Here is a 56563-nt window from a genome sequence, read left to right as displayed (position 1 = left end):
GTGCGCCAGCTCGTCGATCAGCACCACCCGCGGCGCCCGTGCGATGACGGCGTCCATGTCAAGCTCGGTGAACGTCGTGCCGCGGTACTCCATCGTCTTGCGGGGGACCGTCTCCAGCCCGTCGAGGAGCTCGATCGTCCGGGGCCGGTCGTGGCACTCCACGAATCCGATCACCACGTCGGTGCCGCGCTCATGCCGGCGACGGCCCTCGCCGAGCATGGCGTAGGTCTTCCCCACGCCGGGAGCGGCCCCCAGGTAGACGCGCAGCCGCCCGCGTGTCATGGCCACATCACTCCTCCGATGAGGTGCGGCGCGCGCTCCGGTGAACGGCGCGCCGCACCCCGGTCCTCATCCGCGGAACGGATACTTCCGGTCGAGTTCGATGTTGAGTTTCAGGACGTTGACGCGGGGTTCGCCCAGGAAGCCGAGCACCCTGCCGTCCTCGTTGTCCTTGATGGCCAGCAGTACCCGCTGTTCGGGGACGCCGCGCGCCTTGGCGACACGCGGCGCCTGGAGCCGTGCGTACGCCGGGGAGATGTGCGGGTCCAGGCCGCTGCCGCTCGCGGTCACCGCGTCGGCGGGCACCTCCGGATGGGCCGGGGCGGTACCGCGGACGGGCACGACCTCGCCGTCCGCGTAGTCCGTGCCGTACTTGGCGCACTGGACGACGACGCCCTGGTAAGCCGCGACGAACGGCGTGTTCACGACGCCGCACTCCTCGTTGAGGCTGACCACCTCGGTCGGGTGCGTGACGTGCCCGGCCGCGTCGCGCGGGCCGATGAGCGCGAGCACCGCGCCGACGCCGCCAGGGGTGCAGAACGGACGGGAGCCGTCCACGCCCTCGATCGCGCCGACGGCCTTGCTGCGGGTGCAGACGTCCGTGAGCAGGCTCGTCCTGGCGTTCTCGTCCTCCTTGCCGGCCGCGACGAGACTCGGGTCCGGCAGCGTGTCGACGATGCTCTCGGGGCCGAGGTTGCCGGCCGCCGTCGCGGTCGGGTCGTAGCCGTCGCCGGCGTCGGAGGGACGGCTTTGGACGTACTGCTTGAGGGGGTCGCCGCCGGAGTCGGTGAAGGCCTGGCCGATGATGCCGCTGCCGGCGACTCTGCCGTCGGCGGTCTTGACCATCGAGCCTTCGGCGTCGTGGTGCAGGCCGGGCAGAAAGGCCACGACCCAGATCGCGACGGGATAGAGGATTCCGAGGATCACGGTCATGACCAGCAGTGCGCGCAGGGCGGCGAGGTGCTGGCGGATCCAGATGGGCAGTCGCATGTCACATTCCCGGAAGGAACTGGATGAGCAGGTCGATGAGCTTGATGCCGATGAACGGGGCGATGATGCCGCCCAGGCCGTAGATGTAGAGGTTGCGGGACAGCAGTTTCGAGGCGCTGGAGGGCCGGTACTTCACCCCGCGCAGGGCCAGCGGGATCAGCGCGATGATGACGATCGCGTTGAAGACGACCGCGGACAGGATCGCCGACTGCGGGCTGTGCAGCCGCATGACGTTGAGCGTGTCCAGGCCCGGGTAGACGACGGCGAACATCGCCGGAATGATCGCGAAGTACTTGGCGATGTCGTTGGCGATCGAGAACGTCGTCAGCGCGCCCCGGGTGATCAGCAGTTGCTTGCCGATCTCCACGATCTCGATGAGCTTGGTGGGGTTGGAGTCCAGGTCCACCATGTTCCCGGCCTCTTTGGCGGCCGAGGTGCCGGTGTTCATCGCCACCCCGACATCGGCCTGGGCGAGCGCCGGGGCGTCGTTGGTTCCATCGCCCGTCATCGCGACGAGCTTGCCGCCCTCCTGCTCTCGTCTGATCAGCGCCATCTTGTCCTCGGGCTTGGCCTCGGCGAGGAAGTCGTCCACGCCCGCCTCGTCCGCGATGGCCTTGGCCGTCAACGGGTTGTCCCCGGTGATCATCACGGTCCGGATGCCCATGGCGCGCATCTCGTCGAACCGCTCGCGCATGCCGGCCTTGACCACGTCCTTGAGGTGGATGACACCGAGTACATGGGCGGTGGCACCACCGTGCTCGCGGATGACCTCGCCGACCACGAGCGGGGTTCCGCCGCCGGCCGAGATGCCGTCGACGATGTGGCCGACCTCGTCGGTGGGGTGACCGCCGTTGTCGCGGACCCACTTCATCACCGCGGTCGCGGCGCCCTTGCGCAGCGAGCGGCCCTCCTGGCCCTCTTCCAGGTCCACACCGGACATGCGGGTCTGGGCGGTGAACTCCACCCAGGACGCATGGCCGAGCTCGCCGGGCGTGCGCTCGCGTAGCCCGTACTCCGTCTTGGCGAACACCACGATGGAGCGGCCTTCGGGTGTCTCGTCCGCGAGACTGGACAGTTGCGCCGCGTCGGCGAGCCGCTGGGCGGTCACGCCGTCCACCGGGGTGAACTCCGCGGCCTGCCGGTTGCCCAGCGTGATGGTGCCGGTCTTGTCCAGCAACAGGGTGTTGACGTCCCCGGCCGCCTCGACCGCCCGGCCGCTCATCGCCAGCACGTTGCGCTGGACGAGGCGGTCCATGCCGGCGATGCCGATGGCGGACAGCAGCGCGCCGATCGTGGTCGGGATCAGGCAGACCAGCAGGGAGACCATCACGATGCCGGTCACGCCGTGGGCGTTCAGGGCCAGTGAGTCCGGGACGCCCGGTTGGTTCGCCTTGGAGAAGATCGCCAGCGGCTGAAGCGTGGCCACCGCCATCACGAAGATGATCGTCAGTGAGGCCAGCAGGATGTTCAGCGCGATCTCGTTCGGAGTCTTCTGCCGGTTCGCGCCCTCCACCAGCGCGATCATCTTGTCGATGAAGCTCTCGCCCGGCCTTTGGGTGATCTTGACGACGATCCGGTCCGACAGCACCTTGGTGCCGCCGGTGACCGCGGACCGGTCACCGCCCGACTCACGGATCACCGGCGCCGACTCACCCGTGATCGCCGACTCGTCCACACTCGCGATGCCCTCGACCACGTCACCGTCGCCGGGGATGATCTGGCCGGCCTCGACCACCACGTGGTCGCCCTGACGGAGCTCCGGCGCGGGCACGGCCTCTTCCGGGACGGCACGGCCGGGCGCCCAGCCGGACAGCCGGCGCGCCACCGTGTCGGTCTTGGCCCGGCGAAGCGCGTCGGCCTGGGCCTTGCCACGTCCTTCGGCGACGGCCTCGGCCAGATTGGCGAAGACGACGGTCAGCCAGAGCCACACCACGATGAGCCAGGCGAACCAGCTCGGCTCGGCCACGGCCAGGACCGTGCTCCACACCGCGCCGATCTCCACGATGAACATGACGGGGTTGCGCCACATCGTCCGCGGGTCGAGCTTCTTCACCGCGTCCGGTAGCGATCTCAGAAGCTGCTTCGGGTCGAGCAGGCCGCCCTGAACCCGGCCCCCCGGAGATTTCGGGGGCTCGGGGACGAAGGTCTGCGGGTCCATGAGTTCGGTCGACATTTAGTGGATTCCTTCGGCCAACGGCCCGAGCGCGAGCGCGGGGAGGAACGTGAGAGCGACGAGGATCACCGTGACGCCCGCGACCATGCCGACGAACTGCGGACGATGAGTGGGCAGCGTGCCCTCCGACGCGGGCGTGTGACCCTGACGTGCCAGCGACCCGGCCAGCGCCAGCGCGAAGATGATCGGCAGGAACCGCCCGAACACCATCGCCAGCCCCAGCGCCGTGTCGTACCAGGCCGTGTTGACGGTGATACCCGCGAACGCCGACCCGTTGTTGTTCGACGCCGACGTGAACGCGTACAACACCTCCGACAACCCGTGCGGGCCGCCGTTCAGCATGCCCGCGCGCTCGCCCGGGAGCGCCATCGCGAACGCGGTCCCGACCAGCACGCAGATCGGCGTGATCAGGAAGTAGGTCGCGGCGAACTTGATCTCGCGGCTGCTGATCTTCTTGCCCAGGTACTCCGGCGTACGGCCCACCATCAGACCGGCCACGAACACGGTGATCACCGCGAGGATCAACATCCCGTACAGGCCCGAACCCGTACCGCCCGGCGCGACCTCGCCCAGCATCATGTTGAACAGCGCCATCATGCCGCCGAGGCTCGTGTAGGAGTCATGGAAGGAGTTCACGGCCCCGGTCGAGGTGAGCGTGGTCGCGTCGGCGAACGTCGCCGAGTTGGCCACCCCGAACCGGGTCTCGACCCCCTCCATCGACGAGCCGATCGCGGTCGGAACGGTCCCGTGGTGCGTGAGCTGGAACGACATGATCAGCGTCATGCTCACGATCGCCAGACTCGCCATCACCGAGACGATCGCGTAGCCCTGCTTGTTGCTGCCGACCATCCGGCCGAACGTCCGGGGCAGGCTGAAGCTGATGACCAGCAGCAGGAGGATCTCGAACCAGTTCGTCCACGTCGTCGGGTTCTCGAACGGGTGGGCGGAGTTGGCGTTGTAGAACCCGCCGCCGTTCGTGCCGAGCTCCTTGATCGCCTCCTGGCTCGCCACCGGTCCGCCGGTGATCGACTGCTTCGTCCCGGCCAGCGTCTGGATCGTGTGCGGGTCGTGGAAGTTCTGCACGGCCCCACCCGCGATCAGCACGATCGCGCTGAGGGCGGCGAGGGGAAGCAGGATCCTCAGGCTGCCACGCACCAGGTCCACCCAGAAGTTCCCCAGATGCTCGGTCCGCTTACGGGCGAACCCCCGCACCAGGGCGATCGCGACGGCGATGCCGACCGCCGCGGAGACGAAGTTCTGCACCGCCAGCCCGGCCATCTGCACCAGGTGGCCCATGGTCGACTCACCCGAGTAGGACTGCCAGTTCGTGTTCGTGGTGAAACTGATCGCGGTGTTCCACGCCTGATGCGTCATCACCGGCTTGAAGCCCAGACTCAGCATCAAGTGGTTCTGCAGCCGCTGGAACCCGTACAGGAACAGGATGGACACCGCCGAGAAGGCCAGGACGCTGCGGGCGTAGACACCCCACGTCTGCTCGACGTCCGGCTTCACCCCGATCAACCGGTAGATCAGCCTCTCGGGACGTGAATGACGCACGCCCGAATACACCCGGTACATGTAATCGCCCAGCGGCCGGTACACCACGGCCAGAGCGAGCACGAGGGATCCCGCGAACAGGACCCCCGCGAACGTGGTGCTCATCTCAGAAACGCTCCGGGAAGAGTAGGGCGGCGATCAGAAAGACGAACAACACGATGGAGAGGATGAGCCCGATCAGGTTCTCGATGCTCACAACCGTTCCACCGCCTTCACGATCAGGCCGAACACGGCGAAGATCGCCACGGTCAGCAGGATGAATACCAGGTCAGCCATCTCTCGGTTCCTTCAGATGTACGAAGAGTCGCTGCTCGACCGGACCGCGTTGGCGCGGCACTTCGGCAGAGCCCTCCGTTGTTACGTTCGGCCCAAGGCCGGTCTCGTGGAACTCCGCCCAGAGCGGATCCGTGGGCCGGCCACCACTCGTGACCTCGGCGAGAGCGTGCGCGGACGCCGTGAGGACTCCTGCGAGGACGAGCACCACCGCACGCAGGACGTCGTCGCGCCCGGTGATCCTCACGTCGCCGAGCCGGTGCACGTCGAAGCCGGTTACGCACAGCCAGGCGACACCGCCGATGGCCGCCGCCCCGATGACGGGGCTCAGCCACCCCCAGGTGAGTACGGCCACGGCGACCGCCGCGAACCCCACCTGCCACGGCAGCCCGCCGAGCACGACGGCGAGCGCGAAGACGCAGGCGCTGCCACCGGCCAGCGACCAAGCGCAAGATTCCAGGCGCGTCATCGCGGTCCTCCTCGGCCCATCGCCCCCCTTCACCAGGGGCCACGTCAGGAGTTAACGCCGGAAATCAGGCGTAAAGACGGTCGTTGACGCCGTCTTAGCGCCCCAGCCGACGGCCTTAACGCGTTCCTAACGCTCGCCGCGCAGAGCCAGGAGGAGAGCGAGCAGCGCCCCGCCGAGGAGATAGCCCCCGACGACGTCGGTGAGCCAGTGGACGCCGAGGTAGACGCGGGAAATGCCGATCAGGGCGATCACCAGTCCGGCGGCACCGAGGAGGAGGGCGCGGGCGCGGCGGCCGCGTCCCGCCACGGCGAGGGCGGCCAGCAGGCCCCAGACGGCGACCGCCTGGGTGGCGTGCCCCGACGGGTAGGCGTAACCGCCGGGGTGGGTGATCATCTGGGCGACCGGCGGGCGTGCCCGGCCGATCGTGACCTTGAGGACCTGGTAGAGGACCATGGCGCCGCCGAGCGCGGCCCACAGGCTCGCGACGGTGTAGAGGTCGCGGCGGCGCCACCAAAGCAGGACGCCGGCGGCCAGCAGCACGGGGACGAGGACGGTCGTGGAGCCGAGCCGGGTCCAGGCCTCCAGCAGGACGTTGAGCCAGGGCGTACGGTGAGCGACCGCGTACGCCTGCACCCGGCGATCCGGCCCGGTCACCGGGGCGTCGGCCAGGACGAACGAGGTCAGCCCGGCGAAGGTACCGGCGCAGACCGCCCCGATCGTGGCCATGCGCCCGGCACGGGTCATCCGCGCACGGCCCGGCGGATCCTGGCGCGCCACCGGGCGCGGTGCCGCTCTCTGCGGCGGGCGCGGCGCCCGGCGGCGAGGTCGGCGAAGAGCGCCTCGTAGGTGCGGGCGATGGGAGCGGGGTCGAACCGGCGGGACGAGACGCGCGCGGCCTCGCCCATGCGGAGGCGCGCGGCGCGGTCGCCGATGAGGTCGAGCAGGGCGGCGGCGATCGCCTCGCCGTCGCCGACCGGGACGAGCAGGCCGTCGACGCCGTGCTCGATGATCTCGGCCGGGCCGAGCGGGCAGTCGGTGCTCACCACCGGGACGCCGCAGCGCATGGCCTCGACCAGGGTCATGCCGAACGACTCGGCGGCCGACGCGGACACGACGATGGACGACTGGGCGAACTCGGCGTCGATCGGTGAGCGCGAGCCCATCAGGGTCACCCGTTCGCCGAGGCCGCGCTCCTCGATGAGCCGGTGCAGGCGTTCCTTGTCGGGGCCGCCTCCGTAGAGGCGCAGGGACCAGTCTGGATACTTGGCGACGACGTCGGCGAAGGCGTCGATCAGCAGGTCGAAGCGTTTGCCGCGCACCAGCCGCCCGGCACCGGCGACGATCGGCGCGGTGCCGTCGGAGGGCGGTACGGCGGGTTCGGGCACGCTGTTCGGGACCGCAAGCACCCGTACGCCCGGCAGGCGCATCCGCGCCCGGTAGACGGCGGCGTCCGCCTCGGTGGTGGTGACCACGGCGTCCAGGCCGGCGTAGTGGCGGGCGAGTTCGGCGCGCAGCCTCGTGCCGTGAGCGTCGTGGGTCAGGTGCTCCTGGGCGATGCGCACCGCGCGGCGGGGGGCGAACCGGGCGAGGTAGACGTTGACGCCTGGCCGTGTACCGATGATCACGTCGGCGTCGGAGCCGCGGAGGTACGCCTCGGCCCGGTCGTCGGTGAGGCGGCTGTACTGCGCATAGCGCCGCTCGGCGGACGGGAAGACGAGGGCGGGCTCGTGCAGGCGCGGGTCGGTCGCATCGGTGGCATCCTCGCGGAGGTCGACGAGCGGTACGAGCGTCACACGCGGGTCGACCGTGAAGCGTGACCTCTCGCGGTGCCGGAGCATGGAGACGACCTCGACCTGGTGGCGCCCGGCGAGCGCGGCGGCCATGTTCAGGGTCGTCCGTACGGTCCCGCCGATGCCGTAGGCGTTGTGCAGCAGGAAGACGACCTTCACCGGGTCCCTCACAGAGTTGTACTTCTACAGTGCCGTAAAACTTCTACAACACTGTAGAAGATGAACTCAGAGAAGGCCAACCCGGGGTGTTCCGGGCGGAACGGTCAGCGTTCTACAGGGGTCCCGGCGCTCGCACCTCGCGCGTGTGCGACCAGGTCACCGAGGAGGTCGTCGGAGGTGTACGCCGTGCACAGCAGCAGCGCGAGGGCCGCGGCGACGAGACCGAGGCCGCGGCGGGGCGGCGGGCGCAGCAGCGCGGCGACCCGGCGCGGAACCGGTCCCGGGCGGGCCGCGCCGATGCCCATGCGCCCGGCGGCCCGCGGTCCGTACGCGAGGGCCATCGCGCCGATCACGCGCGCCGTCATGACGCGGTCGCCGACGGCGGCCGCCGCCCGCTCGTCGGCCCAGCGCTCGGTGGTGTACCAGAGCGCGCCCTCCAACGGCCACAGCAGCGGGTTGGCCGCCGCCGCGACGCGGACGACGGCGCGGAAGACGTGGTGCCGACCGGTCAGGTGGGCGAACTCATGGGCGAACAGCACCCGGCGCCCGGCCGGGTCGAGCGCGGCGAGCATGCCCGTCGACACGACCACCCGGCCGGGCACGGCGTACGCGTCGGCGCGGTCGTCGGCGACCACCGCGATCGTGCCGCCGCCGGGCAGTTCGCGTACCTCGCGCGCGGTCGCGCGCAGGGCGCGCACCTGCCCGGCCGCGGTGTAGCCGGCGCCGGCCAGGCCGAGCCCGAGCAACGCGGCGAAGGCCGGCCCCTCGCCGGCGAGCGCGAGCAGCGTGCCCATCGAACACAGGGCCAGCCCCGCCGCGAGCACGGTGAGCAGCCAGGAGGCCGTACGGGGCGGGAGATGCTCGGCGAGCGGGCGTGCGGCGAGCGCCGCGACCATCGGCGAGACCAGCGGGAGGTAGCCGTCCACGTCCACCATCGCTCAGCGGCCGTCCAGGAGCTCGCGCAGCAGACGTTCGTCCTGGTCGGACAGGGAGTCGACGAAGCGGGCGAGGACCGCTTCGCGGTCGGCCTCCCCCGCCATGGTCCGGTGCATGCGGCGGGCCACCAGGCCCGGCTCGTCACTCACCGGCGCGTAGGAGTAGGCCCGGCCCTCCTTGACGCGCGTCAACACGCTCTTGCCGTACATGCGCGAAAGGATCGTCACCACGGTGGTGTACGCGAGGTCGCTGGTCAGCAGGGACTGGACCTCGGAGGCGTTCAGTGGACGCCCGGCCCCCTGGAGGACCGCCATGACCTCGGCTTCGAGCGCACCCGCGGCCCGTCGCCCGCCCTCAGCCATGCCGACCTCCACGTTCCCGATGACCGATCCTCAGTGTGCCACGATCCGCCCGCCGGATCGCCGGACGGGGAGCCGCCCAGGCGGGACAGGGCGTGGCCCAGCACCCACCGGCCGGGCCGCCCGCCCGGCCAGGCGACGAGGGCGCCGCACAGCAGGCCCGCCGCCACGTCGTGCGGATAGTGCACGCCGATGTAGACCCGCGCCACCGCGATCACCAGCGCGTTCACCGCCGCGACGACGCCGAGGCGCCGGTCGAGGGCCCACACCGCCGCGGCACCGGCGCCGGCGAGCACCGCGTGGTTGCTGGGGAACGCGTAGTCCCCGAGCGGCGGGCAGGCCGCCACGAGGTGGCCGGCCGGCAGCGTCCGGCACGGACGCCGCTCGCCGACCGCGAGCTTGAGCAGGGTGCCGAGCACGGCCGCCACCGCCATCGCGGCCGGTACCCACAGTGCCCGCGGCAGCGACCTGGTCCGCCACAGCCCGGCCGCCGCGAGCACGAGGAAGAGCACCAGCCCGTAGTCGCTCCACCCGCTCGCGGCTCCGTTGAGCCAGGTCGTGTGCCGTGCCAGCGCGACCATGTCGCGATAGACGGCGTCGTCGAAACCCACATAGACCTCTCAAGACGCCCGGTCCTATGCCAGGAACAAAAATCTACATTAGTGTAGTTTTTGCTTGGAGAGTCAGCCGCGGGTGACGCGGAGGAGATGGAGGGCCGCGTCGGGGAGTTCACGGCCGCGGGGCCAGACCGCGCGCAGGACGCGGTCGAGGGGAAGTTCGGACGGGACCTCCACCAGGCGGCCCGCCGCGATCTCGTCCGCCACGGCCAGGGCGCTCAGCACGGCCGGGGCGGTCCCCGAGATCGCCGCCAAGCGCAGCGGCGCGGTCGCGCCGAGTTCGAGGGCGGGCTCGGCCACTCCCCCGTACGGCATGAGCGCCGCCTCCAACGTCTCACGGGTGCCCGACCCCGCCTCGCGCAGCAGCAGCGGCGTCGCCGCCAGTTCGACCGGGCGCAGCGCGCGGCGCTTGCGGGACCACGGATGGGACGGCGCGACCACGACGACGAGACGGTCCCGTGCGACGGCGCGGCTGTGCAGGTCGCGCGGCGCGCCCCGGCCCTCGATGAAGCCGAGGTCGGCCTCGCCCCCGCGCAGGCGCTCGATCACGTGCGCGCTGTTGGCGACGTTCAGCTCGACGTGCACACCCGGGTCGACCTCCCGCAGCGTGACGAGCCAGCCGGGCATGAGGTGCTCGGCGATGGTCAGGCTCGCCGTCACGCGCAGCCGGCCGTGCTGGCGGGCGCGGAGCGCGGCGGCCCCTTCGACCAGCGCGTACGCCTGTTCGAGCACGGTCCTGGACCAGTCGGTCACGACGAGCCCGGCGGAGGTGAGCCGCGAGCCGCTGGGCGAGCGCAGGAGCAGCTTCACGCCCAGCCGCCGCTCCAGCGTGCCCATCCGGGCGCTCGCCGACGGCTGGCTGATGCCCTGGCGCGCCGCCGCCTGGCCGAGGCTGCCGGTCTCGGCGACCGCGACGAGGAGTTCGAGCGCCTCCAGGTCCGGCAGACGTTGAGTCATAGGGCGACCCTATGACCTCCCAGTGGAACACCTGCTAGTCCGGGCTCCGGACGGGCCTGATGCTGGAGATCATGACCACCTCGACCACCCGGCCGCACGCGCTCCCCCGGCCGCGGACCGTCGCGGTCCGTACGGGCCGCCGGACGGCCCGGTTCCGCCGGGCGCGCGAGCTCGGGCCGGGGCTGGCGGTGTGCGCGGCCGCGGTGATCGTCGCCTGGGGCGTGCACCGCCTGGCCGGCGCGGTCCCGATGCTCACGGCCGCCCTGCTCCTGGGCGTCGTCGCGGTCAACACCGGCGTCCTGCCGGAGTCCACGCGGGCGGGCTCGCGCTACGCGGCCACCACGCTGATGCGGGCGGGCGTCGTGCTGCTCGGCCTGCAGGTCGCGCTGCGCGACATCGCCGGGCTGGGCTGGCAGACCATCGTCATGACCGTGTTCGTGCTGCTCGCGACGCTGCTCGGCACCCGCTGGCTGGGCCGCCGGATGGGGCTGCCGCCGCGGATGTCGCTGCTGGTCGCCTCCGGGTTCGCGATCTGCGGCGCGTCGGCCGTCGCCGCGGTCGACGGCGTCCTCGGCTCCGGTGAGGACGCCGCCGACCACGAGCGCGACGCCGCGACCGCGGTCGCCCTGGTCACCCTCTGCGGCACCCTCGCGATCGCGGTGATGCCCGCCGCCGGTCACCTGCTCGGCCTGTCCCCGTACGACACCGGCCGGTGGGTGGGCGCGAGCGTGCACGACGTCGGGCAGGTCGTCGCCACCGCCACGGTCGTCGGCCCGGCGGCGCTCGTCCCGGCGATCGCGGTCAAGCTCGTCCGGGTCGCCATGCTGGCCCCGGTCACCGCGGTGACCGCGCTGCGCGTACGGCGGACCGGGACGTCGGCGCGGCGGCCGCCGGTGCTGCCGGTGTTCCTGGTCACCTTCCTGGCCATGGTGGTGATCCGCTCGACCGGGGCGCTGCCGCAGGGCGTGCTGGATGGGGCGGGCACCGCGAAGGACCTGCTGTTCGCCGCCGCGCTCTTCGGCCTGGGCAGCGCCGTACGGCTGCGGGTGCTGGTCCGCACCGGCCACCGCGCCCTGCTCCTCGGCCTCACGTCGTGGGTCCTGATCGCCGGGATCTCCTACGCGGGCGTGCTGCTCACCCGCTGACGAGAACGCGGAGCCCGCCGCCGGCGACACTCAGCGGCGGCGGGCTCCGAACCAGGCTCAGCGGACCTCGGTGATCTCCGGGCCGCGCTCAAAAGGGTTCAGCGGAGGGCGGTCCTCGCCTTCCTCGCCCTCGGCCTCGGCCGCCATGGCCTGCTGGGCCTCGGCGGGCAGGGTCAGCTCGAGGAGCTCCCGCGGCGGCATCGGCGCGTCGCCGCGCGCGACGACGATCTGCTGGAAGACCTGCTCCATGACGGCGGCCTGCTCCGAGTCCTCCAGAGCGGCGCCGCTGAGCACGCCCCGCAGGAACCAGCGCGGGCCGTCGACGCCGATGAAGCGGACCGGCTGCCAGCCGAAGCCCTGCTCGGCGATGTCGGCGGGAACCTGGTCGCGCATCTCCTCGGGGATGGCCACCGGGACCATGCCGTGCAGCTCGGTGCCGAACGGACCCTCGGCCTCCTGGGTCTCCCCTTCGGCCTGCTTGATCTCGTCGGCGGTCTCCTTGCGGACCTCGTCCCAGATGCCGTTCTTCTTCGGCGCCGCGAAGGGCTGCACCTGAAGGCCGCTCTCACCGTGCACGATCGTGATCGCGACGATGCGGCCCCCGACGGGGTTGCCCTCGGCGTCCTGCTCGACGGCCTCGACGTTCACCTGGATCTCGATACCCTCGCCGATCGGCACCTGGATCGCGCCGAAGTCGACCCGTTCCATCTCGGGTACGGACTCGGCCTCGGAGTCCCACGGGCCGCCGTGCGTCACTACCGCGGGCTCGTCACTGTCGATCTCCTCGTCCGCGACGGTCTCCTCGTCGGTCGGCTCGAGGTCGTTCTCGGGCTCATCGTCCCGACGACGGCGTCGAAACACGACTCACGCTCCTTCACTCCTGTGCTGGGCGGACGCGCCTGCGACGCGACCTGCTTGGACGTTCCCCGTGTACCCGCCGGTGGAACCGAACCCGCCGTCTCCGCGGGCCGAGCCGGGCAGGGTCTCGACCTCATGGAAGACCGCCCGCTCCACACGCTGGATGACCAGCTGTGCGATGCGGTCGCCGCGCTGGAGACGCACGGTGTTGCGGATGTCGGTGTTCAGCAGGGTGACCTTGATCTCTCCCCGGTAGCCCGCGTCGACCGTGCCCGGGGCGTTGACGATCGTCACTCCCAATCTAGCCGCCAGTCCGGACCGCGGATGCACGAAGGCCGCGTAGCCGTCGGGCATCGCGATCGCGATGCCGGTCGGCACCACCACGCGCTCGCCCGGTGCCAGCTCCACGTCCTCGCCGGCGACGAGGTCGGCGCCCGCGTCGCCGGGGTGCGCGTACACCGGCGCCGGCAGGTCCGGATCGAGCCGCCGGATGAGTACGTCCACTGTCACGGGTTCACCTCTTCGTTCATGGGCACTGGCACGTCACCTGGCGCGACACTATCGCCTGCCGGACCATTCTCCGGTGACCTGGGCCTGGAGCCACATCGCGCTCACGGCGAGCGCGGCTCCTCCGGCTCCTCGTCGGACGGGGAATCGCGCTCGGAGGGTTCGGCGTCACGGCCGCGGGCGAGCGAGGGCGGTTTGGCCGGCGCCTCGGCGGGCGTCGGCTCGGGTGAGCCGCGCAGCGCCGGCACCGCGCGGTAGATGACCGCGGCCGTCGGCACCGCGACCGCGGCGCCCGGAATGCCGGCGACCACACCGCCGACCGTGATCGCCAAGATGATCGCGAGCGGGTGGAACCGCACCCAGCGCCCGACCACGAGCGGCTGCAGGACGTGCCCTTCGAGCTGCTGTTCGAGCACCAGGATGCCGAGGAAGATGAGCGCCGCGATGCCGCCCTTGACGCTGAACACCACGAGGACGGCGATCGCCCCGGCGATGAGGATGCCGACGATCGGGATGAAGCTGCCGAAGAAGATGATGACGGCGAGCGGTGCGACGAGCGGCACGCCCATCACGGCCAGCACGACCGCCATGACGACCGCGTGGATGGCCGCCACGATCACCGTGCCGTGGACGTACTGGGACAGCGTCTCCCACGAGGCCCGCCCGGCTCGGTCGAAGCGGTCGCGGTAGGGGCCGAGGCCGCTGATGAGCCAGTTCCAGATCCCGCGCCCGTCCTTGAGCAGGAAGAACGTCACGAAGAACAGGAAGACGATCGAGGCGATCACCTCGCCCGCGACGGTGGCGCCGGTGAAGACCGTGCCGACCACCTTGCCGCGCTGCTGCTCCAGCTGCTTGAGGAGCTCGTCCGCGACCGACTGGAGCTGGGAGTTCTTCAGGTGGAACGGCCCGGTGACCAGCCAGTTCTGCGCCTGCTTGACGGTGTACTGGATCCGGTCGACGAGGAAGGGGAACTGGTCGTTGGCCTGGATGCCGACGAAGGTGCCGACGCCGCCGAGCACCCCGAGCGCCAGGAGGAGGGTCAGCCAGGTGGCGGCGAGCGAGGGCATCCACCGGCGCAGCCGCTCGGTGACCGGATGGAGCAGGGCGCACAGCAGGAGGGCGACCGCGCACGGGAGCACGACCAGGCGCAACTTGTCGATGATGTGGGCGAACGCGTAGAGGACGATGCCGATAACGATCAGCCGCCAGCACCACGCCGCCGCGCCGGCAAGTGCCGCGGGCACTCGCGGGTCCTTTTCGGTCACGTGTCGCCTCCGTCCTCCGGCCCGTCCCGACGTCCTGTGTTCATCCGGTCGCCCATCGTGTCACGCCTTCCATCTCATGGCACGACGCCCCGGTGGCCCTGGATGTTGTCCTCGCTGCGGAGTTGGCCACATACGGGCAACGACGATTCGCAGGTCACACGCTTGGGGAGCAGAGGTGTATACGGACATATGCCCGATCGATGCTTTTCTCGGGCGGCCGTAAACGGGAGGCACACTTCATGGCCAAGAGCGTTGTTCACCGAGCCCTCGACGGGTATCGCTTCCACATCTCCGGCGACCTCGACCTCACCCATCCGTTCAGCTCCGTGGCGCGCTACGCGGTCGACGGCAGGCTCTACGAGCTCACCTCCGGAGTCCACGACGTCGCCGGCGGCTGGGCCGGTGACCTGGGCATCCGGAAGTTCGACGACGAGTTCTCCCTGCCGCACGGGCGATTGCGGACCACCCGGGTCACCGACTACGACAAGCGGTCCGGGCTGGAGGACCAGTTGCTCGCCGTCGTGTGGCAGGGCAAGCGGTACTCGCTGTTCGTCCCGATGTACAACGCCAAGCCCGCCGACGCCGTACGGGTCTTCCAGCTCCTCGGCGTGACCGAGCACGACGACGGCCTCACCGTCGCCTCGCGCAACCCCAGGCGCGCCGGCCTCGCCGAGCCCTCCGAGCTCGCCAAGGAGGTGCCCGGGATCGGCCTGCTGGAGATGACGGCGCTGAACAAGACGACCGCGCGGCGGCTGCCCTCCTGGCACGGCGCCCGTCTCCCGCACGGTGAGCTGTTCCGCGACACACTCGACGACGACAGCACCTACTTCCTGCTCGCCACCCCGACCGCGATGGTCACCGTGCTGCCGCACGAGGGCGAGGCCCCCAAGGTGGCGTCGCGCCTCGGCGCGCTCAAGGTCGAGACCGTCTCCTGATGGCGGAGCTGCTCACGGGCGTCTGCGCGGGAACCGTCGCACTCGTCCTCCTCGCGGCGTTCGCCGGGCACCTGCGCGCCCCGCGTACGCTGCCGGCCGCACTGGCCGCCCACCGTGTCGTGCCGGGTCCGCTGCGGTGGGCGGTCGCGGTCGCCGCCGCGGTGCTCGAAGGGGTGCTCGGGGCGGGTACCGGCTACGCGCTGGTCGCCGGGCGCGCGCACCTTCTCACCCTCGCGGCGAGCGGCGCCGCGGTCCTGCTCGCGCTGTACGCGGCGTACGCCCTGTACGTCCTGCGCACCCGGCCGAGCGTGCCGTGCGGATGCGCGACCGGGCCGGGCGGCGACGCGCCGATGACCGGCTGGGTGCCCGGACGCGCCACCGCGCTCGCGCTGGCCTCGGTGGCCGCGGCCGCCGGGTCGGGGCCCGCGACGGGCTCCCACGGCACGCACGTCGCCGTCCTCCTCCTGTCCTCCGTCGTGTTCGCGGTGCTGCTCTCGCTGCTGCCGCAGGCCATGTTCGACCCTGAAAGGCGGCCCGCCTGATGAGCTTCGAGACCACCGCACTGCTGGTGACCTGGGTGGCCCTCGTGCTGCTCGCGCTGGTCGTGGCCGGGCTGGTGCGCCAGGTGCACCAGCTCACGCAGGGGCCCCGCACGCGGGAGCTCGGGCTGCCGGCCGGCGCCCCCGCGCCCGCCCCGGACGTGCTCGGGATCGAACCGGGCCGGGCGACCCTCCTGCTGTTCCTGAGCGAGGACTGCCCGGTCTGCCACGACGTCTTCGAGGAGGCGCTCGGCATCGACGGCGGCCCGGCGACCAGGGCGGTCTTCGCCGGGGCGGCGATCGAGGCCGTGCCGCCCGACGGCATGCGCGTCCTGACCGGCCGCCAGGAACTCTTCACCGACTACCAGGTGCCGGCCACGCCGTACGGGGTGATCGTCGGGGCGGACGGCCGGGTGCGCACGGCCGAGCCGGTCGGCTCCGTACGCGGTCTGCGCGAGCTGGTCGCCCAGATGGGCGGGCGGCTGCGCGACGACGCCGAGCTCGGCAGCGCGCGATGACAGGGCACGGGCGAACCGCAGGTCCGCCGGAGGAACCAGGAGGGGACATGCTCGAACTCGACCAGATACCGCCACTGCGCGGGCCCCGGCCCGAAGGCGCGGAGCGGGTGCGCCGACGCGCCCCCGCGGCGACCGCCGTGGGCGTCGGCCGCCGGTCCATGCTCGGCGGCGCGGTCGCCGCGGGCACGACGGCCGGGCTGGCCGCCATCGGGGTCTTCACCCCGGCGCGCAAGGCCCTGGCCTCGGGGTACGGCACCAAGGGCTGGACTCCGGGTCCCTACACGAAGGGGCTGACGCCGGGCTACTACGACATCTACCCCACGTGCCCGTCGTACGCCTCGGATCACAACTGCTCCCCCGGCTGCGGGCCCAGCACGGTCGTGTCCACCGCCTGCCGGACGAGCGGGACGTACAAGGGCTACCACAAGTCCGGTGTCTCGAACCCGGGCCAGTACAAGCTGCGGCCGAACGAGTGCTACGGGAGCAAGTACGACGGCTGGATCTGGCACTACGCGAATCCCTGCGGCAACTGCGCGACCTCGGTGACCTGGCGGTGCCACGACGGCTGGACGAAGAGCGCGGCCGGAAGCTGGTACAAGTCCATCTGCCGGTGGGCGTATGCCTGCAGCTGAGACCAGGCCCGCGGGGCGCCTGCGCCGGGGGCTGACCGAGCCGTTGCTGCCGTTCGCCGTGCTGGCCCTGCTGGCCGTCGCGGCGGCGGCGGCCGGCCAGGTCGTCCTGTGCTGGGCCTCGGTCGGCGCGCTCGCGGGCTACTCGCTCTCCGGCTCGGTTTGAACGCGTAACAGCGATTTCGTGCTGTTCTCGCCAGGTTGGCGGGCACCCGTACGGCAGGGCGAGGTCCTGGCCGTCTTCACCCTCGGGCTGCTGCTCGGGGGCACGCTCAGCGCGACCGTGCTGTGGCTGCTGTCCGGCTTCGCCGCACCCGTACCCGGGCCCGTGCGCACCGGCGCGATCCTTGCCGTCGCGGTCCTCGGCGTCGCGCGCGAGGCCGGCTGGGTGCGCATCCCGATGCCGCAGAACGCCCGGCAGATCCCGCAGGAGGTGCTGCAGTACAAGATCCGGCGGGGCGCCCTGCAGTTCGGCTTCGAACTCGGCACCGGCGTGCGAACCTTCGTCTCCGCCAGCGCCCCGTACGTCGTGGCGCTCGGATTGCTGCTCGGCCACCAGGGGCCGGCCACCACGATCCTGACGGGCACCGGTTTCGGGGTGGGCCGCGCGGTGACGGCGACGGTCCGGTACGCGAGCCGCCACGACGAATGGGACGACCGCCGCCTGATCCGGATGCCCCTGGTGACCAACGCGATCGGCGTGACCGTGCTGGCCGCCCTGGCGCTCCTCCTGCTGGGCTGATCCCTCGTCAGGCGCGGCGCGTGAGCCGGAGCACACGCAAAGGCCCCCACCCGCGGACCGCGACCACGCCGGGGGCGCTCATCTACATCATCACTGTCAGTCGTCGATCGCGGCGTAGGCCGAGGTCCAGAAGTCCTGGAACACGCGCGGGTGTCTCGGTGAGGTCATGGCGCCCTGCGTCATCAGGACGCCGACCAGGCCCTCCGACGGGTCGGTGTAGGCGGTCGTGCCCAGGCCTCCGGTCCAGCCGAACCGGCCCGGCCGGGTGGCGAGGGTGTCGCGGCCTCCGTCGACGGCGATGCCGAAGCCCCAGCCGCCCGAGCCGAAGAAGATCTCGTTGCCGGCCTTCTGCTCCGGCGTGAGGTGGTCGGTGGTCATCAGCTCGACCGCCGGGCGCGACAGGATCCGGCCGTCGTCGTACCGGCCGCCGTTCAGCAGCATCCGGCAGAAGGCCAGGTAGTCGCCGGCCGTCGAGAGCAGGCCCGGCCCGCCGCCGCCGGAGACGAAGGCCGGCGGGCGGTCCCATGCGCCGTCGCGCGGGTCCTCGCGGCGTACCAGCGTCCCGGTCTCCGGGTCGGCCGCGTAGCTCACCGCGAGCCGGCCGAGACTCTCGGCCGGCAGGTGGTATCCGGTGTCGTCCATCCCGAGCGGCGCGAGGACGCGTTCGCGCAGGAACTCGTCGTACGGGCGGCCGGTGGCACGCGCGACGAGCACGCCGAGCACGTCCGCCGAGGTGTGGTACATCCAGCCCGTTCCCGGCTGGTGGACCAGCGGCAGCTCGCCGAGCCGTTTCAGCCACTCGTCGGGGCCGCAGTCCGGGCCGTCCGGGCCGAAGTCGACGGTGGCCAGGGCCCGCTGGATCGGGTACGTGCCGGGAGGCGCGAGGATCGGGCCGAGGCCGAGCCGGAAGGTGAGCAGGTCGCGTACGGTGACCGGGCGTTCGGCGGGCACCGTGTCGTCCAGCGGCGCGTCGATCCGCCGCAGGACGCGGCGGCCGGCCAGCTCGGGGAGCAGGCCGTCCACCGGATCGTCCAGGCGCAGCCGGCACTCCTCGATGAGGATCATGGCCGCGACGGCGGTGACCGGCTTGGTCAGCGACGCGATGCGGAAGATCGTGTCGGCGGCCATCGGCCGGTCCCCGCCGACCTCCGTCGTGCCGAGCGCGACCACGTGCGTCTGCCCGTGCCGGTGGACCAGGGCGACCAGTCCGGGCACCTCGCCGCGCTCGACCGCGCGGCCCAGCACGTCGCGCATGCGCTCGAGTCCCGTACGGGACAGCCCACCGCTCACTCGGCCGGCGCCAGGGTGACGTCGACGGTGAAGCCCTCTTCCGGCACCGTCGCCAGCTCCAGGTCGGCGATGCGACCGGCGGCCCGCAGGTCCGGCTCGGCGAGCCTGGCCACGTCGGCGCCGCGGACCGCGGCGCGTTCGACCTCGGCCCGCATCGAGACCTTCGCCGCGGACTTGGCGCGGCGGACCTGGCGCAGGACGTCGGAGGTGGCGGCCAGCACCGCCGGATCGCCGCCCGCGGGCAGCGCGCCGGCGTCCGGCCAGGCGGCGCGGTGCACCGAGCCCTCCTGCCACCACGACCAGACCTCTTCGGTGACGTAGGGCAGGATCGGCGCGAAGAGCCGCAGCACGACCGACAGCGCCTCACGCAGGGCCGCGCGCGCCGACGCCGCCGCGCTCTGGTCGGCGCCGTCCTCGCCATCCTCGCCATCCTCGCCATCCTCGCCATCCTCGCCATCCTCGCCATACGCCCGTGCCTTGACGAGTTCGAGGTAGTCGTCGCAGAGGTTCCAGAAGAACCTCTCGGTGCGCTCCAGCGAGCGGGTGTAGTCGTTGGCCTCGAACGCCGTCGTGGCCTCGCGGACCACCTCGGCGAGCGTGGCGAGCATCGCGAGGTCGAGCGGCTCGGTGACCGGCGTGCCGTCCGGCACCTCGCCGAGCCCCAGCACGAACTTGGAGGCGTTGAGGATCTTGATGGCGAGCCGGCGGCCGACCTTGATCTGCCCGGTGTCGAAGGCCGTGTCGGTGCCGAGCCGCCCGCTGGCCGCCCAGTAGCGGACCGCGTCGGAGCCGTGCTGGGTCAGCAGGTCCATGGGCGTGACGACGTTGCCCTTGGACTTGGACATCTTCTTGCGGTCCGGGTCGAGGATCCATCCCGACAGCGCGGCGCCGGCCCACGGCAGCGAGTCGTGCTCGAGGTGCGCCCGCACGACCGTGGAGAACAGCCAGGTACGGATGATGTCGTGCGCCTGCGGACGCAGGTCGTACGGGAAGACCGCCGCGAACAGCTCCGGGTCGCGCTCCCAGCCGCCCGCGATCTGCGGGGTCAGGGACGAGGTCGCCCAGGTGTCCATGACGTCCGGATCGCCGATGAAGCCGTCCGGTTTGCCGCGCTGGTCCTCGGTGTAGCCGGGCGGGACGTCGGAGGACGGGTCGACCGGCAGCGTCTCCTCCGACGGTGTGATCGGCCGGCCGTGGACCGGCTCGCCGTCGGCGCCGACGGGGTACCAGACCGGGATCGGCACGCCGAAGAACCGCTGCCGCGAGATCAGCCAGTCGCCCGCCAGGCCCGCGACCCAGTTGTCGTAGCGGGCCTTCATGTAGTGGGGGTACCAGGCCAGCTCGGCGCCGCGCGCCAGCAGGCGTTCGCGCAGCTCGGCGTCGCGCCCGCCGTTGCGGATGTACCACTGGCGGGTCGTGACGATCTCGAGCGGTTTGGTGCCCTTCTCGTAGAACTTCACCGGCCGGCTGATGGGACGGGGGTCGCCGTCCAGGTCGCCGGACTCGCGCAGGAGCTCGGTGACGCGCTCGCGCGCCGAGTGCACGGTCTTGCCGGCCAGCTCGGCGTACGGGCCGGACGCGACGCCGTCCGGCGGCTCGGGCAGGATCCGGCCCTGCCAGTCGAGGATCGCGCGGGTCGGGAGGTTCAGCTCACGCCACCAGGTCACGTCGGTGAGGTCGCCGAAGGTGCAGATCATGGCGATACCGGAGCCCTTGTCGGGCTCGGCGAGATGGTGGGCGACGACGGGCACCTCGACGCCGAACAGCGGCGTACGGACGGTCGTGCCGACCAGCTCGCGGTAGCGGTCGTCGTCAGGGTGGGCGACCAGCGCGACGCAGGCCGGCAGCAGCTCGGGCCGGGTGGTCTCGATGTAGACCGGCCGGTCGTCCGCGTGGAAGCGGATGCGGTGGTAGGCGCCCGGCTGCTCGCGGTCCTCCAGCTCGGCCTGGGCGACCGCGGTGCGGAAGGTGACGTCCCACAGCGTCGGCGCCTCGGAGACGTACGCCTCACCGCGGGCGAGGTTGCGCAGGAACGCCCGCTGCGCCGTGGCGCGGGCGCTCTCGCCGATCGTCGTGTAGAGCAGCGACCAGTCGACCGAGAGCCCGACGCGCCGCCAGACGTCCTCGAAGGCCTCCTCGTCGATCTCGGTGAGCCGGTTGCAGAGCTCGACGAAGTTGCGGCGCGAGACCGGGATCTGCTTGCCCTGCTTGCCCGGCTTGTCCGGCGGCTCGAAGGAGGGGTCGTACGGGAGCGAGGGGTCGCAGCGGACGCCGAAGTAGTTCTGCACACGGCGCTCGGTCGGCAGGCCGTTGTCGTCCCAGCCGATGGGATAGAAGACCTCGCGGCCGCGCATCCGCTGGAACCGGGCGACGGCGTCCGTGTGGGTGTAGGAGAAGACGTGCCCGACGTGAAGAGATCCGCTGACCGTCGGCGGCGGGGTGTCGATCGAATAGATCGCCGCCCGCCCCTTCGTACGGTCGAAGCGGTAGGTGCCGCGCTCGTCCCAGAGGTGTACCCACTTGGCCTCGAGTCCGTCGAGGGTGGGTTTCTCCGGTGCGCGCGGCTTTTCTGTCATGCCGCCAATGGTATTGGGCAACCATGGCAGGTCCGTCGTCATTAAGTGATCGCCTGTGAGAGGGTCGGTGCAGGAACATGGCCGGGAAACACTTGAGAGGGACGGGCATGGCTGACAAGGGCGATCTGGGCTGGCGGCTGCTGGCCGGGGCGGCGGCTTTCGGCGCCGGCTTCGTGGCGCGTAAGGCGATCACGGTCGGCTGGAAGCAGATCACCGGCAAGGAGCCCCCGACCAACCCCGAGTCGCCGGACGTAGCGATCGCCGAGGCCATCGGCTGGGCGGTCGTCACGGGCGTGGGGATGGAGGTCGCCCGGTTGCTGGCGACCCGCGCCGCCGCCAAACGCTGGCACAACAGCACCGGCGAACTCCCCGCCGCACTGCGCACGGCCACCGACAAGATCAAGAACGTTGCGTCCTGAGCGAGTCCGGCGGGTGCGGGCGGCCGATCTTCGGCCGGCCTGACGCCCGCTCCGCGTGACGGCGCGTTTCCTGCGAGGGGCCTGGGAATCACGCGACGGCCTGGGCTCGGGATTTACGGGGAGGCTCGGGACCAACGTGAGGGTCTGTACCTCGCGACGGGGTAGGCGTTCGGGGGGTCGGTTCCTCCGCCGCGTGGCCGACCTCTTTGGTCGCACAGAGCGCCCCAGATCGCACCGCTTTGCCGCGCGTGGGGCTGGGCCGCCGACCCTGTCGGCAGCCTGGAGCACCCACGGCATCGCGGCCTGGTACGGCGCGACGGTCCGCGTCGCATGAAGGTTGGGGCCGGGTGACGTTCACCGCGTGACGATCCGCGCCACAGCCCGCGCCGTGTGACGGCCTGCACACCGGGTCGCCCAAGGCCGAAGCCACCGACCGCCCTGCAACCGTGCGCCGGTGCGGTCGGCGCTGCTGAAGGTCATGGTGGAGCGCCACGGCGGCACCCTCGGACGAGCGGTTCGGCAGGCCGCGCACGACGCCGACGGCGGTCCGCGGAAGCCTCACGCAGGATTTCCGGCCGGCCGGTCGAAGCGCAGAGCGCCCGCCAACGCCGACGAGGCGAGTCCCACCCGTCGCTGAGGACGCGATCCGTCCGGTGTTGGCCAATCAGCGATGGCCCGACGGGCGCGGACAGGAATACGAAACGTACCGTTTCAGTAGCCGTCGGTCGCGGCGCAGGACGCTCGCAACGCGGCTGTACCGCCCGGGCAAACGACAAAACAGGCGCTAATGGCCGCCTTCGACCGAAGGACGCTGCCGGCCCGTCTCGATGTGATATCCACGCAGGTCATCACGGATCTTGTCGGCCAAGCGCTTGGTCGCCGCGCGGTTCAGCGCGCCGCCCGCCACGGCGCCGGTCAGGAACGGCCCCAGCGTGGTGAAGTGGCGGCCGAACGTCCGAAGCAGGCGTTTACGCAGGCCCGTCTTGGCCGCCACGCCCAGGGCCGCCGTCACGCTGCCCGGCGCCATCGGGTCGAAGCCGCGCTGCTGGGCCCATGACTGCAGGAAGATCGCGCCGCGGGCCGTGCCGGTGCCCGGGACCTTCACCCCGTACACCTCGTGCAGTTCGGCGATCAGTTTGACCTCGATGGTCGCGACGACCACGGTCTCCGCGACGATCTGCGCCGGCGCGCTGAGCAGGAGCGGCGGCGCCGCGAACTCGATCGCGGCGAGTGCCCCGCCCGCCGCGCCGACTCCGGTCGTGGCGCGCTGCGCGGCCCGTACGAGCAGATCGGCCAGGGCCTCGCCCGTCTCGCCGTCGTGGTGGGCGCGCAGCGTCTCCAGGTCGCGGACCGGGACGTGCGGTGCGATCTCCATGACGGTGTCGGTGAGCCAGCGTCCCCGTCCGACGCCCGCGGCCCCGGCTCGGCGCGCGCTCGCGGCCATCAGGCGCGCGATACGGCCGAGCACGCGGCCGCGGGTCTCGCGGTCCATGTCGTCCTCGACGGACAGCCGGCCGACCAGCTCCGCCATCTCATGACCGAGCCGGTCCTCGCCGTCTTCCCAGCGTTCGACCTCGTTTTCCGGCACGAGCGCTCCCGGCCTCAGGCCGCGCACTCGCGGCAGATCAGCTGGCCGTTCCTCTCTTCGGCCAGTTGGCTGCGGTGATGCACGAGGAAGCAGCGCGCGCACGTGAACTCATCGGCCTGCCGGGGCAGAACGCGGAGGCTCAGCTCCTCGTTCGAAAGGTCCGCCCCGGGCAGCTCGGTGACCTCACCGGCGTCGAGATCCTCATCTATGACGCCGGTGCTCTTGTCGGCACGGCGCGCCTGCAGCTCCTGCAGGCTGTCCTCACTGAGGTCGTCGTCTGTCTTTCGTGGACTGTCGTAGTCGGTGGCCATCTTCTATCTCCATCCCCCTCGGTCCATAGTTATGCGCCCCGTCGCGCGGGTCTAACGCTCGGGAAGCCCATCTTGTGCCCGATCCGGGCGGGAAATTCTGTCACGGGATTTGCCCCAGAACACGCAAGCCACGTCGCGTCACACGGCCTCTTCCCGTGCCCGCGTCGTGGATGTCCGATGTGTCGGACATCACAGCAGCAGCCGGACGTCAACTCCCCTCCTCACAACCATGAACCGGATAAGCGCGACGAGCGTCTCAGGTAACGCGATATCGTTCCCGCCGGGATAGACCTGGCGGGTCGAAAGAATAAGGGTTGCTGGAGGGGGTCACATGCCGGATGCCGCTCCCCTGGAGCCGGGCGATCCGGCCTCGCTGGGGCAGTACGAGGTCGTCGGGAAGCTGGGTGAAGGCGGCCAGGGGGCCGTCTATCTCGGCCGGTCGCCATCGGGTCAGCACGTCGCGATCAAACTTCTGCATGCGCAGATGAACTCCGACTCGTCTGCCCGTACGAGGTTCGCGCGCGAGGTCGAAGCGGCACAGAAGGTGTCACCTTTCTGTACCGCGCAGGTCCTGGATTATGACCTTCACGGTCGTCCTCCTTACATCATCAGCGAGTTCATCGACGGACCGCCGCTCTACGACGTCGTCATCCAGGAGGGTGCCTTCCAGGGCGCGTCGCTCGAGCGCCTGGCCATCGGTACCGCGACGGCGCTAGCCGCCATCCACGAGGCCGGCATCGTCCACCGCGACTTCAAACCCAACAACGTGCTGCTGGCCTCCGACGGCCCGCGGGTCGTCGACTTCGGCATCGCCCGCTCGGTCGACTCCCAGCAGAGCTCCGTCACCGCCACCGGCATGGTCGTCGGCACTCCCGGCTACCTCGCCCCCGAGCAGCTCACCGGTGAGCCCCTGACGGCCGCGGTGGACATCTTCGCCTGGGGCGCGACGATGGTCTTCGCGGCGACGGGCCACTCCCCGTTCGAGGCCGAGACGCTGCCGGTGATCATCAACCGGATCCTCAACGAGCAGCCGGACCTCTCCCGTCTCACGGGCACCATGCGTGAGCTCGTCGGCATGGCGCTGGACAAGGACCCGCGCCGCCGGCCGGCCGCCCACCAGCTCCTGCTGCGCCTGCTCGGCCAGGTCGGCGCGACGCCGAGCCCCTCGGCCGACCGGGACGACCTGCTCGGCAAGGGCACCCGGATCGCGGCCGAGATGCCTCCGCCGCCGCCGATCGTCAACACGCCGCCGCCCGCGCCGTACGTCAACACGCCGACGCCGATGATGCACGGCCAGGCGACGCCGAACCCGATGATGATGCCGGGCCCGCAGACGCCGCCGCCCTGGCAGCAACATCAGCACACGGCGCCCATGCCGCCGCGGTTCACGCCTCCGCCGCCACGGCGCAAGTCCAGCAACGCGCCGATCTTCGTCGGCATCGGCTGCGTGGTCTTCCTGCTGCTGGTCGTGGGCCTGCCGATCGCGCTGGCCGCGGGCTTCATGCAGAACGCCCACCACAACCTGAACAACCTGCCGACCTACACCCCCTCGCACTACGGCGTGCCGGACGACTACGTCGGCACCTGGAAGGGCTCGGGGCACAACACCGACGCGAAGGCCGACACCCGGCCGTTCGACATCACCATCACGCTCAACAACGGGTCGCGGGTCGGCCACGCCGACTACGGCAACTGCACCGGCTCGGTGTTCATGGAGCCGGACAGCTCCAACGACTCACGGGTGGTGTTCAGCCAGACCCTGTTCAATCAGAGCGGCGGCACCTGCCCGACGTCCTCGTACATCACGATGACGCTGAGCGGCTCCTCCATGACCTGGGCGATGAGCAAGACCTCGTACGGAAGCTCGTACGCGAACGGCACCCTCAACAAGCAGTGACCGCTGGGAGGCACCCTCATGCCGGAGACCGCTCCTCTCCGGGCGAACGATCCTGAGCAACTGGGCTCGTACCGCCTGACCGGTCGTCTCGGCGAGGGCGGGCAGGGTGTCGTCTACCTCGGCGAGGACCCGGAAGGCGAAAGGGTCGCCGTCAAGCTGCTGCACGCGCAGTTCAGCGGCGACACCAAGGCACGGGCGAGGTTCGCGGGAGAGCTCGCCAGCGCCAAACGCGTCGCGCCGTTCTGTACGGCCCAGATCCTCGACGCCGACGTGGAGGGCGACACGCCCTACCTCGTGAGCGAGTTCATCGAGGGCCCGTCGCTGCGCCAGGTCGTCGACGCGGAGGGCCCCCGTACGGGCGGGGTCCTGCAGCGCCTGGCCATCGGCACGGCGACCGCCCTCGCGGCCATCCACGAGGCCGGCATCGTCCACCGCGACTTCAAGCCGACGAACGTCCTGCTCGCCTCCGACGGGCCGCGCGTGATCGACTTCGGCATCGCGCGTGCCCTCGACGCCGGCGGGACGCTGACGAGCACGACCGTGGGCACGCCGTCGTACATGTCGCCGGAGCAGATCTCCGGGAACACCGCCGGTCCGCCCACCGACGTCTTCGCCTGGGCCTGCACGATCGTGTACGCCGCGACCGGCAGCCCGCCGTTCGGCCAGGACTCGATCCCGGCGGTGATGAACCGCATCCTGTCCCAGGAGCCGTCCCTCGGGATGCTCATGGGCCCGCTGCGGGAGATCGTCACGGCGTGCCTGGCCAAGGACGCACGGCTCCGGCCGACCGCGCAGCAGATCCTCCTCCGGCTGCTCAGCAACGACGGAGTCTCGCTCCCTGGCGCGCGGCCCGCCGCGGCCACCGAGGTGCTGAACAAGGGCGCCCAGGTCGCCGCGCAGAACACCCCGCCTCCGCAGTGGACGCCGCCGAGCGGCCCGTACGGGGCCGGCGACTCCCGGCCGTGGGCGGCCTACCCGACCGGTCACGACACGCCTCCGCCCGGCATGTACTACCCCGGGCCGGACACCCCGCCGTCCGGTCACCATCCCCCGGGCGCCGACACGCCGCCGCCCGGGGCGGGGATGATGACGCGGGGCTACACGGGAGACGGCTACAAGACCCCGCGGCGCGGCCTCCGGCCCGGCGTCGTGGCCGCCGCCGCGGCCGCGATGGTGCTACTCGTCTCGGCCGGGACGTACGCCGGCGTGAAGCTGGCCGGCAACCACAAGAAGGCCAAGCCCGTACCCGTCGCCGGCAAGACCGGCGGGACCTTCCGCATGGCGATGTCCGCGCCGAGCTCCATCGACCCGTCGAACGCCATCACCACCGCCGACTTCTTCGTCGTGGAGAACCTCTACACCGGGCTGAGCCAGGTCAAGCCGGACGGCACCATCGTCAACGCCCTGGCCACCCAGATGAGCTCCGACAGCGGCTGTACGAACTGGAAGTTCACCCTGCGGCCGGGCACGAAGTTCAGCAACGGCGAGCCCGTCGACGCCGCCGCCTTCGTACGCAGCTGGAACCGCACCGCGGGCAACAAGACCGGTGGCGAGGGCTACCTGATGGATGACATCAAGGGCTACGACGACGTGTACTCGGGCGGTTCGCGGACGATGTCGGGCCTCACGACGAGCGGCCCGGACATCCTGCAGGTGGCGCTCACCGAGGCCGACTGCGACTTCGGCAAACGCGTGTCCGCGCCGGTGTTCGTCCCCGTCCCCTCGGTGGCCGGCGACGCGTCCGACGCCACCTACAACAAGCAGCCGATCGGCAACGGGCCGTTCAAGGTCGGCAGTTACACCGCGAACAGCAGGCTCACGCTGGTTCGCAACGACTCCTCCGCCCTCACCAAGCCCAAGCTGGACGAGGTCGACGTCACCTTCGCCGGCGACCTGGCCAGCGCGGTGACCGGGTTCGACGCGGGCCAGTACGACTGGGCGGAGCTGAACGCCGCCTCCGTGCCGACCGCCGTCTCCCGCCACTCCTCGGACGGCGAGCTGCTGAAGGGGGCCATCGGCGGCATGACGTTCCTGCTGCCGATCAACGACAAGGGCCCGATGAAGTCCAAGGAGGCGCGGCTGGCGGTGTCGTACGCGCTGGACCGCAAGGCGCTGATCCAGAGCGCCTACGGCGGGATCTACACGCCGGCCAGCTCCCTGGTGCCGCCCGGCGTCCCCGGCGGGCTGACCAACGGCTGCACCGCGTGCGTCCACGACTCGGTGAAGGCCAAGTCGATGGCCCAGCTCGCGGGCCTCGGCCCGGGGTCGAAGGTGACGCTGACCGTCGGCTCGACGAGCTCGTACTCCGCGCTGGTCACCGCGGCGCAGCAGCAGCTTCAGACCGAACTCGGCTGGAAGGTCGACATCCGCAAGATCGACCTCACGAAGTTCTACCAGGACGAGGCGGGCAAGGACGCCGAGGGCCTGTACCCGTTCGGCTGGGTCGCGGACTATCCGACGGCCGAGAGCTTCCTCGGCCCGCTGCTGTCCAGCTCCTCGATCGCGCGCAAGGACGACGGGTCGGTGGGCGGGAGCAACTACGCGCGCTACAGCAGCCCCGCCTTCGACGCCGCGATGAAGGCCGCCCGCTCGACCGCCGACGCGGGACAGCGGACCAAGGAGCTGCAGAGCGCCGAGAAGATCGCGCTGGATGACATGGCGCTCATCCCGCTGTACTCGAACGTGCAGTACCGGGTGGGGAACACCAAGTCGTTCGTCAACATCGGCATGGACTATCTGGGCTATCCGGTCCTGACGACGACGGCGCGCAAGTGACCGGCGGGCTTGACCGTCTCGGTCAGATCACGGTAGAAATTAATAGGAAAGCTTACTAATAGCTTTCACGGGGGCCCTCCATTCCTCTCCCCGCCAGGAGTGTGACGTGAGACGCCTGTTCAAGAAGCTCGCCGTGATGGCCGTGCCGGCCGGTCTGCTGATCGGTCCCGCCGTCGCCGCGCCCGCCACCGCCGCCACGGGCAACTGGCCCGCCGTCTCGCCGTACGTGGACATGGGCGCCTGGCCCACGCCCTCGCTCAGCGCGATGTCGCAGGCCTCCGGGATCAAGGGGTTCACCCTCGGGTTCGTCACCGGCGCGGGTTGCAAGGCCAGCTGGTTCAACGCCTACGACCCGCGTACGGCATGGCAGAAGGACGAGATCGACAAGCTGCGGACGGCCGGCGGCGACGTCAGGATCTCCTTCGGCGGCGCGTCCGGCATCGAGCTCGCCCAGGCCTGCGGTGACGCGAACACCCTCTACACCGAGTACGCCGCGGTCGTGGACGCCTACGGCGCGACCTACGCCGACTTCGACATCGAGGGCGCCGCGACCGCCGACCCCGCCTCGATCGGCCGGCGCTCGCAGGCGCTGGCGCGGCTCAAGCAGACCCACCCCAACCTCAAGATCAGTCTCACCCTGCCGGTGCTGCCGGAGGGCCTGACCAGCGACGGGCTGAACATCGTACGGTCGGCCAAGAACGCCGGGGCCGGTCCCGACTCGGTCAACGTCATGGCCATGGACTACTACCGCAGCGGTACGGACGACGGCGACGCGGCGACGAAGGCCGCCCAGGCCACGCACGACCAGCTGGCGTCGATCCTCACCGGCCGGTCCGACGCGCAGATCTGGTCGATGGTCGGCGTCACGCCGATGCTCGGGAAGAACGACGACGGCAGCGTCTATGACCAGAACGACGCGCGGCAGCTCGTGTCCTTCGCGCGCCAGCACCACGTGGGCTCGCTGGGCTTCTGGGAGACGACGCGCGACCGCAACGCCTGCAACGGCGCGCTCTACCAGTGCACGAACATCCCGCAGCAGCCGTACGAGTTCTCGAAGATCTTCGCCCAGTACACCGGCTGACCGAGCCGGGAGCCCGTGATCGCGTGGCGCCACTCGGGGTGCGTCACGCGGTCACGCGGTCTTTCTCAGCCCTTCGGCAGGCGGACCGTGACGATCAGGCCGCCGCCCTCGCGCGGCGTCGCGACCACCGAACCACCGTGCACGCCGGCCACCGAGCGCACGATCGACAGGCCGAGCCCGGCGCCCTTGGCCGACTCGATCCGGTCGGTGTTGAGCCGGCGGAACGGCTCGAAGAGGTTCTGCACCTCATAGGCGGGCACCACCGGGCCGGTGTTCTCCACCTGGCAGGTGGCCCATCCGTCCAGGACCCCGGTACGGACGACGACCGTGCCGTCGTCGACGTTGTGCCGGACCGCGTTGTCGATGAGGTTGGAGACCAGGTGCTCCAGCAGGACCGGGTCCCCGGTCGTGGGGCCGGACGTGAGCTCGGTGGTGATCTCGATGTCCGGCCGGTCCTCGCGTACGGCCGTCTTGAGCACGATCGTGGCGACCTCGCTCAGGTCGACGGCGGTGCGGGTGGTCAGCTCGCGTTCGCTGCGGGCCAGCAGGAGCAGCCCCTCGATGAGCCGCTCGTGCCGGGCGTTGTTGGCGAGGAGCGTGCGCCCGACCGTGCGCAGGTCCTCTGACACCTCGGGGTCGGTGAGCGCGACCTCGAGCAGGGTGCGGTTGATGGCCAGCGGCGTGCGCAGCTCGTGGGAGGCGTTGCCGACGAACCTCCGCTGCGCGTCGAAGGCCTCGTTGAGGCGCTCCAGCATCGCGTCGAAGGTGTCGGCCAGCTCCTTGATCTCGTCCTCGGGCCCCTGCAGCGCGATGCGCTCGTGCAGCGTGCTCTCCGACAGCTTGCGGGCCGTCGCCGTGACCTTCTGCAGCGGCGCGAGCGCCCGGTCGGCCACGAACCAGCCGAGCGCGAGCGCGATCAGTCCCACGCCGACCAGCGCGAAGGCCGACTGCGTGATCAGCCGGTGCTGGGCGTTGTCGATGAAGCTCTGCCGGATCGCCTGCTGTTCCTGCTGGGAGATGCCGAACGGGTCGTTGGTGCGGACCTCGATCGGCAGGCCCTCCAGGATGTTGGTCACCAGGACGTACGCGACCGTGAGCAGGAGGAACCCCGCGGCGAAGAACAGGCCGCCGTACAGCAGGGTCAGCCGCAGGCGTACGGTCATGCGGCGGGTCACGGCGCCTGGCGAGGGGCTCAAAGGCGGTACCCCGCGCCGGGCACGGTCTCGATGACCTGCGGCTCACCGAGTTTCTTGCGAAGTGTCATCATCGTCACCCGCACCACGTTGGTGAAGGGGTCGATGTTCTCGTCCCAGGCCTTCTCCAGCAGGTGCTCGGCGCTGACGACGGTGCCCTGCCCCCGCATCAGCACCTCCAGCACCGCGAACTCCTTGGGCGTCAGCTCCACCGGGCGGCCGCTCCGGGTGACGGCGCGGCGCGCCGGATCGAGGCGGACGCCCGCGCGTTCGAGCACGGGCGGCAGCGGCGGCGCGGAACGCCGGCCGAGGGCGCGGATGCGGGCGATCAGCTCGGCGAACGCGAACGGCTTCGCGAGGTAGTCGTCGGCCCCGATCGACAGGCCCTCCACCTTGTCGTCCAGCTCCCCCGCCGCGGTGAGCATGAGGACGCGGGCGGCGACGCCGTCGGCGACGAGCCGCCGGCACACCTCGTCCCCGTGCACCCGCGGCAGGTCACGGTCGAGCACGACCACGTCGTAGTCGTTGACGCTGGTCCGCTCCAGCGCGGCGGCGCCGTCGTACGCGACGTCGACGGCCATCGCCTCCCGTCGCAAACCGGTGGCGATGGTGTCCGCGAGCACGCGTTCGTCCTCGACGACCAGAACCCTCACTCTGTCTCCACCCCCTGGAAAGCCGCGCGCTGGACCGGCGGTATCAGTTATGTCACACCGTGCGTAAGTGTCCGATAAGCACGCCCAGGGTATTCGGAGGTTTAGCGGCGACCATGCCTTGGGTAGACCGCACTTCACCTCTTCTGGAAGGGAGACCGTTGTGGGCGAGTTGACGACGACGATCCACCAGCGTCTGACCGACGCGTACGAGTCGCTGCGGGTGGCCCACGACACCGGCGACGATCTGCTGGTCGAGGCTCAGCGAGCCGAGATCGACGATCTTCGGCGGACGGCCGCGAGCCACGGCATCGACGTTCCACGCTGCGCCTGAACGCGCGGCGAAGGAGCACCTGACGGTAAGCAGTCACGGCGAACCAGACATACAACCGGCCCTGCACCACTCACGGTGCGGGGCCGTCGTGCGTCAGTCGCGCTCGGGTGACAGCGGCGCGAGCAGGTCGTGCAGCGCCTCGTACAGCCCGGGGCCGGCCGAGATCGTCATCTCCGCGCTGGCGGGCCGGCCGTTCAGTCCGCCCATGAAGCCGCCGGCCTCCCGGACGATCAGCCCGCCGGCCGCGACGTCCCACTCCTGCGGGCCCCGCTCGAAGTAGCCGTCGACGCGTCCCGAGGCGACCGAGCACAGGTCGACGGCGGCCGAACCGCCCCGCCGGATGTCGCGGACCCGCGGGAGCACGCCGAGGAGCACCTCGGCCTGCCGGGCGCGGCGCTGGGCGAAGTAGCCGAAGCCCGTCGCGATCAGCGCCCGCTCCAGCGGAATGCCGGTGTTGCAGCTCAGTTTCTCGGTGGAGCCGTCGCGGTGGACGAGGTAGGAGCCCTCGCCGCGCGCGGCGGTGTAGAGCTCGCCGCGCGTCGGCACGGTGACCACGCCGGCGACGATCTCGCCGTCGACCTCGGCCGCGATGCTGACCGCCCAGTCCGGCAGGCCGTACAGGTAGTTGACGGTGCCGTCGATCGGGTCGATGATCCAGCGCACGCCGCTGCCTCCGCTGGAGGCGCCGCCCTCCTCGCCGAGGAACGCGTCGCCGGGCCGCGAGGCGCGGATCCGCTCGATGATGAGCTTCTCGGCCGCCCGGTCCATCTCGGTGACCACGTCGGTGGGGCTGGACTTGGTCGCCGCGACGCGTACGTCGGCCGGGCGCTGGTCGACGAGCATGGCGCCGGCGGCGTCCGCCGTGGTGATCGCGAGCTCGAGCAGGTCGTGCACGTTGCCCCTTCCGGTCTGCGCGCCCGCCGCGAAGCGGGCCGTCACGCCGGCCTGCGGCAGCAGGTCACGGCGCAGGTGTCGGGGCGTGGCCCCAGTCTCCCCAGCGCCGGGCGCTCGGTCCCGTCGCGTTCGAGGAGGAGTTCGCGGACCATGGCGACGAACCTCGGGTGTGTGCCCGGCGTGGCCGCCCGCTCGATCCGGAGGCCGAGACGCCCGGCCAGCTCGGCCGCCTCGACGTCGAGGTCGTACTTGACCTCCATGTGGTCGGAGACGAAACCGACGGGCACGATCACCGCCGCCTCCGCGCCCTCGGAGTGGAGCTTCTTCAGGTGGTCGCCGATGTCGGGCTCCAGCCACGGCACACTCGGCGGCCCGCTGCGGCTCTGGTAGGCCAGCGACCACGGCCGGCCTCCGGCGACGACCTCGGCGACGTCGTTCAGCTCGGCGACGTAGCTCGCGCGACCGGGCTGGGCCATCGGGACGCTGTGCGCGGTGAAGACCAGGCGCGCGTCCGGCCGCAGGTCCGGCGGAAGCCGGTCGAACGCCGCGCGGGTGTTCTCGATCACCGGCTCGACGAAGCCCGGGTGGTTGAAGTAGATGCGCAGCTTGTCGATCTCGGGCGCGTCCCCGACCTCGGCGCGCGCCCGGTCGATGTCCTCGAGGTACTGCCGGCAGCAGGAGTAGCCGCTGTAGGCGGAGGTCGCGAACGCCGCCGCGCGGCGTACGCCGTCGGCCTTCATCTGACGCAGGGTGTCGGCCAGGAAGGGGCGCCAGTTGCGGTTACCCCAGTAAACCGGCAGGTCGAGGCCGTGGTCCGCGAAGTCGGCCTCGATCGCCGCCTTGAGGTCGCGGCACTGCCGGTTGATCGGGCTGACCCCGCCGAAGAGGTGGTAGTGCTCGGCGACGCTCTCCAGCCGCGCCCTGGGCACACCGCGCCCGCGCGTGACGTTCTCCAGGAACGGCATCACCTCGTCGGGACCTTCCGGACCTCCGAAGGACAGCAGGAGCAAGGCGTCGTACCGCATGCCTCCATCAAACCAGCAGCGCGCGCGTACCCGCTCCGCGGCTCACGGGAAACGGCGCGCGTACGCCCGGGCCAGTGACAGGACGCCGTTGACGTAGTCCTGGGAGTGGTTGTAGTGCCAGATGGCGTCGGACAGCGAGGACCCGCCCCGGCCGGCGCCGGTGGCGCAGAGGTACTTGGCCGCCGCGGGCACGGCGTCGAAGGGGTCCATGATGTCGGCCTTGCCGTCACCGTCGCCGTCCACGCCGTAGGACTTCCAGGTGGCCGGCATGAACTGCATCGGGCCCAGCGCGCCCGCGCTGGAGGGGCCGACGTTGCGCCCGTGGCCGCTCTCGATCTGCCCGATCGCGGCGAGGACGGTCCACGACAGGCCCGAGCAGGTCGCCGCGGCCTGCTGGTACAGCTCGAGGTAGCTGCCGGCCTTGCCGCGCGGCGCGCCCTTGCTCGCCTTCGGCTGGTACGCCTTGTCGTGCAGGTTGATGATCTGGCTCTGCGCGCCGATCGCGTGGCGCAGGCCGGTCTGCAGGGTGTTCAGGTCGGCGCCGGGCGCGTTGACGAGCAGGCCGATGCCGGGGAGCAGGCCGATGCGGCGTCCGGTGTCGCGGCCGACGAGGACGTTGATGCCGGGCAGGCCCAGCGATCCGGCGCCGCCCATCGTGGCCATCAGCTGCGTCTTGCCCTGGATGGCGTACTGCATGCCGGTACGGAGGCCGAGCCGGCCCTGCACGTCGTCGGAGACGACGAACTGGTTCTTGCCGAGCGCGGTCCACAGGCCGTCGTCGGTGGCGGTGCCGGGCGGCGTCCAGGACCGGAAGCGCACCGGGTCGACGGCGAACACGTTCGCCCGACCGCCCTGCAGGCTCACCGCGCCCGCGTCCACCGTGATGAGGTCACGGACGTGCTTGAGCCTCTCGACCCGGCCGAGCTGCCGGCTGGTTACCGGTTTGCCGGAGATGACCAGGAAGTCCGGCGGCACGACGCGCTTGAGCGCGGACGGCTTCTCGGAGGCGGGGACGACCGAGGTCGCGGCGGGGACGGCCTTCTTCGCCGCGGCCTGCGGCGTGGGCGCGGCCTTCGGCGCGGAGGTCATGACGTACGCCGCGCCGCTCGCGGCGGTGGCGGTGGCCGCCACCGCGATGGCCACGACCGCGGCCGGAACTCCTCTGCGAACGAAACGTCTCATCAACCGTCCCAACGAATCAGCCCGCACGCTAGTTACCCTCGAGGAGGCCGGTCCCGGCCACGTGCGGCTCCAGGAAGCACAAAGGTCGAGGGTAGGGCGAGGGCCCGTACGCGACAACGTGCCTGCGAGTGAGGGTTGCCGATACCTGGGGAAACGTGAGTACATTTCGTGTTATGCCTGAAACCAGCCCTCTCGTGTGGCGAAACTGGGCCGGCAACCAGTACGCCACCCCACGCCGCGCCGTCACTCCGCGTTCCGCCGACGAGGTCGCCGCCGCGGTGACGGCGGCCGCCGGCGAGGGCCTGACCGTCCGCATGGCGGGCACCGGCCACTCCTTCACCGGCGCCGCGCTCACCGAAGGCGTGCTCCTGCGGCCGGAGGGGCTCACCGCCCTCCGTACGGTCGACGCCGAGAAGTCGCTGGTCACCGCCGAGGCGGGCATGACGCTCAAGGCGTTCAACGAGGTGCTCGCCGGCCACGGGCTCGCCCTGGCGAACATGGGCGACATCCAGGAGCAGACCCTCGCCGGGGCGACCCAGACCGGGACGCACGGCACCGGGCGGGAGGCCGCCGGCCTCGTCTCCCAGATCGCCGGGCTGGAGCTGGTGCTGGCCGACGGCACGATCGTGACCTGCTCGCGCTCGGAGCGGCCGGACCTGTTCGACGCGGCCCGCGCGGGCCTCGGCGCGCTCGGCGTCGTGACGGCGGTCACCTGGCATGTCGTCCCCGCGTTCGTGCTGCAGGCGCGCGAGGAGCCGATGCGGTGGGACGACGTGCTCGACGGCCTCGATGAGATGGCGGCGGCCAACGACCACTTCGAGTTCTACTGGTTCCCGCACACCGATGGGTGCCTGACCAAGCGCAACAACCGCGTCGAGGGGCCGGCCGAGCCGCTGTCGGCGTTCCGGCACTGGCTGGATGACGAGTTCCTGTCCAACTCCGTCTTCTCCCTCACCAACCAGATCGGCTCGCGGTTCCCGGGCGCGGTGCCGGCGATCAACGGGGTCTCGGCGCGCGCGCTCGGCGCCCGCACGTACAGCGACCGGTCCGACCGGGTCTTCACCAGCCCCCGCCGCGTGCGCTTCAAGGAGCAGGAGTACGCGATCCCACGCGAGGAACTGCCCGGCGCGCTGCGCGAGGTGCGGTCGCTGATCGAGCGGAGCGGCTGGCGCATCGGGTTCCCGATCGAGGTACGGCTGCTGCCGGCGGAGGACGCCTGGCTGTCGATGGCGTACGGGAGGGACACCGCGTTCATCGCGATCCACGTGTTCCACGCGACCGACCACGATGAGTACTTCCGGGGCGTCGAGGAGATTCTGACGGCACTGGGGGGCCGCCCGCACTGGGGCAAGCTGCACACGCGTGACGCCGCGTACCTTGAGGGTGTCTACCCACGCTTCGGGGAGTTTCTGGCCTTGCGCGACCAGATCGACCCCGGCAGGCGCTTTGCTAACGCATATACGACTCGTATCTTCGGTAAATGAGCGGCGGGGACGCCGCCGCTCATTTGCCGGAGGACATCGCCTGGAAAAGGATGCACAAGAATCGTTAAGCCCTCCACCCTGCACCCCGGTGAACAGGCAAGCTGGGACGACGCTGCGGGAACTTGACAGGATCACGTCGACGAGACCGCGATGTTCGGACATGCCGGGTACGGTGCTGGCGGGCAGGTGCGTCCTGACGAGAGACTCATGGGACCGGGGGAAGGGCACGCATGCGCCCCGAGCCACGATGGACAGGGCACGAAAGGACACGCATGCAGGAGCTGCGCCTCGTCGCGGTCAGCGAGGACGGTTCGTACCTCGTCCTGGCCACCGCGGGCCGAGGCACCCGGTTCACGCTGCCCGTCGACGACCGGCTTCGCGCCGCGGTCCGTGGGCACTTCTCCCGCCTCGGCCAGTACGAGATCGAAGTGGAGAGTCCCTTGCGTCCCAAGGAGATCCAAGCTCGTATCCGCGCTGGAGAGACCGCGGAGGAGATCGCCGAGACCGCCGGCATCCCCGTAGAACGGGTCCGCTGGTTCGAGGGACCGGTCCTCCAAGAGCGCGAGTACATGGCACAGCAGGCACAGCGCGTGACGATACGCCGTCAGGGCGAGTCCGCGCCCGCCCCCGCGCTCGGTGAGATCGTGGAAGAGCGGCTCGGCAAGCGGGGCATCGACCTCGAAGAGGTCGAGTGGGACTCTCGGAAGTGCGAGGACTCGACGTGGCGCGTACGCCTGTCGTTCTCCTACGACGGCCGCCCGTTCGCCGCGGAGTGGGCCTACGACCCGCGCCGCCGGCACATCTCGGCGGTCAACGAGGAGGCCGCCCGGCTGTCCTCGCTCGACCTGGACGAACCGCAGGACGACACGGTGACCCCGTTCCTGCCCCGGCGTGCGATGAAGGTCGTGACCGAGCCGGTACGCGAGGAGCCGCCCGCGCGCGCCCCGTCGCCGCCGCCGGTGCCGCGCCAGGAGCCGGTCGCGGAGGAGCCCGCGTTCGTACGCGAGGTGCCCCGGCCGGCGCCGAGGGCGCCTGAGCCGGCGCGCGAGGTGGCGCCGTCGCGGGAGTCTCTGTCGCCGCGTGAACCTGTGTCGCCGCCTGAGGCTGCGCCGTCGCGGGAAGCTGCGCCGTCGCGGGAGGCCGTGTCGCCGCGGGACGAGGAGTTCGCGCGGGAGGCGTCGCCCGTACGGGAGTCCGAGCAACCCCGCGAGCCCGAGCCGCGCGAGGAGGAGCCCCGCGAGGCCGTGTCCGCACGCGAGCCGATCGCGCCGGCCGAGGAGCCGCCGGCCCGCGAGACCGCCGCGCCCCGCGAGGCCGCACCGCCGCGCCCGCACGAGCCCGAGGAGCCGGCGGAGCAGCCGGCCGCCAAGCCGGCGCCGCCACCGGCCGCCACCCAGCGCCCGGCCCCGGCACCGCCGCGCCCGGCCAGGTCCGAACCGGCCCGCCCGGCCGCCAAGCGCGAACCGGCCGGCCGCAAGCCGGTACCCCCGAAGCAGGCCGAGCCGAAGCAGGCCCCGGCCAAGCCGGCCGCGCAGAAGCCGGTCGAACGCCCCGCGGAGACCGAGCAGCCCGCCGCCGCGGCGGCGGCCGGTGGCGGCAAGGCCGCCACTCCACCGCCGGCGCAGGAGAAGCGCCCGGCCGCCCGCAAGAAGTCCCGCGGCAAGCGCGCCTCGGTCCCGTCCTGGGACGAGATCATGTTCGGCGCCCGCCGCCCGGAGTAACCGCCGGCGGCCCCCGGCCACAACCGGGGGCCGCCCGCCCTCTGGAGAGGGCGGCGGACACCACGCCGCCCTGGCCACTCGCGACCCGCGCCGACTGACGACTCGCCCGACCCGCCCGACCCCGCGAGTGCGCCGCGGATCCCCGCCGTCCGGCCCCAGAAGGGCCACGAACGCCGACCCTGCCGATCTCCGCCCACACCATCTCGCCCAACCCCCTTACGCACACGCCATGTCGCATTACGCCGCCCGAGACGGCCAGGCGGCGAATACCGGGCTCAAGGCTCGTGTGCCACAGAGCGCCGGAGGCCGGGGTCCGGCGGCCCACCCGGCAGGGGTGGGTGGCAGGCATTCGGGTCGATGGCGCGGTCCGCGGGGGCGGGGGGTTCGGGTCGATGGCACGCGGGCTGCGATCGGTCGGACCTGCGTTCGCCACCCTCCATGAGCCGGCAGCGACGACATCGCCGCCCCATCTACGGTCTCCCGGCGCCGGCAAAGGCCGTTCTCGCAGCTCCGAGAGGCGCGGGCAGGACACGTACGCGAGATCTCAGGGGGCTGTCAGCCCGTGTCAGGCGGATGTGCGCGAAATGACAGTGGCCTCGTGGACAGTAAGTCCCGACAACAAAGGACGTTTAACGGGGAGAGCCCATGACTTACGCCATCCAGGCAGAGGGCCTGGTGAAGCGCTTCGGCGACACCGTCGCCCTGGACGGGGTCGACCTCCAGGCGCGTACGGGTAGCGTGCTCGGAGTTCTCGGGCCCAACGGGGCCGGAAAGACCACCGCGGTGCGGATTCTCGCGACCCTTCTGCGGCCCGACGAGGGCCGGGCCACCGTCGACGGCTACGACGTCGTACGCGACGCGCACCAGGTTCGGCAGCTCATCGGGCTGACCGGACAGTACGCGTCCGTGGACGAGATGCTCACCGGCACCGAGAACCTTGTGATGATCGGCCGGCTGCTCGAGATGCCCCGGCGGGAGGCCAAGGCGCGCGCCGCCGAGTTGCTGGAGCGGTTCGAGCTCTGGGACGCGCGTGACCGGGCGGCCAAGACCTACTCGGGCGGCATGCGGCGCAGGCTCGACCTCGCGGCCAGTCTCGTGGGGCGGCCCTCGATCCTGTTCCTGGACGAGCCGACCACCGGGCTGGACCCGCACGCCCGCGGCGGGCTGTGGGAGACCATCGGCGGGCTCGTCCACGACGGCGTGACCGTTCTGCTCACCACGCAGTATTTGGAAGAGGCCGACCGGTTCGCCGACGACATCGCGGTCATCGACCACGGCAAGGTCATCGCGCACGGCACGCCCGACGAGTTGAAGAGCCAGGTCGGCGGCCAGGTCCTGCAGGTGCGCCCGATCGACGAGCGCGACCGTGAGACGGTCGCCGGACTGGTCAGCATGGTCGTCGGCGACGGCATCAAGATCGACGGAGATCTGGTCACCGCGCCGGTCGCCGACCCCGGGGTGCTCCCGAAGGTCGTCCGTCACCTTGACGACGCCGGCGTCCTCGTGGCCGAGCTGACGTTGCGCAGGTCCAGCCTTGATGAGGTCTTCCTGTCCCTGACCGGCCACCGCGCCGAGGAACCCGTACTCGAAGGGAGCCCCGCATGACCACCGCGTCTCTTCCCTCGTCTCGGGCGACGTCCAGGCGCGTCAGCCCGCAGTCGACCGTGCGCCACACCATGACGCTCGCCTGGCGCACGCTCGTGCAGATCAAGCACAACCCGATGGAACTGCTCGACCTCAGCGTCCAGCCGATCATGTTCGTGCTGCTGTTCACGTACGTGTTCGGCGGCCAGATGGCGCACGGGGACCCGACGGCCTACCTGCAGTACGCGCTGCCCGGCATCATCGCGCAGAACGCCCTGTTCGCCACGCTCAACACCGGCGTCGGGCTGAACACCGACATCACCAAGGGCGTCTTCGACCGGCTGCGCGCGCTGCCGATCTCGCGGTTCTCGCCGCTGGCCGGCCGGATCCTCGCGGACACGGTGAAGCAGGCCTGGTCGATGGCGATCCTGCTGGCCATGGGCGTCATCATCGGGTTCCGCATCAAGACCGACGCCGCCGGGGTGATCGGCGCGCTGCTGCTCCTGGTCGTGATGTCCTTCGCGGTCTCCTGGGTGTCGGTGCTGATCGGCGTCCTGGTGAGCGAGCCGGACAAGGTGCAGATCTTCGGGTTCACCACGATCTTCCCGCTGAGCTTCTCCAGCAGCGCGTTCGTGGACGTGCACACGATGCCGGGCTGGCTGCAGGCGTGGGCCAAGGTCAACCCGGTGTCCTTCCTGGCCGACTCCACCCGCGGGCTGATCAACGGCGGCCCGGTCGCGGGCCCGGTGACCAAGACCCTGATCTCGGCCGTGATCCTCGCGGTCGTCTTCGCCCCCCTCGCGGTGCGCGGTCTGCGCCGCCGCGTGTGACGCGCACAACGCCCGGTCTCTCGCGAGGCCGGGCGTCGTCGTGCCCGGCGTCGAACAGGGTCAGTCCATCCCGACGTACGCCGTGGCGCTCCCGGTGTCCATCATGAGCCCCTGGGAGTACGCCTCGTCGTACCGCACGTCGCCCAGCTCCCCACGTGCCGCCCGCTCGATGCGCGGCGGGTCGCCCAGCGACCGGTCCTCCATGCCGCGTACGGCGACGGCCGCGCCGAGGAGCGTCGCCGCTCGCTCCGGCTCTTCCGCGCACAGGGCCACGTCGGCGAAGCCGATGAGGGTCTGCGCGATGGCCGGCGCGTCGTGCGCGGTCGTCGCCAGCGCGAGGGCCTCGGTGTGGCGGATGAGCGCGGTGGCCGTGTCGCCCTCCAGCGTGTGGACGAGCCCGAGCTGTGAGTGGACCATGGCGGCGAACTGCGGCGGGCCGCCCCGCTCGCCGAGATACCCGACGGCCTCTTCGAGATGCCCGCGAGCGCCCGCGAGGTCACCGTCGCGGCGGGCGAACTCACCGAGGGTGAAGCAGACGAAGGCGAGGTCCTCGGGCGCGCTGCGCCGCCGGGCCCCGCGTATGGCGTTCTCCAGCTCGACGCGCGCCCGCGCCTCGTCACCGGCCGCCGTGTAGGCGTTGGCGAGGCGGATGCGCAGGAAGCTCGAATCGTCCTCGCTGCCGAACTCGACGGAGTAGCCGAGGGCCTCCTCGATGCAGGACTTGGCCTTCTCCGGCTCGCCCTTCCAGAGCGCGATCTCGGCGATCCCGATCAGCGTCATCGACAGTCCCCAGCGCTCGCCGAGCTCCTGGAACGCCGCCAGCGCGGCGCCGAAGATCTTCTCGACGTCCTTCACCAGGCCGATGTTGATCACGGCGTGCCCGCGCAGAGTGTCGCCGGTCGCGCGCAGCCAGGGGTCGCGGGCCGAGCGCAGCATCTCCAGCTCGGTGAGCGCCTCGTCGAGCTGGCCGTCGAAGATGCGCAGGCCCATCGGCGCGATGCGGAGGACGGGGTGCAGCGCGTCGCGGTCGAGCCCGTCGATGGTCTCCAGGGCCGTCGAGAGGCGAGTGCGCAGCGCCCCCCGTTCGACCGGGTTCTCGTCGCCGCCGATGGAGCCGAGCAGCCAGTACATGCAGGCGAGCGCCCGCGCCTGGGCCGGCCCCTCGCCGGGCACGGCCACCGCCTCGGCGGCGAGCTGCTCCCCCTCGATCCGCCGGCCGCGCAGGAACCAGTACCAGCCGAGCGCGGCGACGTAACGGACCGCGAGCGCCGCGTCGCGGACGTCGATGGCCCAGCGCAGCGCCGAGTGCAGGTTGTCGTACTCGGTGGCCAGCCGGTGGATCCACCGCAGCTGCTCGCGCGTGCGCAGCATCGGCTCGGCGGTCTCGGCGAGTTCGAGGAAGTGATGGGCGTGTGCGCGCCGGATGCTCCTGGCCTCTCCGGCGCGGGAGAGGCGGTCGGCGCTGTAGGCGCGGATGGTCTCCAGCATCCGGTAGCGGCCGGCCCCGTCCACGATGACCAGTGACTTTTCCACCAGGCCGATGAGGGCGTCGAAGACGTCGCAGCCGCAGACCTCCTCGATGCTCTCGAGCGTGGCCCCGCCGGAGAAGACCGACATGCGACGCAGCAGTACGTGTTCGGGCTCGTCGAGGAGGTCCCAGCTCCAGTCGACCACCGCGCGCAGCGTCTGGTGGCGCGGCAGCGCCGTACGGCTGCCGCCGGTGAGCAGCCGGAACCGGTCGTCCAGGCGGCCGGCGATCTGCGTGGCGGTCATCGTTCGCAGGCGGGCGGCGGCCAGCTCGATCGCCAGGGGCATGCCGTCGAGGCGGCGGCAGATGGCCAGCACCGCGTCGAGGTCGGTGTCGACGGTGAAGCCGGGCCGTACGGCGGCGGCGCGCTCGGCCAGCAGGCGTACGGCCGGATAGTCGAGCACGTCCTCGACCGTGCCGGCGGCGGGAAAGCCCAGCGGCGGCACGGGACAGAGGGTCTCCCCCGTGATGCCGAGCGCCTCCCGGCTCGTGGCGAGGACGCGCACGCCCGGACAGTGGGCCAGGATGCGGTCGGCGATGCGGGCGCACGCGTCGATCAGGTGCTCGCAGTTGTCCAGCACGATCAGGAGACGCTCGCCGGCCAGCGCGGCCAGGAGACGCCCGACCGGGTCGGTGACGGCCGGCGCCGTACCCCGGATGTTGCCCATCAGCGCCCGCTCGCGCAGGCCGAGCGCGCTGAGCAGGGCCTGCGGCACCTCCGCCGGGTCGCCGAGCGGGGCCAGCTCGGCGAGCCAGACGCCGCCGGGCATGCGCTCGGCGAGCCGGTCGGCGGACTCGACGGCGAGCCGGGTCTTGCCGGCGCCGCCCGGTCCGGTGAGCGTGACGAGGCGGTTCTGGTCCAGGAGCTTGGCGACCCGGTCGATCTCCTCCTCGCGGCCGATGAAGCTCGTGAGCCGGGCGCGCAGGTTGGTGCGCGCGGCCGGCCGCGCTCTGGACGGCGCGCCGCGCAGGACGGACAGGTGCGCCTCGCGCAGCTCCGGCGACGGGTCGACGCCGAGCTCGTCGGCGAGCGTACGGCGGGCGTCCTCGTAGGTGGCGAGCGCGTCGGCCTGCCGCCCGGCGGCGCACAGGCCGCGCATGTACTGCCCGCGCAGGCGCTCGCGCAGCGGGTGCGCCGCGACGAGCGCCTGCAGCTCGGCGACGTCCGCGCGGCCGAGCGTCAGCCGCGCCTCGATGTGGTCCTCGATCACGGCCAGGCGACGTTCGGTGAGGCGGGAGACGTGACCGCGGGCGAAGTCGGCCTCGGCGACGTCGGTGAGCGCCGAGCCGCGCCACAGCCGCAGCGCCGCGGCGAACTCGTCGGCGGCCCGCGCGGGATCGTCGGCCAGCAGCGCCTGCCCGCGGGCGGCGAGGCGGTCGAACTCGGCGACGTCGACGGTGTCTCCGGACTCGGCCAGAACCAGCCGGTATCCGGCCGGATGCGACTCGATCACGAGCCCCGGCAGCGCGCGCCGGAGGCGGGAGACCAGGGATTGCAGGGCGTTCGGCGCCCCGGAGGGCGGGTCGTCGCCCCAGACCCCGTCGACGAGCCGTTCGGCGGTGACGACGCGGCCGGCGTCGAGGGTCAGCAGGATGAGCAGCGCGCGCAGGCGGGCGCCGCCGACCTCGACCGCCCGCCCGGCGTCGTCGGCCACCTCGAGAGGTCCCAGCAGCCCGATGCGCACGAGCCATCCTCCCTTGCGTGTGCCCGCCCGGGAATCGCCGCCCCGGGAAGTCTGCCGTTCCTGACGACAAACCACGATATATCTCGATGCGCCCCATGTCCCGGGTGATCGCCAGAACGTCGCGGCCGATCTTCCACCGCCGCCCCTCCGCGCCCGTACGAGCGCGGCCGGACTCATCCTGCATGAGGCACGGGCCGGCGTCACGCGGATATCCACCGGCCGCGCCGTACGGGTGCCACGGAGGACGATGGCTACTCTGAGCAGGTGGAACGTTCGCTGCTCGACAGCCCGTCGTACCACTTGATCCGCTCGCTCGGGCGTTACAGGGCCCTCGTCGCCGACGGTCTGGACCGGCACGGCCTGCACGTGGGTCAGGAGTACTACCTCGCCCAGCTCTGGCGCGAGGACGGCGTCACCTCCGCCGACCTCGCGGCCCGTACGGGCGTCTCGGCGCCCGCGGTGACCAAGGTCGTGAGCGGCCTGGAGCGGGCCGGCCTCGTCCACCGGGAGCGCGACGCCGCCGACGCGCGGCTCGTACGCGTCTGGCTGACCGACGCCGGCCGCGCGCTGCGCGAGCCGATCACCGGGATCTGGTACGAGTCCGAGCGCGCGTTCTGGGGCGGGCTGACCGAGGACGAGCGCGCCCGGGTGCGCGCGGCCATCGGCGATCTGCTCGAGTGATCGACCGGGAGTTCGCGGGTTCTCGTGTGGCGTCGGCGCCGAGGGCTTAGCGTGGACGCCGTCCGGACCGGCCATCGACGACCTCGGAGCAACCTGGACTCAGCCGTTCGGCCCTAAGGTTAGGCCGAGCGCCCGTCGCCGCGGACACCCGCTGATGCGAGGCCACCGGCCGGGCGCGGCGTACGATCGTCCCCCGGGAGCTATGGATCGATGATGACCACGTTGTGGCGGCCGGTCTGCCTTGCCGCCGTCGGATTGCTGTCGCTCAGTGGATGCGGCTTGGTCGGCCAGACCAAGATCGTACGCGGTAGCGTGCCGGATTCGATCACCGTGACGAGCCCGGCGTTCCGCGAAGGTGCGCCGATCCCCGTACGGTTCGCGTGCAAGGGCGCGGGCGGCCAGGGCAAGACGCCCCCGCTGCGCTGGTCGGTCGCCTCGACCGGCGTCGGCGCGCAGGCGCTGGTCGTCGACGATCCGGACGCGCCCAGCGGCGCGTACGTCCACTGGGTGCTCTTCAACATCGACGCGACCGCCAACGAGATCCTCGAAGGCGTCATCCCGCGCCACGCGGAGCAGGCGCTGAGCACCGCGGACAAGGTCGGGTACGCCCCGCCGTGCCCGCCGAAGGGCGAGCTCCACCGCTACCGCTTCACGGTGTACGCCCTGCGGGACAGGGTGCCGCTGGCGAACGGAGCCAAACTGAACCAGGTGCTGTCGGAGATCGCCGAGCGCACGGTCGCCCGAGGCCGTATGACGGTGCGCTTCGGGGGCCAGTGAGCATGATGTCGCCGCCGGTGACCCGCGAGGGTCCGAGTGACGAAAAGCATGAGATGACGGCCACTGACCCGAGTGGCCATTTGCGGCAAGTAGTGTGAGAGTAGATGTCCGCGAACCGTGTGACAAGGGTCATAGCGGTCGGCAACAATCGGTCTAGGTCCCTGGGGGCCCGGATGCCGGTGATTAGGGAAACGGTCTCCGCGTCGGCGTCGACCGATAGACCATGGCGTTGGGTGGTGCTATGTGGGGTCTGATCGTTGTCCTCGGACTCGTCGCGGTGGTCGTCCTCGTCGGGGTGCTCGTCGCTCTCGGCATGAGGGCGAGCCGCGCCGGAGGCGATGACGACTGGATGGCCGAGGACGAGCAGCCCCGTGGCCGCCGTGGAGGACGCTCCCGCGGCCGCCGTGGTGAGCCCGAGGAGTACGAATACGAGGAGGAGCCGTACGGCGACATGCGTGTCGCGGGCGCTCCCATCGGTGCTCCACCTCAGCCTCAGCAGTTGCCGGCCGCTCCGATGGCGGGCCCGATGGCAGGACCGATCGCCGGGCCACCGCCCGGGGGTCACGCGTCGCTGCCCGCGGCCCCTGCCGGTCCGGGCATCGGCCCGGGACCGGGTCCCGCGCCCGCGCCGTCCGGCCGGTCCAACGAAGAGATGGACGACGACGAGTACTGGTCGACCATCACCTTCGACAAGCCCCGGTTCCCCGGGCGGCAGAACCCCGAACAGCAGGGCGACCAGCCGCGCGGGAACGACCCTCTCGCCCCGTCGGGCCCGCCGCAGAGCCAGGCGGCGCCGACCGCCGAGTCGCTGCCGGTCGGCCCGATCGACACCCCGGCTCCGCCCACGGCACCGCAGCCCGCGATCCCGGCGAGCCCACTCGACGCCCCGATGGGACGTTCGGGCGAAACCGACCCGGGCGCCGGCTCGTTCGGCTCTCCGGAGCAGAGTGGCGGTTTCGGGTCGTACGGGTCCGAGCCGCCGCGGCAGCAACCGCAGCCGCAGAACAACGGCTACGGCGACGACCCGCTGAACACCGGTGAGCGCCCGACGTACGGGTCTCACCGCTCCCAGCCGCCGGCGCCTCCCGCGCAGTCGACGGCACCGCCCACGACGATCCAGCCCGCGGCGTCGATGAACCCGCCGAGCACCCCGTCACCGGCTCCTGGCGCAGGCGACGAGCCTCGTGTCCCCAGCGTCGACGAGCTGCTGGCCAAGATCCAGTCGGACCGCAAGCGCGCCGCCGCGGCGGAGAGCGACCCTGCCCCGTCGGCCGGCTACGACCCGCTCAACGATCCGTTGAACGACCCGCTGAACACCGGCGAGCGTCCGTCCTACGGTTCCGGCTCCTCGTCGGGCTCGTCGTCCTACGGGTCGTACGGCTCCTCGACGCCGTCGGCGGGCAGCCCCCCGTCGGCCGGCAGCGGGTGGTCGTCCGACTCCTACAACTCCGACCCGCTCTCGGGCGGCTACCCCTCCTCCGGGAGTGGCAGCGGGAGCGGGAGCGGCGGCGGGTACGGCTCGTCGTCCTACGACAGCGGGTACGGCTCGTCGTCGTCCCCGGGCTACTCCGGTGGGGACCCCGCGCCGTACGGCGCGCCCTCCCACCAGGACGACCCGCTGGGCACCGGCTACTCCGGATCCTCCTCCGGCGGCGGGTACGGCTCGTCGTCCTACGACAGCGGCTCGTACGGCAGCGGCTCTCCGTCCTCCTACGGCAGTGGCGGCGGCGAGCCGGGCTACTACAACACGCCGGGCGGCTACGACACGGGCGGCCAGCCGGGTCAGGGCCAGACCCCGGACGACAACTCCACGCAGGCGTACCCCTCCAGCCCGTACGGCAACACGTACGGCACGGACAACGACCGCGACAAGGACAAGCGGCCGGACGACTGGAACACCTACAACGACTACCGCCGCTGACTGAGCGCTTCACCGGAGCCCCGCCCGCCGACCCGGCGAGCGGGGCTCCGCCGTTTCCACGAGAGCCCGCCGAGGACGGCGGAGGGAGGTGTCGTGGATGAGGCGGCTTGTAGGCCGGGTTCGGCGTCCCCGATGCGCTTCTCCGCGCGGCTGGACCTCAGAGATCCAGCAGCTCCAAGACGAGGAGGACCACACCGACCAACTCGGCGAGGGCGCCGGCCAGGGCGGGGTTGAGGAGAGCAAGCAGACACAGACAGCCGATGATCAGCACGAGCAGGATTCGGCCACGGCGGTTGACGTACACGCCGGTTACCCCCGAATGGGTGTACGGGCACCTGGTGTGCCCCAGCACCTCTTCCCTGGTTGAGATCCGCCTTGGACAGCACCCGACAGAACCCCAGGTCAGCGCTCGATCGTGCATCCGTGGACGGCGTCCGCGCCGCCAAAGACCCCGGCTCCGACGATCATTGGTAGCGGCACTGCCGCCGGACAGTCGGTCGACGGCGCGGGCAGGAATGAGACAGAACGGGGAAGCCGAATGGCCGCCCCGATGCAGCTCAGAGGGGTGTGGTGGACGAGTCGGCGTGTAGGCCGGGTTCTGTCTCTCCGCTCGCGCGGAGTGGCGGCCATCCATCTAGGGCTGCCGTTGCCGACAGCCTCCAGCGGTCTACCCGCAGGCCTCGGACCGGCTGCCCTCGATCGCCTGCGCGGGTCCGCTCTCGCGGGCCCTTCTTGACCTTGCTCCGGGTGGGGTTTACCTAGCCGCCCCAGTCACCTGGGGCGCTGGTGGTCTCTTACACCACCGTTTCACCCTTACCCCCGCGAAGAACGCGAAGGCGGTCTGTTTTCTGTGGCACTGTCCCGCGGATCACTCCGGGTCGGCGTTACCGACCACCCTGCCTTGTGGAGCCCGGACCTTCCTCGTCGGAGACATCCCGACGCGACCGCCCGGCCGACTCGTCCACCAAACACGGATTTTACCGTGCGGCACGGTCGCTACGCGAGGTGGTGCGTGTCGTTGAAGAGCTTGAGGACGGCCGGGCCGTCGGCGTACCAGTCGATCTCGGAGATGGAGGACACCTCGAGGTACATGCGGTACAGCGCGGACGGCGGTGCCTCCAGCGCGGAGCGTACGAGCATCTTGATCGGGGTCACGTGCGACACGACCAGGATCGTCTGCTGCCGGAAGCGTACGAGGAGCTTGTCGCGGGCGGTCTGCACGCGGCGGGCGGTGGCGGTGAAGCTCTCCCCGTGCGGCGGGGCCACCGACGGGTCGGCGAGCCAGGCGTCGAGTTCGGCCGGCCAGCGTTCGCGTACCTCGGCGAAGGAGTAGCCCTCCCAGTCGCCGAAGTCGGTCTCGCGGAGGCCGTCCTCGGTACGGACGGCCAGGCCGAGGACGTCGGCGACCTCCTGGGCGGTCTGGCGGGTACGGCCGAGCGGTGAGGACACGATCGCGTCGAAGGAGCGGCCCGCCAGGGCCTTGGCCGCGGCCCGCGCCTGCATCACGCCGGTCTCGGTCAGCGGGATCTCGCCGACGCCGGCGAAGCGCTTGTCCGCGGACAGCGGCGTCTCGCCGTGCCGCAGCAACACCGTGGTCGTGGGCACGCCGGACGGCGCGGCCCACCCCGTCGAGGACGAGGACGGGGCCGGGGCAGGATGGGGCTCCTCGTCGTCCGCGGCCAAGGAGGCGGAGGAGTCCGAGGCGGACCAGGTACGGCCCTTGGCCGCGGCGTCCATCGCCTCGTTCGCGAGCCGGTCCGCGTGCTTGTTGCGCTCGCGCGGGATCCAGGTGAACCGGATCGAGGAGAAGCCGGAGGCGAGGTCGCGCGCCTCCAGGGCCAGCGGCTTCATGTCCGGATGCTTGATGCGCCACCGGCCCGACATCTGCTCCACGACGAGCTTGGAGTCCATCCGGGCCTCGACGTCGGCGTCCGGGGCGATCTCGGCCGCCTTGGTCAGGCCGGCGATCAGGCCGCGGTATTCGGCGACGTTGTTGGTGACCGTGCCGAGCGACTCGGCGGCCTCGGCCAGCACCTCGCCGGAGACGGCGTCGCGTACGACCGCGCCGTAGCCGGCCGGGCCGGGGTTGCCCCGCGACCCGCCGTCCGCCTCGATGACCAGCCTCACAGGCCGGACTCCTTGGTGCGTACGAGGATCCGGCGGCACTCCTCGCAGCGGATGACGTCGTCCTTGTCCGCGGTGCGGATGGCGTTCAGCTCGACGGTGTTGAGCTGCAGGTGGCAGCCCTGGCACTGGCCGCGCAGCAGGGCCGCGGCGGCGACGCCGCGATTTTGGTCGCGCAGCTTGTCGTAGAGCTTCATGAGGTCGTCGGGGATGTCGGCGACGATCCCCGACCGCGCCGACTTGTGCAGCTCGGCCTGGCCGTCGAGCTCGGTGTAGGCGGTGTCGCGGCGTTCGCTCAGCTCGGCCAGGGTCTTCTCGCTGGTCTCCCGGTCGGAATCGACGTCGCGCAGCCGCGTCTCCGCCTCCTCACGGCGCTCCATGACCTCAAGGACGATCTCCTCGAGATCGGACTGGCGGCGCTGGAGCGAGGCGATCTCGGACTGGAGGTTCTCCAGGTCGCGCGCCGAGGAGACCTGGCCGGAGTCGAGCCGCTTCTGGTCGCGGTCCGCGCGGGCGCGGACCTGGTCGACGTCCTGTTCGGCCTTCTTCTGCTCCCGGTCGATGTCGCTGATCTCGGTCTGGGCGGCGACGAGCGCGTCGCTGAACTCGCTTAGGCGTCCTTCGGCATGCTGGATCTCCGCGAGCTCGGGCAACGTACGCTTGCGGTGGTCGAGGCGGTCGAGAGCGGTGTCGAGCTCCTGCAGGTCGAGGAGGCGCAACTGGGCTTCAGGTGCTGCTTTCACGTACTTCCTTCAAGGAGCGAAAGGTCCACGCGTCGGTCACGGCGCTGGAGATCCGGGTCTCTACGTTAGTCTCCCCCAACAGCGACGCCGCGTCGCGAAGCCACGGCCATTCTGTGGCCCAGTGCGCGGCGTCGACGAGGGCGGTGGCGCCCGCCTCACGAAACTCCGAGGCGGGATGGTGGCGAAGGTCGGCGGTGAGGTAGACGTCGGCGCCCGCGGCCCGCGCGGCGGCGAGCAGCGAGTCGCCCGCTCCTCCGCAGACCGCGACCGTACGGACGAGGGCGTCGGGGTCGCCCGCCACCCGCAGGCCGGACGCCGTGGCCGGCAGGCCCTCGGCGGCGTCCGCCGCGAACTCCCGCAGGGTCGCCGGCGCGGGCAGCTCCCCCACCCGTCCCAGGCCCCGCCGGGGGTCCTCGGCCGAGGGGCTGAGCGGGCGCAGCGGCCCGGACAGTCCCACGGCGCGCGCGAGCGCGTCGGAGACGCCCGGGTCGGCCACGTCGGCGTTGGTGTGGGCGGTGAACAGCGCCACCCCGCCGGTGATCAGCCGGTGCACGAGGCGGCCCTTGTGCGTGGTGGCGGGCACGCCGTGCACGGGGCGCAGGAGCAGGGGATGATGGGTGACGATCAGATCGGCGTCCCAGGCCAGCGCCTCGTCCACGACCTCGGCGACGGGGTCGACCGCGAACAGCACCCGGCGTACCTCGGCCTCCGGATCGCCGCAGACCAGGCCCACGGCGTCCCATGACTCCGCCCAGGCCGGATCGTAACGGTCTTCGAAGATCCCGACGAGGTCGGCCAGTATGAGGGACACGCACCGCAGGTTACCGTTCGAGATCACCGCGAGGGCACATACCATTCGGGCGGGTCTCCGTAAGGAATCCTGAGAGTCGACCGAACGTTGGAGGATGCGTGAGATCACCGTTTCGGCGGCGCCGCAAGCGCCCGCGCCGTAGCCGCGCCGCCACGCCTCCGACGCCGGAAGTGGTGGACTGGCCCAAGAACGGCACGGGCGGCGGCGGGCTGATGTCGGCCATCCGCGGCGACTCCGACTCGGGCGCGGGCTTCGGCCCGGGCATGTTCGCCGACCTGCAGGCCGCGTTCGGCGGTGCCGGAAAGCAGATCCAGCTCGAGGAGCAGGAGGCGCAGAAAGAACGCCGCCACGAGCTCCACACCGAGGCCGCGCCCGGCCGCGACGACCTGGAGTCGGGCACCATCCGGATCACGAAGCGCCGCGAGCCGGACGAGCCCGGCGACGACGAGGACTGAGCCCTCTCCTCCGGCGACACATTCATGAGACCCTTTTCGAACACATGTTCGTATCCGGCGTAGTCTGAGGCGTGTGAACGCGTACGTTCCGCCCGGCTGGCCCACCGGGGTGCACCCGCCGGGCACCGAGAGGTTCGAGGACACCGCGGTGACGTGGCTGTTCGAGTTCGTGCCACCCGAATACCGCCGCTACGGCGTGCTGCGCCGCTATCCGGCGGCGCTCTCCCGGATGGCGCGCCAGCACGTCGCCGCCGCGATCGAGGCGGCCCGGCTGGGCTTCCGCACCGCCCGTACGGACCTGTCCGGCACGGTCCCGCCGCACGGCGTGGAGGCGGTGCTCGACATCTACCGCCGCGAGGGCACCCGGCTGGTGGCGATCGCCGAGAGCATCGAGCTGATCGACAGCGCCCTCCACGGCACCACGTTCACCCCGAAACTCTCCGCCCCCGGCGACTGAGGCCGCGGACCCGGCGGCTCACGGCCGGAGCGCCGGGGCACAGGTCTCTATCGAGGTCTTTCCTCTCCGGTCGAAGCCGTGCTATATCTATCGAAAGTCGATAGATTTTCATCGTTAGTCGATCGAAGGAGAGACGATGGGAGCGCTGACAGTGCGCGCGCTGCGCGTCGTGCTCGTAGGGGTGCTCGCCAGCACGGTGTTCGCACAGGTGGCGATGGTGTGGGCGCTGGTCGGCGGGAACGACCCGGAGGACGGGTCGTTCCCGCTGACCCCGGTTCGCGTGATCGTGATCCTGGGCATCGCGACGGGCCAGGTCATCGTGGTCTGCGTATGGCGGCTGGTGACGATGGTGCGACGCGGAACGGTCTTCTCCCACGCCGCCTTCCGGTACGTCGACCTCGTGATCGGCGCGATCACGGCGGCCGCCCTCCTGTGGTTCGTGCTCACGGCCGTCCTGGCGCCGGAGCATTCGGATAACCCGGGCATCACCGTCATCATGGCCGGGATCGGCATGGCCGTCCTGGGCGGCGCGCTCATCGTGCTCGTCCTGCGGATGCTGCTCACCCAGGCGGTCGCGCGCGACGTCGAGGCGACGCAGATGCAGGCCGAGCTGGACGAGGTCATCTGATGCCCATCACCGTCGACATCGACGTGATGCTGGCCAAGCGGAAGCTGTCCGTGGGCGAACTCGCGGACCGCGTCGGGATCACCCCCGCCAACCTGGCGGTGCTCAAGAACGGCCGCGCCAAGGCGGTGCGCTTCGCGACGCTCGCCGCGCTCTGCGAGGCGCTCGACTGCCAGCCGGGAGACCTGCTGCGCTTCGAGGCCGAGGACACCACGAACGGAGGACACCGGCCGCCGGCAGAGGCCGAAGACCGACCCTCGCCGATCGGCTAGTGGCGCTACTAGAGGCCGGCGGTTCCTTCGAAGTCGCGGAAGCGGTGGGCGGCGGCGCCACGGTTGGGGACGCCGAGTTTGTGCAGGATCCGTGAGACGTGCACGCCGACCGTGCGCTCGCTGATGAACAGGGACTCGGCGATCTGCCGGTTCGTCCGGCCGTCGCTCAGCAGGGCGAGGATCTCCCCCTCGCGCGCCGTGAGGCCCGGCACGGACGTCTCCGCGGCGGCCACGGGCTCCAGGCGCGCCCGCCGTACCAGGTCCTCGACCTTCACGCGCAGGTTGTCCGCGCCGAGACGGGTGAGCGCCTCGTGGGCCTCGCGCAGCAGGGCGGCGGCCTCGTCGCGTGAGCCCTTCGCCGCGAGGAGGGCCTCGGCCCCCCGGAACCGGCAGTACGCCGCGTGGTACGGCTCGGAGAGCGCCTCCCAGCCGGCCAGCGCGGCCCGCCACGCGCCCGGGTCCGGGCCGGTGAGACGCGATGCCTCGGCCTCGGCGTGCCGGCCGTACGCCTCGGGTTCGGGCGTTCCCGTCATGCCGCCGAGGAACTCCCGGCACTCCTTCAGCAGCGCCTCCGAGTCGCCGCCCAGCGCCGCCTCGGCGCACAGGCCGATCGAGCAGAGCTGCGGGCCGACCCGGGTGTACTCCGAGTCCCGGATCACCTCGAGGCCGGCCCGTACGTGCTCGCGGCACTCCTCGTAGTCGCCCACGGAGACCGCCAGCCAGGCCGCGCAGACGTGGTACGAGCTGACGATCTCCTTGCCGTCGGAGCGCGCGACCGCCCCGGCGACGGCGGCCAGGTGGTGCCGGACGCCCTCCAGGCGGCCCCGGCGCAGCTCCAGCTCGGCCATCGCCAGGGTGACGCCCCAGCGCTGGCCGGGCGGCGCGTCGATGTCGTTGACCTCGTCGACGAGCCGGTCCGCGTCCGGCCACCGGCCGAGCCGTACGAGCGCCGCCAGCGTGTTGCCGGCGGCGCACATGCACGTCGTACGGCCGTAGCCCAGGCTGCGGCAGACGTTCACGCCCTCCATGCCGACCTCGGCGGCCTCCGCCCAGCGGCCCGCCCACAGCAGCGCGTCGGAGAAGTTCACGTACGTACGGCCGAGCTCCCACGTGTCGTCGCGCGCCTTGGCGATGCGCAGCGCGTCGGCGAGCTCGGCCAGGCCGTCGTCGGACCGGCCCAGCATGGTGAGGCCGACGCCGAGGGTGTTGCGGGCGTGACCCTCCAGGTCGCGCGCGCCCACGGCGACCGCGACGGCGATGGCCTCGCGGCAGCAGACGACCGCGTCGGTGTAGCGGCTCTGCAGCATGAAGGCGTGGCCCTGCAGGGCGCGTACCTGGGCGCGCTCGCGCGTGGACGCCTCGGCGGGCAGCAGCGCGACCGCCTCGTCGTAGGAGCGGCACGCCGCCGCCACGTCGCCGGCCACCCAGTGGACCCGGCCCATGAGGATGCGCAGGCCCGCCGCGCGCAGCGGCCGTTCCCTGGGGTTCACCTCGGCGATCGCGGCCTCGGTGAGCGCGACGGCGCGGTCGGTCTCCCCTTCGACCATCGCGGCCTCGGCCGCGCGCGAGAGGAGTTCGGCGTGGGAGAGGCCGCAGCGCGCCTCCGCGTCCGGCACGTCCGGCCACAGCCGCAGCGCCCGCTCGTAGTGGGCGAGCGCGATGGCCCAGGCGTTCGTCGCCTGGGCGGCGGCCGCGGCCTGCACGAAGCCGCCGAGCGCTCGCGGCCGGTTCCCCGCGGCATACCAGTGGCGGGCCGACTCGGCGGGTACGTCCTTGCCCTCCAGCGCCTCCGCGACCGCCGAGTGGAGGCGGTTGCGCTGGCCAGGGAGCAGGTCGGCGTGGAGCACCTCGCGCAGCAGCGCGTGCCGGGTGTCGTACCCGTCGCCGGAGACGACGAGCAGCCGGTGGGCGACCGCCTCGCGCAGCGCGAACTCCAGCTCGCCCGGCGGCAGGCCGGTGACGGTGGCGATCAGTTCCTCGTCGCCACCGCGGCCGATGGTGGCCACGGCGCGCAGTACGGCCCGCGTCCCCGGGCCGAGCCGTTCGACGCGGGTCAGCAGGACGTCGCGCAGGCTGGCGGTGAGCTCGGTGCTCGTCGGCCCGGCGGCCAGCAGCTCCTCGACGAAGAACGGGTTACCCTCCGAGCGGTCGAACAGCGACCGCGTCTGCCACGTCGCCGGCTCCGTACCCAGGATGCCGGTGATCTGGGCGGTCACCTCGTGGCCCGACAGGCCGGTGAGCTCGACGCGCTCGGCCCGGCCCGAGCGTTCCAGCTCCAGCGCGGTGGTGTGCAGCGGGTGGTCCCGCGGCACCTCGTCGCTACGGTACGTCCCGATGATCACGAGGCCGGCGCGTCGCAGGTTGCTCCCGAGCATCGCCAGCAGGTCGGCGGAGGCCGGGTCGATCCAGTGGAGGTCCTCGAGGATCAGTACGGCGGGGTACAGCGCGGCCATACGCCGGAACAGGCCCAGGGCCAGCTCGTACAGCCGTCCCCGCTCGGTGCCGTCGCGGGGGTCCGGCGGGCGCCCGCACAGCTCGGGCAGCAGGGCGCCGAGCTCGCGCGGCGACTCGCCGAGGACGCGGGCGAGCTCGTCGCCGTCGAGTTCGTCGGCCAGCGGCCGCAGCGCGGCGACGAACGGGGCGTACGGCGCGGCACCCTCGGCGAGGTCGAGGCAGGCGCCGGAGAAGACGATCGCGTCGCGCTCCCTGGCCCGGCGGGCGAACGTCTCGACCAGGCGCGACTTGCCGATGCCTGCGTCGCCGGAGACGAAGAGCAGCACGGAGGAGCCGTTCTGCGCCTGAGCCAGGGCGGCGTCGAGCCGGGCCAGCTCCGCAGTCCGGCCGATGAGCGTAGGGCATGACACCCGGCGGGCCACATCACGGAGTATGGATCACATATGCCGTATCGGACCAACAAAGCCCGTAAATAAGTAAATATGCGGATGCAGAACCTCAGACCTTGTAGTGATCATGTCTCCCAGAACCGACCGACTACCCGGAGGACGCGATGGTGGGTCCGGTACAGGTCCATCCGCAGAACGGAGTGGCCTTCACAGACGTGTGCGAGGCGCAGTTGCGCCCGCTGTACGTCGCCTCGGTCGGCGCCCTCGACCCGGGTCCCGGGACGCGGCTCCTGCACGTGGGCTGCGGCACCGGTACGGCCCTGGAACTCGCCGCCCAGCAGGGCGCCGAGGTCGCCGGGCTGGACGCCTCGGTGGAGCTGTTGAAGATCGCCCGGGACCGGCTGCCCGACGCCGACCTGCGCGTGGCCGACGCCGCCGAGCTGCCCTATGACCGCGGCTGCTTCGACCAGGTGATGGCCTTCGACGCGATCCAGTACACCGAGCCCCCGGCGGTGGCCGTGGCCGAGCTGGCCCGCGTCACGCGGCCCGGCGGCTCCGTGGTGATCGGCCTGTGGCACAACTGGTCCGGCCGCGAGGCGAGCGCCTTCCTCAACGCCGTACGCGGGCTGGTGCCCGCCGACGACTCGCAGTCGCAGCCGGTCCGCGACCTGTACCGCCTGCGCGAGGTGATGGTCGAGGGCGGACTCGACGTGTACGCCTTCGCCGAGGTCACCCGCCGGTACGACTTCAGCTCGCTCGACGACGCCTGGCGGTCGATGACGTCCTCGCCCAACGTGGCCCGGGCGATCGACGTCGTCGGCATGGACGCGGCGCACGAGGTCTTCATGACCAACTTCGGCAACCAGCGGCGTCCCGACGGGTCGATCCAGCAGGACAACCTCTTCCAGTACGCGGTCGGCCGCGCGACGACCTGAACGGACGCCACCGGCCTGACCCGATGGCGGTATCCGCGGTCCGATCCGGCGCTATCGTTTGACGAACTGTGAACGATGGCTTGACCGGGAGGACACGCGCATGCCCGACGGGCTTCCGCTGCGGCCGGGCGACCCTGCCGAGCTCGGCGGCCATCGCCTCCTCCGGCGGCTCGGC

At 71.6% G+C, this 56563-nt stretch carries 55 protein-coding genes and 1 other RNA gene (2 of these 56 only partly in view); 25 read left to right on the top strand and 31 right to left on the bottom strand.

Annotated elements, in window-relative coordinates; translation table 11 throughout:
* The 12 genes from QWU11_RS20835 to QWU11_RS20780 form a co-directional block, all read right to left on the bottom strand.
* Positions 1-282, bottom strand: partial view of a DUF4118 domain-containing protein gene (locus QWU11_RS20835; protein ID WP_290115939.1) — the beginning only. It extends 2301 nt beyond the left edge of the window; 282 of the gene's 2583 nt are visible here — the first part of the coding sequence; it begins with the start codon at positions 280-282; its stop codon lies off the left edge, out of view.
* A gap of 66 nt (positions 283-348) precedes the next feature.
* Positions 349-1269, bottom strand: coding sequence for a potassium-transporting ATPase subunit C (locus QWU11_RS20830; RefSeq protein ID WP_290115738.1), 921 nt, complete (start codon positions 1267-1269; stop codon positions 349-351).
* A gap of 1 nt (position 1270) precedes the next feature.
* Positions 1271-3442, bottom strand: coding sequence for a potassium-transporting ATPase subunit KdpB (gene kdpB / locus QWU11_RS20825; protein WP_290115737.1), 2172 nt, complete (start codon positions 3440-3442; stop codon positions 1271-1273).
* Positions 3443-5104, bottom strand: coding sequence for a potassium-transporting ATPase subunit KdpA (gene kdpA, locus QWU11_RS20820; RefSeq protein WP_290115736.1), 1662 nt, complete (start codon positions 5102-5104; stop codon positions 3443-3445).
* Position 5105: 1 nt separating this feature from the next.
* On the bottom strand, positions 5106-5195 hold the full coding sequence (gene kdpF, locus QWU11_RS20815; protein ID WP_290115735.1) for a K(+)-transporting ATPase subunit F: 90 nt from the start codon (positions 5193-5195) through the stop codon (positions 5106-5108).
* Between the two features lie 72 nt (positions 5196-5267).
* Positions 5268-5741, bottom strand: coding sequence for a hypothetical protein (locus QWU11_RS20810; protein ID WP_290115734.1), 474 nt, complete (start codon positions 5739-5741; stop codon positions 5268-5270).
* 126 nt (positions 5742-5867) lie between these two features.
* The gene (locus QWU11_RS20805) at positions 5868-6485 is read right to left on the bottom strand and encodes a phosphatase PAP2 family protein (protein WP_290115733.1); all 618 of its coding nucleotides are present in this window, start codon (positions 6483-6485) and stop codon (positions 5868-5870) included.
* Entirely contained in the window at positions 6482-7702 is a 1221-nt protein-coding gene (locus tag QWU11_RS20800) for a glycosyltransferase family 4 protein (RefSeq protein ID WP_290115732.1), read from the bottom strand. The genes QWU11_RS20805 and QWU11_RS20800 overlap by 4 nt, the downstream gene beginning before the upstream one ends.
* A gap of 92 nt (positions 7703-7794) precedes the next feature.
* Complete coding sequence (locus tag QWU11_RS20795) at positions 7795-8625, bottom strand: M56 family metallopeptidase (RefSeq protein WP_290115731.1); 831 nt, start codon at positions 8623-8625, stop codon at positions 7795-7797.
* Positions 8626-8628: 3 nt separating this feature from the next.
* A complete protein-coding gene (locus QWU11_RS20790; protein WP_290115730.1) occupies positions 8629-8940 on the bottom strand; it encodes a BlaI/MecI/CopY family transcriptional regulator in 312 nt (103 codons plus the stop codon).
* The gene (locus tag QWU11_RS20785) at positions 8907-9596 is read right to left on the bottom strand and encodes a phosphatase PAP2 family protein (protein WP_290115721.1); all 690 of its coding nucleotides are present in this window, start codon (positions 9594-9596) and stop codon (positions 8907-8909) included. The genes QWU11_RS20790 and QWU11_RS20785 overlap by 34 nt, the downstream gene beginning before the upstream one ends.
* A gap of 72 nt (positions 9597-9668) precedes the next feature.
* A complete protein-coding gene (locus QWU11_RS20780) occupies positions 9669-10559 on the bottom strand; it encodes a LysR family transcriptional regulator (RefSeq protein ID WP_290115719.1) in 891 nt (296 codons plus the stop codon).
* 71 nt (positions 10560-10630) lie between these two features.
* Here QWU11_RS20780 and QWU11_RS20775 point away from each other — a divergent pair, with 71 nt between their 5' ends.
* Positions 10631-11704: a putative sulfate exporter family transporter gene (locus tag QWU11_RS20775; RefSeq protein ID WP_290115717.1), complete on the top strand. Its 1074-nt coding sequence runs from the start codon at positions 10631-10633 to the stop codon at positions 11702-11704.
* A gap of 57 nt (positions 11705-11761) precedes the next feature.
* Here the strand turns inward: QWU11_RS20775 and QWU11_RS20770 are convergent, their stop codons facing one another.
* From QWU11_RS20770 to QWU11_RS20760, 3 genes are all read right to left on the bottom strand, one after another.
* Positions 11762-12565 carry a DUF3710 domain-containing protein gene (locus QWU11_RS20770; protein WP_290115712.1) on the bottom strand — a complete coding sequence of 268 codons (804 nt, stop codon included), beginning with the start codon at positions 12563-12565 and terminating at the stop codon, positions 11762-11764.
* 3 nt (positions 12566-12568) lie between these two features.
* A complete protein-coding gene (gene dut / locus QWU11_RS20765; protein ID WP_290115702.1) occupies positions 12569-13072 on the bottom strand; it encodes a dUTP diphosphatase in 504 nt (167 codons plus the stop codon).
* A 101-nt stretch (positions 13073-13173) separates the two neighbouring features.
* The gene (locus QWU11_RS20760; RefSeq protein ID WP_290115699.1) at positions 13174-14334 is read right to left on the bottom strand and encodes an AI-2E family transporter; all 1161 of its coding nucleotides are present in this window, start codon (positions 14332-14334) and stop codon (positions 13174-13176) included.
* Positions 14335-14573: 239 nt separating this feature from the next.
* Here QWU11_RS20760 and QWU11_RS20755 point away from each other — a divergent pair, with 239 nt between their 5' ends.
* From QWU11_RS20755 to QWU11_RS20730, 6 genes are read left to right on the top strand one after another with little or no spacing between them, the layout of a single operon-like run.
* On the top strand, positions 14574-15269 hold the full coding sequence (locus QWU11_RS20755) for a hypothetical protein (RefSeq protein ID WP_290115698.1): 696 nt from the start codon (positions 14574-14576) through the stop codon (positions 15267-15269).
* Entirely contained in the window at positions 15269-15811 is a 543-nt protein-coding gene (locus QWU11_RS20750) for a MauE/DoxX family redox-associated membrane protein (protein ID WP_290115697.1), read from the top strand. Before QWU11_RS20755 ends, QWU11_RS20750 begins: the two co-directional genes overlap by 1 nt.
* Positions 15811-16326, top strand: coding sequence for a hypothetical protein (locus tag QWU11_RS20745; protein WP_290115696.1), 516 nt, complete (start codon positions 15811-15813; stop codon positions 16324-16326). The genes QWU11_RS20750 and QWU11_RS20745 overlap by 1 nt, the downstream gene beginning before the upstream one ends.
* A gap of 47 nt (positions 16327-16373) precedes the next feature.
* The gene (locus QWU11_RS20740) at positions 16374-16958 is read left to right on the top strand and encodes a hypothetical protein (RefSeq protein WP_290115694.1); all 585 of its coding nucleotides are present in this window, start codon (positions 16374-16376) and stop codon (positions 16956-16958) included.
* Positions 16945-17121, top strand: a complete 177-nt coding sequence (locus QWU11_RS20735; protein WP_290115693.1) for a hypothetical protein — start codon at positions 16945-16947, stop codon at positions 17119-17121. Before QWU11_RS20740 ends, QWU11_RS20735 begins: the two co-directional genes overlap by 14 nt.
* A gap of 18 nt (positions 17122-17139) precedes the next feature.
* A complete protein-coding gene (locus tag QWU11_RS20730; RefSeq protein ID WP_290115692.1) occupies positions 17140-17697 on the top strand; it encodes a hypothetical protein in 558 nt (185 codons plus the stop codon).
* A 96-nt stretch (positions 17698-17793) separates the two neighbouring features.
* Here QWU11_RS20730 and QWU11_RS20725 read toward each other — a convergent pair whose 3' ends face one another.
* A complete protein-coding gene (locus QWU11_RS20725) occupies positions 17794-18987 on the bottom strand; it encodes a serine hydrolase domain-containing protein (protein ID WP_290115691.1) in 1194 nt (397 codons plus the stop codon).
* A complete protein-coding gene (gene valS / locus QWU11_RS20720) occupies positions 18984-21563 on the bottom strand; it encodes a valine--tRNA ligase (RefSeq protein WP_290115690.1) in 2580 nt (859 codons plus the stop codon). Before valS ends, QWU11_RS20725 begins: the two co-directional genes overlap by 4 nt.
* A 107-nt stretch (positions 21564-21670) precedes the next feature.
* On the opposite strand from valS, the gene QWU11_RS20715 reads away from it, so the two are divergent.
* On the top strand, positions 21671-21982 hold the full coding sequence (locus tag QWU11_RS20715) for a DUF4235 domain-containing protein (protein ID WP_290115689.1): 312 nt from the start codon (positions 21671-21673) through the stop codon (positions 21980-21982).
* Between the two features lie 784 nt (positions 21983-22766).
* On the opposite strand, the gene QWU11_RS20710 is transcribed toward QWU11_RS20715, so the two are convergent.
* Together QWU11_RS20710 and QWU11_RS20705 are read right to left on the bottom strand one after the other, a co-directional pair.
* Positions 22767-23570: a hypothetical protein gene (locus QWU11_RS20710; RefSeq protein ID WP_354670872.1), complete on the bottom strand. Its 804-nt coding sequence runs from the start codon at positions 23568-23570 to the stop codon at positions 22767-22769.
* A 14-nt stretch (positions 23571-23584) separates the two neighbouring features.
* Positions 23585-23881 carry a DUF4193 domain-containing protein gene (locus QWU11_RS20705; RefSeq protein WP_141958915.1) on the bottom strand — a complete coding sequence of 99 codons (297 nt, stop codon included), beginning with the start codon at positions 23879-23881 and terminating at the stop codon, positions 23585-23587.
* A gap of 331 nt (positions 23882-24212) precedes the next feature.
* On the opposite strand from QWU11_RS20705, the gene QWU11_RS20700 reads away from it, so the two are divergent.
* The 3 genes from QWU11_RS20700 (at position 24213) to QWU11_RS20690 (ending at position 29634) form a co-directional block, all read left to right on the top strand.
* Positions 24213-25778 carry a serine/threonine-protein kinase gene (locus tag QWU11_RS20700; protein WP_290115688.1) on the top strand — a complete coding sequence of 522 codons (1566 nt, stop codon included), beginning with the start codon at positions 24213-24215 and terminating at the stop codon, positions 25776-25778.
* Between the two features lie 18 nt (positions 25779-25796).
* On the top strand, positions 25797-28553 hold the full coding sequence (locus tag QWU11_RS20695) for an ABC transporter substrate-binding protein (protein ID WP_290115687.1): 2757 nt from the start codon (positions 25797-25799) through the stop codon (positions 28551-28553).
* Positions 28554-28659: 106 nt separating this feature from the next.
* The gene (locus tag QWU11_RS20690) at positions 28660-29634 is read left to right on the top strand and encodes a chitinase (protein ID WP_290115686.1); all 975 of its coding nucleotides are present in this window, start codon (positions 28660-28662) and stop codon (positions 29632-29634) included.
* A gap of 65 nt (positions 29635-29699) precedes the next feature.
* Here QWU11_RS20690 and QWU11_RS20685 read toward each other — a convergent pair whose 3' ends face one another.
* Together QWU11_RS20685 and QWU11_RS20680 are read right to left on the bottom strand one after the other, a co-directional pair.
* Entirely contained in the window at positions 29700-30797 is a 1098-nt protein-coding gene (locus tag QWU11_RS20685; protein WP_290115937.1) for an ATP-binding protein, read from the bottom strand.
* A 29-nt stretch (positions 30798-30826) separates the two neighbouring features.
* A complete protein-coding gene (locus tag QWU11_RS20680; RefSeq protein ID WP_290115685.1) occupies positions 30827-31480 on the bottom strand; it encodes a response regulator transcription factor in 654 nt (217 codons plus the stop codon).
* A 160-nt stretch (positions 31481-31640) separates the two neighbouring features.
* Between QWU11_RS20680 and QWU11_RS20675 the strand changes: the two genes are divergently transcribed.
* Positions 31641-31811: a hypothetical protein gene (locus tag QWU11_RS20675; protein WP_185792421.1), complete on the top strand. Its 171-nt coding sequence runs from the start codon at positions 31641-31643 to the stop codon at positions 31809-31811.
* Between the two features lie 93 nt (positions 31812-31904).
* On the opposite strand, the gene QWU11_RS20670 is transcribed toward QWU11_RS20675, so the two are convergent.
* From QWU11_RS20670 to QWU11_RS20660, 3 genes are read right to left on the bottom strand one after another with little or no spacing between them, the layout of a single operon-like run.
* A complete protein-coding gene (locus tag QWU11_RS20670; RefSeq protein ID WP_290115684.1) occupies positions 31905-32750 on the bottom strand; it encodes an inositol monophosphatase family protein in 846 nt (281 codons plus the stop codon).
* Positions 32747-33730: a ferrochelatase gene (locus QWU11_RS20665; RefSeq protein ID WP_290115683.1), complete on the bottom strand. Its 984-nt coding sequence runs from the start codon at positions 33728-33730 to the stop codon at positions 32747-32749. The genes QWU11_RS20670 and QWU11_RS20665 overlap by 4 nt, the downstream gene beginning before the upstream one ends.
* Before the next feature lie 42 nt (positions 33731-33772).
* The gene (locus QWU11_RS20660) at positions 33773-34912 is read right to left on the bottom strand and encodes a lytic transglycosylase domain-containing protein (protein ID WP_290115682.1); all 1140 of its coding nucleotides are present in this window, start codon (positions 34910-34912) and stop codon (positions 33773-33775) included.
* A 173-nt stretch (positions 34913-35085) separates the two neighbouring features.
* Here QWU11_RS20660 and QWU11_RS20655 point away from each other — a divergent pair, with 173 nt between their 5' ends.
* From QWU11_RS20655 to QWU11_RS20640, 4 genes are all read left to right on the top strand, one after another.
* The gene (locus tag QWU11_RS20655) at positions 35086-36396 is read left to right on the top strand and encodes a D-arabinono-1,4-lactone oxidase (protein ID WP_290115681.1); all 1311 of its coding nucleotides are present in this window, start codon (positions 35086-35088) and stop codon (positions 36394-36396) included.
* A 272-nt stretch (positions 36397-36668) separates the two neighbouring features.
* The gene (sepH, locus tag QWU11_RS20650; RefSeq protein WP_290115680.1) at positions 36669-38117 is read left to right on the top strand and encodes a septation protein SepH; all 1449 of its coding nucleotides are present in this window, start codon (positions 36669-36671) and stop codon (positions 38115-38117) included.
* Between the two features lie 645 nt (positions 38118-38762).
* Positions 38763-39722 (top strand): ATP-binding cassette domain-containing protein, encoded by a 960-nt coding sequence (locus QWU11_RS20645; protein ID WP_290115678.1) that lies wholly within the window; start codon positions 38763-38765, stop codon positions 39720-39722.
* The gene (locus QWU11_RS20640) at positions 39719-40531 is read left to right on the top strand and encodes an ABC transporter permease (RefSeq protein WP_290115673.1); all 813 of its coding nucleotides are present in this window, start codon (positions 39719-39721) and stop codon (positions 40529-40531) included. The genes QWU11_RS20645 and QWU11_RS20640 overlap by 4 nt, the downstream gene beginning before the upstream one ends.
* Before the next feature lie 60 nt (positions 40532-40591).
* Here QWU11_RS20640 and QWU11_RS20635 read toward each other — a convergent pair whose 3' ends face one another.
* Complete coding sequence (locus QWU11_RS20635) at positions 40592-43744, bottom strand: BTAD domain-containing putative transcriptional regulator (protein ID WP_290115672.1); 3153 nt, start codon at positions 43742-43744, stop codon at positions 40592-40594.
* A 264-nt stretch (positions 43745-44008) separates the two neighbouring features.
* On the opposite strand from QWU11_RS20635, the gene QWU11_RS20630 reads away from it, so the two are divergent.
* From QWU11_RS20630 to QWU11_RS20620, 3 genes are all read left to right on the top strand, one after another.
* Entirely contained in the window at positions 44009-44425 is a 417-nt protein-coding gene (locus QWU11_RS20630; protein WP_290115671.1) for a MarR family transcriptional regulator, read from the top strand.
* Positions 44426-44737: 312 nt separating this feature from the next.
* A complete protein-coding gene (locus QWU11_RS20625) occupies positions 44738-45202 on the top strand; it encodes a YbhB/YbcL family Raf kinase inhibitor-like protein (protein ID WP_290115670.1) in 465 nt (154 codons plus the stop codon).
* 241 nt (positions 45203-45443) lie between these two features.
* Complete coding sequence (locus QWU11_RS20620) at positions 45444-47123, top strand: hypothetical protein (RefSeq protein ID WP_290115667.1); 1680 nt, start codon at positions 45444-45446, stop codon at positions 47121-47123.
* A gap of 157 nt (positions 47124-47280) precedes the next feature.
* Here the strand turns inward: QWU11_RS20620 and QWU11_RS20615 are convergent, their stop codons facing one another.
* The 5 genes from QWU11_RS20615 to QWU11_RS20595 form a co-directional block, all read right to left on the bottom strand.
* Positions 47281-47427 carry a hypothetical protein gene (locus tag QWU11_RS20615; RefSeq protein ID WP_290115665.1) on the bottom strand — a complete coding sequence of 49 codons (147 nt, stop codon included), beginning with the start codon at positions 47425-47427 and terminating at the stop codon, positions 47281-47283.
* 267 nt (positions 47428-47694) lie between these two features.
* Positions 47695-48083: RNase P RNA component class A (rnpB, locus tag QWU11_RS20610), an RNA gene on the bottom strand.
* Positions 48084-48119: 36 nt separating this feature from the next.
* Entirely contained in the window at positions 48120-49250 is a 1131-nt protein-coding gene (locus QWU11_RS20605; protein WP_290115663.1) for a bifunctional RNase H/acid phosphatase, read from the bottom strand.
* Positions 49247-49990 (bottom strand): C4-type zinc ribbon domain-containing protein, encoded by a 744-nt coding sequence (locus tag QWU11_RS20600; RefSeq protein WP_290115661.1) that lies wholly within the window; start codon positions 49988-49990, stop codon positions 49247-49249. The genes QWU11_RS20605 and QWU11_RS20600 overlap by 4 nt, the downstream gene beginning before the upstream one ends.
* Positions 49974-50846 (bottom strand): Nif3-like dinuclear metal center hexameric protein, encoded by an 873-nt coding sequence (locus QWU11_RS20595; protein WP_290115660.1) that lies wholly within the window; start codon positions 50844-50846, stop codon positions 49974-49976. The genes QWU11_RS20600 and QWU11_RS20595 overlap by 17 nt, the downstream gene beginning before the upstream one ends.
* A gap of 53 nt (positions 50847-50899) precedes the next feature.
* On the opposite strand from QWU11_RS20595, the gene QWU11_RS20590 reads away from it, so the two are divergent.
* The 4 genes from QWU11_RS20590 (at position 50900) to QWU11_RS20575 (ending at position 52610) form a co-directional block, all read left to right on the top strand.
* A complete protein-coding gene (locus QWU11_RS20590) occupies positions 50900-51256 on the top strand; it encodes a DUF6191 domain-containing protein (protein ID WP_290115659.1) in 357 nt (118 codons plus the stop codon).
* 73 nt (positions 51257-51329) lie between these two features.
* A complete protein-coding gene (locus QWU11_RS20585) occupies positions 51330-51713 on the top strand; it encodes a hypothetical protein (RefSeq protein WP_290115658.1) in 384 nt (127 codons plus the stop codon).
* 136 nt (positions 51714-51849) lie between these two features.
* Positions 51850-52341, top strand: coding sequence for a DUF2975 domain-containing protein (locus QWU11_RS20580; RefSeq protein WP_290115657.1), 492 nt, complete (start codon positions 51850-51852; stop codon positions 52339-52341).
* Positions 52341-52610, top strand: coding sequence for a helix-turn-helix transcriptional regulator (locus QWU11_RS20575; protein WP_290115656.1), 270 nt, complete (start codon positions 52341-52343; stop codon positions 52608-52610). The genes QWU11_RS20580 and QWU11_RS20575 overlap by 1 nt, the downstream gene beginning before the upstream one ends.
* A gap of 8 nt (positions 52611-52618) precedes the next feature.
* On the opposite strand, the gene QWU11_RS20570 is transcribed toward QWU11_RS20575, so the two are convergent.
* Complete coding sequence (locus QWU11_RS20570) at positions 52619-55474, bottom strand: AAA family ATPase (protein WP_290115655.1); 2856 nt, start codon at positions 55472-55474, stop codon at positions 52619-52621.
* Positions 55475-55617: 143 nt separating this feature from the next.
* Here QWU11_RS20570 and QWU11_RS20565 point away from each other — a divergent pair, with 143 nt between their 5' ends.
* Both QWU11_RS20565 and QWU11_RS20560 read left to right on the top strand, forming a co-directional pair.
* The gene (locus tag QWU11_RS20565; protein WP_290115654.1) at positions 55618-56388 is read left to right on the top strand and encodes a methyltransferase domain-containing protein; all 771 of its coding nucleotides are present in this window, start codon (positions 55618-55620) and stop codon (positions 56386-56388) included.
* Positions 56389-56488: 100 nt separating this feature from the next.
* Positions 56489-56563, top strand: partial view of a serine/threonine protein kinase gene (locus QWU11_RS20560; RefSeq protein ID WP_290115653.1) — the 5' portion only. Its footprint extends 1803 nt past the window's final position; the window shows 75 of its 1878 coding nt (coding positions 1-75); the start codon lies at positions 56489-56491; its stop codon lies beyond the right edge, outside the window.

Origin of the sequence: Actinomadura sp. DC4 (assembly GCF_030406325.1) — a bacterium.
Classification (GTDB): domain Bacteria; phylum Actinomycetota; class Actinomycetes; order Streptosporangiales; family Streptosporangiaceae; genus Actinoallomurus.
Note: the sequence above shows the minus strand (reverse complement) of the source record. Positions and strands in the feature narration are given on the sequence as shown.

What these genes read in the sequence shown, in the direction of transcription:
- QWU11_RS20755 (WP_290115698.1), top strand. Translation starts at nt 14,574, where the DNA reads ATGGCCAAGAGCGTTGTTCACCGAGCCCTCGACGGGTATCGCTTCCAC.
- QWU11_RS20810 (WP_290115734.1), bottom strand. Translation starts at nt 5,741, where the DNA reads ATGACGCGCCTGGAATCTTGCGCTTGGTCGCTGGCCGGTGGCAGCGCC.
- valS (WP_290115690.1), bottom strand. Translation starts at nt 21,563, where the DNA reads ATGACAGAAAAGCCGCGCGCACCGGAGAAACCCACCCTCGACGGACTC.
- QWU11_RS20685 (WP_290115937.1), bottom strand. Translation starts at nt 30,797, where the DNA reads ATGACCGTACGCCTGCGGCTGACCCTGCTGTACGGCGGCCTGTTCTTC.
- QWU11_RS20565 (WP_290115654.1), top strand. Translation starts at nt 55,618, where the DNA reads ATGGTGGGTCCGGTACAGGTCCATCCGCAGAACGGAGTGGCCTTCACA.
- QWU11_RS20620 (WP_290115667.1), top strand. Translation starts at nt 45,444, where the DNA reads ATGTGGGGTCTGATCGTTGTCCTCGGACTCGTCGCGGTGGTCGTCCTC.
- QWU11_RS20580 (WP_290115657.1), top strand. Translation starts at nt 51,850, where the DNA reads ATGGGAGCGCTGACAGTGCGCGCGCTGCGCGTCGTGCTCGTAGGGGTG.
- QWU11_RS20740 (WP_290115694.1), top strand. Translation starts at nt 16,374, where the DNA reads ATGCTCGAACTCGACCAGATACCGCCACTGCGCGGGCCCCGGCCCGAA.
- QWU11_RS20655 (WP_290115681.1), top strand. Translation starts at nt 35,086, where the DNA reads ATGCCTGAAACCAGCCCTCTCGTGTGGCGAAACTGGGCCGGCAACCAG.
- QWU11_RS20665 (WP_290115683.1), bottom strand. Translation starts at nt 33,730, where the DNA reads ATGCGGTACGACGCCTTGCTCCTGCTGTCCTTCGGAGGTCCGGAAGGT.
- QWU11_RS20735 (WP_290115693.1), top strand. Translation starts at nt 16,945, where the DNA reads ATGCCTGCAGCTGAGACCAGGCCCGCGGGGCGCCTGCGCCGGGGGCTG.
- QWU11_RS20645 (WP_290115678.1), top strand. Translation starts at nt 38,763, where the DNA reads ATGACTTACGCCATCCAGGCAGAGGGCCTGGTGAAGCGCTTCGGCGAC.
- QWU11_RS20795 (WP_290115731.1), bottom strand. Translation starts at nt 8,625, where the DNA reads ATGGTGGACGTGGACGGCTACCTCCCGCTGGTCTCGCCGATGGTCGCG.
- QWU11_RS20775 (WP_290115717.1), top strand. Translation starts at nt 10,631, where the DNA reads ATGACCACCTCGACCACCCGGCCGCACGCGCTCCCCCGGCCGCGGACC.
- QWU11_RS20805 (WP_290115733.1), bottom strand. Translation starts at nt 6,485, where the DNA reads ATGACCCGTGCCGGGCGCATGGCCACGATCGGGGCGGTCTGCGCCGGT.
- QWU11_RS20595 (WP_290115660.1), bottom strand. Translation starts at nt 50,846, where the DNA reads ATGGTATGTGCCCTCGCGGTGATCTCGAACGGTAACCTGCGGTGCGTG.
- QWU11_RS20780 (WP_290115719.1), bottom strand. Translation starts at nt 10,559, where the DNA reads ATGACTCAACGTCTGCCGGACCTGGAGGCGCTCGAACTCCTCGTCGCG.
- kdpA (WP_290115736.1), bottom strand. Translation starts at nt 5,104, where the DNA reads ATGAGCACCACGTTCGCGGGGGTCCTGTTCGCGGGATCCCTCGTGCTC.
- QWU11_RS20830 (WP_290115738.1), bottom strand. Translation starts at nt 1,269, where the DNA reads ATGCGACTGCCCATCTGGATCCGCCAGCACCTCGCCGCCCTGCGCGCA.
- QWU11_RS20790 (WP_290115730.1), bottom strand. Translation starts at nt 8,940, where the DNA reads ATGGCGGTCCTCCAGGGGGCCGGGCGTCCACTGAACGCCTCCGAGGTC.
- QWU11_RS20575 (WP_290115656.1), top strand. Translation starts at nt 52,341, where the DNA reads ATGCCCATCACCGTCGACATCGACGTGATGCTGGCCAAGCGGAAGCTG.
- QWU11_RS20660 (WP_290115682.1), bottom strand. Translation starts at nt 34,912, where the DNA reads ATGAGACGTTTCGTTCGCAGAGGAGTTCCGGCCGCGGTCGTGGCCATC.
- QWU11_RS20640 (WP_290115673.1), top strand. Translation starts at nt 39,719, where the DNA reads ATGACCACCGCGTCTCTTCCCTCGTCTCGGGCGACGTCCAGGCGCGTC.
- QWU11_RS20695 (WP_290115687.1), top strand. Translation starts at nt 25,797, where the DNA reads ATGCCGGAGACCGCTCCTCTCCGGGCGAACGATCCTGAGCAACTGGGC.
- QWU11_RS20700 (WP_290115688.1), top strand. Translation starts at nt 24,213, where the DNA reads ATGCCGGATGCCGCTCCCCTGGAGCCGGGCGATCCGGCCTCGCTGGGG.
- QWU11_RS20745 (WP_290115696.1), top strand. Translation starts at nt 15,811, where the DNA reads ATGAGCTTCGAGACCACCGCACTGCTGGTGACCTGGGTGGCCCTCGTG.
- QWU11_RS20750 (WP_290115697.1), top strand. Translation starts at nt 15,269, where the DNA reads ATGGCGGAGCTGCTCACGGGCGTCTGCGCGGGAACCGTCGCACTCGTC.
- QWU11_RS20705 (WP_141958915.1), bottom strand. Translation starts at nt 23,881, where the DNA reads ATGGCCACCGACTACGACAGTCCACGAAAGACAGACGACGACCTCAGT.
- QWU11_RS20715 (WP_290115689.1), top strand. Translation starts at nt 21,671, where the DNA reads ATGGCTGACAAGGGCGATCTGGGCTGGCGGCTGCTGGCCGGGGCGGCG.
- sepH (WP_290115680.1), top strand. Translation starts at nt 36,669, where the DNA reads ATGCAGGAGCTGCGCCTCGTCGCGGTCAGCGAGGACGGTTCGTACCTC.
- kdpB (WP_290115737.1), bottom strand. Translation starts at nt 3,442, where the DNA reads ATGTCGACCGAACTCATGGACCCGCAGACCTTCGTCCCCGAGCCCCCG.